Source organism: Streptomyces sp. BE303 (genome assembly GCF_036290945.1).
Lineage (GTDB): Bacteria > Actinomycetota > Actinomycetes > Streptomycetales > Streptomycetaceae > Kitasatospora.
In genome coordinates, this window is sequence record NZ_JAQYWZ010000352.1 from 1 (window position 1) to 56597 (window position 56597).

General features: G+C 74.3%; 49 protein-coding genes and 2 pseudogenes (1 of these 51 running past the window's edge). 31 read left to right on the plus strand and 20 right to left on the minus strand.

Features of this window, described 5'->3' with window-relative positions; all coding sequences use genetic code 11:
• The first annotated feature begins 348 nt into the window (after positions 1–348).
• The 3 genes from PUR56_RS05625 (at position 349) to PUR56_RS05635 (ending at position 3629) form a co-directional block, all read left to right on the plus strand.
• A complete protein-coding gene (locus PUR56_RS05625) occupies positions 349–1113 on the plus strand; it encodes a MerR family transcriptional regulator (RefSeq protein WP_329948081.1) in 765 nt (254 codons plus the stop codon).
• 542 nt (positions 1114–1655) lie between these two features.
• Positions 1656–2666, plus strand: a complete 1011-nt coding sequence (locus PUR56_RS05630) for an isopenicillin N synthase family dioxygenase (protein WP_329948122.1) — start codon at positions 1656–1658, stop codon at positions 2664–2666.
• Between the two features lie 195 nt (positions 2667–2861).
• A complete protein-coding gene (locus PUR56_RS05635; protein ID WP_329948082.1) occupies positions 2862–3629 on the plus strand; it encodes a MerR family transcriptional regulator in 768 nt (255 codons plus the stop codon).
• Positions 3630–3636: 7 nt separating this feature from the next.
• Here the strand turns inward: PUR56_RS05635 and PUR56_RS05640 are convergent, their stop codons facing one another.
• The 4 genes from PUR56_RS05640 to PUR56_RS05655 form a co-directional block, all read right to left on the minus strand.
• The gene (locus tag PUR56_RS05640; RefSeq protein ID WP_329948083.1) at positions 3637–5805 is read right to left on the minus strand and encodes a 3-hydroxyacyl-CoA dehydrogenase NAD-binding domain-containing protein; all 2169 of its coding nucleotides are present in this window, start codon (positions 5803–5805) and stop codon (positions 3637–3639) included.
• A gap of 25 nt (positions 5806–5830) precedes the next feature.
• Positions 5831–7045, minus strand: coding sequence for an acetyl-CoA C-acetyltransferase (locus tag PUR56_RS05645; RefSeq protein ID WP_329879370.1), 1215 nt, complete (start codon positions 7043–7045; stop codon positions 5831–5833).
• 134 nt (positions 7046–7179) lie between these two features.
• Positions 7180–8322, minus strand: coding sequence for an acyl-CoA dehydrogenase family protein (locus PUR56_RS05650; protein ID WP_329948084.1), 1143 nt, complete (start codon positions 8320–8322; stop codon positions 7180–7182).
• Positions 8323–8390: 68 nt separating this feature from the next.
• Complete coding sequence (locus PUR56_RS05655; protein ID WP_329948085.1) at positions 8391–9551, minus strand: CaiB/BaiF CoA transferase family protein; 1161 nt, start codon at positions 9549–9551, stop codon at positions 8391–8393.
• Positions 9552–9811: 260 nt separating this feature from the next.
• Between PUR56_RS05655 and PUR56_RS05660 the strand changes: the two genes are divergently transcribed.
• The 4 genes from PUR56_RS05660 to PUR56_RS05675 all read left to right on the plus strand — a co-directional run bounded on the left by PUR56_RS05660 (position 9812) and on the right by PUR56_RS05675 (position 13727).
• The gene (locus PUR56_RS05660) at positions 9812–10867 is read left to right on the plus strand and encodes a hypothetical protein (RefSeq protein ID WP_329948086.1); all 1056 of its coding nucleotides are present in this window, start codon (positions 9812–9814) and stop codon (positions 10865–10867) included.
• Positions 10864–12204 carry a sensor histidine kinase gene (locus tag PUR56_RS05665; protein ID WP_329948087.1) on the plus strand — a complete coding sequence of 447 codons (1341 nt, stop codon included), beginning with the start codon at positions 10864–10866 and terminating at the stop codon, positions 12202–12204. The genes PUR56_RS05660 and PUR56_RS05665 overlap by 4 nt, the downstream gene beginning before the upstream one ends.
• Positions 12201–12938, plus strand: a complete 738-nt coding sequence (locus tag PUR56_RS05670; protein WP_329948088.1) for a response regulator transcription factor — start codon at positions 12201–12203, stop codon at positions 12936–12938. Before PUR56_RS05665 ends, PUR56_RS05670 begins: the two co-directional genes overlap by 4 nt.
• A 129-nt stretch (positions 12939–13067) precedes the next feature.
• Positions 13068–13727 (plus strand): Pr6Pr family membrane protein, encoded by a 660-nt coding sequence (locus PUR56_RS05675; protein ID WP_329948089.1) that lies wholly within the window; start codon positions 13068–13070, stop codon positions 13725–13727.
• A 64-nt stretch (positions 13728–13791) separates the two neighbouring features.
• Here PUR56_RS05675 and PUR56_RS05680 read toward each other — a convergent pair whose 3' ends face one another.
• Together PUR56_RS05680 and PUR56_RS05685 are read right to left on the minus strand one after the other, a co-directional pair.
• Complete coding sequence (locus tag PUR56_RS05680) at positions 13792–14163, minus strand: toxin Doc (protein WP_329948123.1); 372 nt, start codon at positions 14161–14163, stop codon at positions 13792–13794.
• Between the two features lie 61 nt (positions 14164–14224).
• The gene (locus tag PUR56_RS05685; protein WP_329879377.1) at positions 14225–14437 is read right to left on the minus strand and encodes a hypothetical protein; all 213 of its coding nucleotides are present in this window, start codon (positions 14435–14437) and stop codon (positions 14225–14227) included.
• Positions 14438–15037: 600 nt separating this feature from the next.
• Between PUR56_RS05685 and PUR56_RS05690 the strand changes: the two genes are divergently transcribed.
• Positions 15038–16531, plus strand: coding sequence for a S41 family peptidase (locus PUR56_RS05690; RefSeq protein ID WP_329948090.1), 1494 nt, complete (start codon positions 15038–15040; stop codon positions 16529–16531).
• 127 nt (positions 16532–16658) lie between these two features.
• On the opposite strand, the gene PUR56_RS05695 is transcribed toward PUR56_RS05690, so the two are convergent.
• The gene (locus tag PUR56_RS05695; RefSeq protein ID WP_329948091.1) at positions 16659–18266 is read right to left on the minus strand and encodes an ABC-F family ATP-binding cassette domain-containing protein; all 1608 of its coding nucleotides are present in this window, start codon (positions 18264–18266) and stop codon (positions 16659–16661) included.
• A gap of 738 nt (positions 18267–19004) precedes the next feature.
• On the opposite strand from PUR56_RS05695, the gene PUR56_RS05700 reads away from it, so the two are divergent.
• From PUR56_RS05700 to PUR56_RS05715, 4 genes are all read left to right on the plus strand, one after another.
• The gene (locus PUR56_RS05700) at positions 19005–20243 is read left to right on the plus strand and encodes a trypsin-like serine peptidase (RefSeq protein ID WP_329948092.1); all 1239 of its coding nucleotides are present in this window, start codon (positions 19005–19007) and stop codon (positions 20241–20243) included.
• A gap of 178 nt (positions 20244–20421) precedes the next feature.
• The gene (locus PUR56_RS05705) at positions 20422–22059 is read left to right on the plus strand and encodes an ABC-F family ATP-binding cassette domain-containing protein (protein ID WP_329948093.1); all 1638 of its coding nucleotides are present in this window, start codon (positions 20422–20424) and stop codon (positions 22057–22059) included.
• Positions 22060–22166: 107 nt separating this feature from the next.
• The gene (locus PUR56_RS05710) at positions 22167–22844 is read left to right on the plus strand and encodes a nitroreductase family protein (protein WP_329879382.1); all 678 of its coding nucleotides are present in this window, start codon (positions 22167–22169) and stop codon (positions 22842–22844) included.
• Between the two features lie 74 nt (positions 22845–22918).
• Positions 22919–23542, plus strand: coding sequence for a GNAT family N-acetyltransferase (locus tag PUR56_RS05715; RefSeq protein WP_329879383.1), 624 nt, complete (start codon positions 22919–22921; stop codon positions 23540–23542).
• Positions 23543–23696: 154 nt separating this feature from the next.
• On the opposite strand, the gene PUR56_RS05720 is transcribed toward PUR56_RS05715, so the two are convergent.
• Both PUR56_RS05720 and PUR56_RS05725 read right to left on the minus strand, forming a co-directional pair.
• A complete protein-coding gene (locus PUR56_RS05720; RefSeq protein WP_329948094.1) occupies positions 23697–24653 on the minus strand; it encodes an aldo/keto reductase in 957 nt (318 codons plus the stop codon).
• Between the two features lie 109 nt (positions 24654–24762).
• A complete protein-coding gene (locus PUR56_RS05725; RefSeq protein ID WP_329948095.1) occupies positions 24763–25494 on the minus strand; it encodes a GDSL-type esterase/lipase family protein in 732 nt (243 codons plus the stop codon).
• Positions 25495–25696: 202 nt separating this feature from the next.
• On the opposite strand from PUR56_RS05725, the gene PUR56_RS05730 reads away from it, so the two are divergent.
• Together PUR56_RS05730 and PUR56_RS05735 are read left to right on the plus strand one after the other, a co-directional pair.
• Positions 25697–27229, plus strand: coding sequence for a carbohydrate binding domain-containing protein (locus tag PUR56_RS05730; RefSeq protein ID WP_329948096.1), 1533 nt, complete (start codon positions 25697–25699; stop codon positions 27227–27229).
• 260 nt (positions 27230–27489) lie between these two features.
• On the plus strand, positions 27490–28932 hold the full coding sequence (locus tag PUR56_RS05735; RefSeq protein WP_329948097.1) for an SDR family NAD(P)-dependent oxidoreductase: 1443 nt from the start codon (positions 27490–27492) through the stop codon (positions 28930–28932).
• Here PUR56_RS05735 and PUR56_RS05740 read toward each other — a convergent pair.
• The 3 genes from PUR56_RS05740 to PUR56_RS05750 all read right to left on the minus strand — a co-directional run bounded on the left by PUR56_RS05740 (position 28904) and on the right by PUR56_RS05750 (position 31463).
• Complete coding sequence (locus tag PUR56_RS05740) at positions 28904–29299, minus strand: DUF6191 domain-containing protein (RefSeq protein ID WP_329948098.1); 396 nt, start codon at positions 29297–29299, stop codon at positions 28904–28906. The two genes, PUR56_RS05735 and PUR56_RS05740, sit on opposite strands and share 29 nt — an antisense overlap.
• 18 nt (positions 29300–29317) lie before the next feature.
• Complete coding sequence (locus PUR56_RS05745) at positions 29318–30235, minus strand: SDR family oxidoreductase (RefSeq protein WP_329948099.1); 918 nt, start codon at positions 30233–30235, stop codon at positions 29318–29320.
• 133 nt (positions 30236–30368) lie between these two features.
• Positions 30369–31463 (minus strand): restriction endonuclease, encoded by a 1095-nt coding sequence (locus PUR56_RS05750; RefSeq protein ID WP_329948100.1) that lies wholly within the window; start codon positions 31461–31463, stop codon positions 30369–30371.
• 213 nt (positions 31464–31676) lie between these two features.
• Between PUR56_RS05750 and cutA the strand changes: the two genes are divergently transcribed.
• Entirely contained in the window at positions 31677–32009 is a 333-nt protein-coding gene (cutA, locus tag PUR56_RS05755; protein ID WP_329948101.1) for a divalent-cation tolerance protein CutA, read from the plus strand.
• A gap of 106 nt (positions 32010–32115) precedes the next feature.
• On the opposite strand, the gene PUR56_RS05760 is transcribed toward cutA, so the two are convergent.
• The gene (locus PUR56_RS05760; RefSeq protein WP_329948102.1) at positions 32116–32910 is read right to left on the minus strand and encodes an SDR family NAD(P)-dependent oxidoreductase; all 795 of its coding nucleotides are present in this window, start codon (positions 32908–32910) and stop codon (positions 32116–32118) included.
• 166 nt (positions 32911–33076) lie between these two features.
• Here PUR56_RS05760 and PUR56_RS05765 point away from each other — a divergent pair, with 166 nt between their 5' ends.
• The 5 genes from PUR56_RS05765 (at position 33077) to PUR56_RS05785 (ending at position 37701) form a co-directional block, all read left to right on the plus strand.
• A complete protein-coding gene (locus PUR56_RS05765) occupies positions 33077–33691 on the plus strand; it encodes a TetR/AcrR family transcriptional regulator (RefSeq protein WP_329948103.1) in 615 nt (204 codons plus the stop codon).
• Positions 33692–33928: 237 nt separating this feature from the next.
• Entirely contained in the window at positions 33929–35134 is a 1206-nt protein-coding gene (locus PUR56_RS05770) for a cytochrome P450 (RefSeq protein WP_329948104.1), read from the plus strand.
• A gap of 143 nt (positions 35135–35277) precedes the next feature.
• Positions 35278–36438 (plus strand): type III polyketide synthase, encoded by a 1161-nt coding sequence (locus PUR56_RS05775; protein ID WP_329948105.1) that lies wholly within the window; start codon positions 35278–35280, stop codon positions 36436–36438.
• Complete coding sequence (locus PUR56_RS05780) at positions 36435–37121, plus strand: NUDIX hydrolase (RefSeq protein ID WP_329948106.1); 687 nt, start codon at positions 36435–36437, stop codon at positions 37119–37121. Before PUR56_RS05775 ends, PUR56_RS05780 begins: the two co-directional genes overlap by 4 nt.
• A gap of 142 nt (positions 37122–37263) precedes the next feature.
• Positions 37264–37701: an SHOCT domain-containing protein gene (locus PUR56_RS05785; protein WP_329948107.1), complete on the plus strand. Its 438-nt coding sequence runs from the start codon at positions 37264–37266 to the stop codon at positions 37699–37701.
• Positions 37702–37821: 120 nt separating this feature from the next.
• On the opposite strand, the gene PUR56_RS05790 is transcribed toward PUR56_RS05785, so the two are convergent.
• Complete coding sequence (locus PUR56_RS05790) at positions 37822–40308, minus strand: Tex family protein (protein WP_329948108.1); 2487 nt, start codon at positions 40306–40308, stop codon at positions 37822–37824.
• A gap of 370 nt (positions 40309–40678) precedes the next feature.
• Here PUR56_RS05790 and PUR56_RS05795 point away from each other — a divergent pair, with 370 nt between their 5' ends.
• The gene (locus PUR56_RS05795; RefSeq protein WP_329948109.1) at positions 40679–41590 is read left to right on the plus strand and encodes an aminoglycoside phosphotransferase family protein; all 912 of its coding nucleotides are present in this window, start codon (positions 40679–40681) and stop codon (positions 41588–41590) included.
• Positions 41591–41684: 94 nt separating this feature from the next.
• On the opposite strand, the gene PUR56_RS05800 is transcribed toward PUR56_RS05795, so the two are convergent.
• Entirely contained in the window at positions 41685–42833 is a 1149-nt protein-coding gene (locus tag PUR56_RS05800; RefSeq protein ID WP_329948110.1) for an FHA domain-containing protein, read from the minus strand.
• Between the two features lie 286 nt (positions 42834–43119).
• Positions 43120–44103 (minus strand): zinc-dependent alcohol dehydrogenase family protein, encoded by a 984-nt coding sequence (locus PUR56_RS05805; RefSeq protein ID WP_443034438.1) that lies wholly within the window; start codon positions 44101–44103, stop codon positions 43120–43122.
• 156 nt (positions 44104–44259) lie between these two features.
• On the opposite strand from PUR56_RS05805, the gene PUR56_RS05810 reads away from it, so the two are divergent.
• The 7 genes from PUR56_RS05810 to PUR56_RS05840 all read left to right on the plus strand — a co-directional run bounded on the left by PUR56_RS05810 (position 44260) and on the right by PUR56_RS05840 (position 49446).
• A complete protein-coding gene (locus PUR56_RS05810) occupies positions 44260–44604 on the plus strand; it encodes an ArsR/SmtB family transcription factor (protein WP_329948112.1) in 345 nt (114 codons plus the stop codon).
• A gap of 44 nt (positions 44605–44648) precedes the next feature.
• Complete coding sequence (locus PUR56_RS05815) at positions 44649–45380, plus strand: tyrosine-protein phosphatase (RefSeq protein WP_329948113.1); 732 nt, start codon at positions 44649–44651, stop codon at positions 45378–45380.
• A 361-nt stretch (positions 45381–45741) separates the two neighbouring features.
• Positions 45742–46143, plus strand: a complete 402-nt coding sequence (locus tag PUR56_RS05820; RefSeq protein WP_329879404.1) for a hypothetical protein — start codon at positions 45742–45744, stop codon at positions 46141–46143.
• Between the two features lie 162 nt (positions 46144–46305).
• A complete protein-coding gene (locus PUR56_RS05825; protein WP_329948114.1) occupies positions 46306–47166 on the plus strand; it encodes an ATP-binding cassette domain-containing protein in 861 nt (286 codons plus the stop codon).
• Position 47167: 1 nt separating this feature from the next.
• Entirely contained in the window at positions 47168–48487 is a 1320-nt protein-coding gene (locus tag PUR56_RS05830; RefSeq protein WP_329948115.1) for a DUF7224 domain-containing protein, read from the plus strand.
• Positions 48484–49089 (plus strand): hypothetical protein, encoded by a 606-nt coding sequence (locus PUR56_RS05835; protein ID WP_329948116.1) that lies wholly within the window; start codon positions 48484–48486, stop codon positions 49087–49089. Before PUR56_RS05830 ends, PUR56_RS05835 begins: the two co-directional genes overlap by 4 nt.
• Before the next feature lie 66 nt (positions 49090–49155).
• The gene (locus PUR56_RS05840) at positions 49156–49446 is read left to right on the plus strand and encodes a hypothetical protein (protein WP_329948117.1); all 291 of its coding nucleotides are present in this window, start codon (positions 49156–49158) and stop codon (positions 49444–49446) included.
• 358 nt (positions 49447–49804) lie between these two features.
• Here PUR56_RS05840 and PUR56_RS05845 read toward each other — a convergent pair.
• Positions 49805–50605: pseudogene (locus PUR56_RS05845) on the minus strand (pentapeptide repeat-containing protein); the annotation flags it as partial.
• Positions 50606–50824: 219 nt separating this feature from the next.
• Between PUR56_RS05845 and PUR56_RS05850 the strand changes: the two are divergent.
• Positions 50825–52480 carry a DUF2079 domain-containing protein gene (locus tag PUR56_RS05850; RefSeq protein ID WP_329948118.1) on the plus strand — a complete coding sequence of 552 codons (1656 nt, stop codon included), beginning with the start codon at positions 50825–50827 and terminating at the stop codon, positions 52478–52480.
• A gap of 48 nt (positions 52481–52528) precedes the next feature.
• On the opposite strand, the gene PUR56_RS05855 is transcribed toward PUR56_RS05850, so the two are convergent.
• Both PUR56_RS05855 and PUR56_RS05860 read right to left on the minus strand, forming a co-directional pair.
• Positions 52529–53335 carry an SGNH/GDSL hydrolase family protein gene (locus PUR56_RS05855; protein ID WP_329948119.1) on the minus strand — a complete coding sequence of 269 codons (807 nt, stop codon included), beginning with the start codon at positions 53333–53335 and terminating at the stop codon, positions 52529–52531.
• A gap of 538 nt (positions 53336–53873) precedes the next feature.
• Positions 53874–54224 (minus strand): annotated as a pseudogene (locus PUR56_RS05860) (winged helix-turn-helix transcriptional regulator); the annotation flags it as partial.
• Positions 54225–54321: 97 nt separating this feature from the next.
• On the opposite strand from PUR56_RS05860, the gene PUR56_RS05865 reads away from it, so the two are divergent.
• A complete protein-coding gene (locus tag PUR56_RS05865) occupies positions 54322–55536 on the plus strand; it encodes a pyridoxal phosphate-dependent aminotransferase (RefSeq protein WP_329879412.1) in 1215 nt (404 codons plus the stop codon).
• A 267-nt stretch (positions 55537–55803) separates the two neighbouring features.
• Here the strand turns inward: PUR56_RS05865 and PUR56_RS05870 are convergent, their stop codons facing one another.
• Entirely contained in the window at positions 55804–56136 is a 333-nt protein-coding gene (locus PUR56_RS05870; protein WP_329879413.1) for a YnfA family protein, read from the minus strand.
• Between the two features lie 109 nt (positions 56137–56245).
• Here PUR56_RS05870 and PUR56_RS05875 point away from each other — a divergent pair, with 109 nt between their 5' ends.
• Positions 56246–56597 carry the 5' portion of a ThuA domain-containing protein gene (locus tag PUR56_RS05875; protein WP_329948120.1) on the plus strand. Its footprint extends 308 nt past the window's final position, so 352 of the gene's 660 nt are visible here — the first part of the coding sequence; its start codon is at positions 56246–56248; its stop codon lies off the right edge, out of view.

Here is a 56597-nt window from a genome sequence, read left to right on the forward strand (position 1 = left end):
AGCGTCCTGTTCGCCATGCTCCGCGACGGCACCCTCTACGAATCCCGAACCCCAGCCGCCACCCCCGCCGCATGACCACCCCCAACAGCACCAAAACCGGCACCACATCCTTGACGAAGGACATAGAGGCACCCCCCCCGACCGGCAGGGCCGGTGGGGCGTACGACGCGGCGGCCGGGGCCCGGCCGCACCCTCCACCACCCGAGCGGCAGGGTGGGATCCGTCACGGGCGGGCCCGCCGGGCGAGCCGGAGGCCGCGCCGGGGCTTGCGGTTGCCGCAACGGAAGCCCCTACCGTCCTGACCAGGGCCGGACCGACCGGCCCGGTGGGACACGTGAGGAAGAACGCATGGCCGCCTGGCCCATCGCCGACGTCGCCCGGATGTCCGGCGTGACCGCCCGGACGCTGCGGCACTACGACGAGATCGAGCTGCTGCCGCCCGCGCGGATCGGCCCCAACGGCCACCGCTACTACGAGGAGCGGGACCTGTTGCGGCTCCAGCAGATCCTCGTGCTGCGGGCGCTGGGACTGGGGCTCTCCGAGATCGGCCGGATCCTGGCCACCCAGGTGGACGAGCTGGAGGCCCTGCGCGGCCACCACCGGCGACTGCTCGCCGAGCGGGACCGGCTCGACGCGCTGGCCGGGACCGTCTCCCGCACGATCACCGAACTGGAGCGATCCAGGAAGGACGGCACGCCGATGACCGAGATCAACCGGCCGGAGAACCTCTTCGAGGGAGTCCGGCCCACCGACTACGAGGAGGGTCTGCGCGAGTTCCCGGAGCTCGCCGAGGCCGCCGGGCGCGTCACCGCCGCGATGAGTCCGCAGGAGGTCGAGGCCGGCCAGCGGCTGCGCACCGCGCAGATGGTCCGGCTGGCCGAGCTGATGGTCGCCGGCCGGCCCGTCGACGACGGGCCGGTGCGGGCGGAGATCGAGGCGCAGCACCGGGCGCTGACCGGGATCCGGCCGGTGCCGGTGGAGGAGTTCCGCGCGATGGGCCGGGCCTGCGTGGAGAACGAGCCGTGGCGGGCGGCGTACGAGGCGATCGCGCCGGGCCTGGCCGCGTACCAGCGGGACGCGATCGAGGCGTACGCGGCGACGCTGCCGGCCTGACCGGCGGGGCGGGCGCGGGACGGGCGGACGGGGCCCCTCCGCGCCCGCCCGTCCCGCGCCCGCTGCCCGTACCCCTTTCCCGCCCTCTTGCCTGCCGTCCACCACGAGAGCACCATCTCGTCATGGCTATGACATGTTCCGGCCCGGACCCCCCGGCGCCACGGGCCCTTCTCCGCTCCTCGAACCCTTGATCTAGGCTGGTGACGTGCTCATACTCGTTCGCCGTCGCCACGTGGACCTGCTCCGCGTGACCAGCATGTCCTGTCGACGCTCCAGCTGAACCTCGCACCCTCCCACCCTCAGCGCGGCCCCTGCCGGCCGTTCCCCCTCCCCGACCCCCGGGCACACCCGCCGCACCAGGCGCGTCCCCGGCGTCCCCGGTCACCACCGGAACGGGTCGGGACGAGACCCAGCGGATGTCACCCATGACGCAGCAGCACCCCACCACCCCCTCCGTCGAGCACGAGACCGCAGCCCCGGCCGCAGCCGTCGCCACGACCGCAGCGGCAGCATCCGGGACCGCCCCCGGGACGGCGCCCGCCCTGCTGGACAGCCTCCCGGTGATCGACCTCTCGCTCGCCGGTGGCAGCCCCGAGGACCGCACCCGGCTGCACGACGAGCTCCGCGCCGCCGCCACCGACGTCGGCTTCTTCCAGCTCGTCGGCCACGGCGTCCCCGCGGACGAGACGACCGCCCTGACCGCCGCCATGCGGGCCTTCTTCGCCCTCCCCGAGGCCGACCGCCTCGCCGTCGCCAACCTCAACTCCCCGCACTACCGCGGCTACACCCGGACCGGCGACGAGCGCACCGGCGGCAGCCAGGACTGGCGCGACCAGCTCGACATCGGCGCCGAGCTGCCCCCGCACGTCCCCGCCCCGGGCGAGCCCTCCTACTGGTGGCTGGAGGGCCCCAACCAGTGGCCCGAGGCGCTCCCGGAGCTGCGGACCGCCGCCCTCGGCTGGATCGACCGGCTCGGTGACGTCGCCCGCCGGCTGCTGCACGAACTGCTCGCCGCGATCGGCGCCCGCCCCGACTTCTACGAGCACGCCTTCGCCGGCCACCCGCACCTGCGGCTGAAGCTGGTCCGCTACCCGGGCACCGCCCCCGACGGCGCCGGCCAGGGCGTCGGCGCGCACAAGGACTACGGCTTCATCACCCTCCTCCTCCAGGACACCGTCGGCGGTCTCCAGGTGGAGCGCTCGGACGGCAGCTTCCTGGAGGTCCCGCCGATGGAGGGCGCCTTCGTGGTCAACCTCGGCGAGCTGCTGGAGGTCGCCACCGACGGCTACCTCAAGGCCACCAGCCACCGCGTGGTCAGCCCGGCCGGCGCCCGGGAGCGCTTCTCCGTCCCCTTCTTCTACAACCCGCGGCTCGACGCCCACGTCGAACCGCTGGACTTCCCCCTCGCCCACCACGCCCCGGGCGCCACCCAGGACCCGGCCAACCCGCTCTACGCCGACTTCGGCTTCAACGAGTGGAAGGGATACACGAGGGCCCACCCCGAGGTCACCCGCCGCCACCACCCCGACCTCGTCGACACCGCCACCCGCTGACGCCGACGCGACCGTCCACACCGTCGGCACCACCGCTGCCACGACCGCCGGGCCCGCGCTCCCCACGGAGCGCGGGCCCGGCGCCGTACCCGGACTCCCCGGGCGGCCGGGGCGGCCGGGGCGGCCGGGAGGCGGAAGGCCGGGGCGGCGGCAGTGGACCGGGTGGCACAGCGGTGTCACACTCGCGGTGTCACAGTGACGGTGCGGGATGCGGCGGGCGCGGAGCGGGAGGCGGGGGTGGAGGTGCGGCTGACGGTCGACGAGTTGGCGGCGCGGGCGGGGGTGACCGTCCGGACGGTGCGGTTCTACGGGACGAAGGGGCTGCTGCCGCCGCCGGTGCTGGGGGCCCGGCGGGTCGGGTGGTACGGGGCGGAGCACCTGGACCGGCTGGGGCTGATCGAGGAGTTGCAGCGGCAGGGCCTGACCCTGGCCGCGATCGAGCGGTACCTGGGGCGGCTGCCGCACGACTCGACCCCGCTGGACCTGGCGATCCACCGGGCGCTGGTGGCGTCGTGGACGCCGGAGACGCCGGAGGAGGTGGGCCGGGTGCAGTTGGAGCGGCGGGCCGGGCGGGGACTGTCCGAGGAGCAGGTGGACCGGCTGGCCGCGATGGGGGCGCTGGAGCGGACGGCGGACCCGGACGTGTTCCGGGTGGACCCGGGACTGCTGCCGCTGGGCGTGCGGATCCTGGACGTGCCGATCCCCCTGGAGACGCTGCAGGCCGCGCGCGCGGTGGTGCTGGAGCACAGCCGGGCGACGGCGCGGGAGTTGCAGCGGCTGTTCCGGGAGACGGTGTGGCGGCCGTACCGGGAGAGCGAGCCGGCTCCGGACGAGGTGGAGCGGATGAAGGCGCTCACGGGCCACATCCGGCCGATGGTGGCGCAGGCGCTGGTGACGGCGTTCCAGCGGTCGCTCCGGGAGGAACTGGGCGAGGCCGCGGAGGACGGGGCCTCGCCCAGCTGACGATACGTCAGTCCTTGAAGGTGCGGCCTTCGGCGGCGATCCGCTCCAGCAGGGCCGGCGGCGCGAACCGCTCGCCGTACGCGGCGGCGAGTTCGCGGGCGCGGGCCGCGAAGCCGGCCGGCCCGCCCGGGTAGCCGTTGACGTACTGGAGGACGCCACCCGTCCAGGCCGGGAAGCCGATGCCGAGGATGGAGCCGACGTTGGCGTCGGCGACGGAGGTGAGCACGCCCTCCTCCAGGCAGCGGACCGAGTCCAGCGCCTCGCTGAACAGCATCCGCTCCTTGAGGTCCTCGAAGGGGACCTCCACCGAGGCCCGGGTGAAGTGCTCGCGCAGACCCGGCCAGAGCCGGCCGCGCCTCCCGTCCTCGCCGTACTCGTAGAAGCCGGCGCCACCGCTGCGGCCGGGGCGGCCGAACTCGTCGACCATCCGGTCCACCACCGCGTCGGCGGGGTGGGCGTTCCACTCGCCGCCGGCCGCCTCGACGGACCGCCGGTACTCGTCACGGATCTTCCGCGGCAGGGTGAGGGTCAGCTCGTCGAGCAGTGACAGCACCTTGGCGGGGTAGCCGGCCTGGGCGGCGGCCTGTTCGACGGTGGCCGGGTCGACGCCCTCACCGACCATCGCCACGCCCTCGTTGAGGAACTGGCCGATCACCCGGGAGGTGAAGAAGCCGCGCGAGTCGTTGACCACGATCGGCGTCCGGTCGATCTGCCGGACCAGGTCGAAGGCACGGGCCAGCGCCTCGTCCCCGGTCTGCGGGCCGCGGATGATCTCCACCAGCCGCATCCTGTCGACCGGCGAGAAGAAGTGCAGGCCGATGAAGTCGGCGGTGCGCTCGACGCCCTCGGCGAGCAGCCCGATCGGCAGCGTGGAGGTGTTGGAGCAGAGCAGCGCGTCCGGGGCGACGACGCCCTCGATCTCCTGGAACACCTTGTGCTTCAGCTCGGGGTTCTCGAAGACGGCCTCGATCACCGCGTCGCAGCCGGCCAGGTCGGCGGCCTCGGCGGTGGGCGTGATCCGGGCGAGCAGTTCGTCGCGCTGCGCCGCGGTGGTGCGACCGCGGGCCACCGCCTTCGCCAACAGGCCCTCGGAGTAGGCCTTGCCGCGCTCCGCGGCCTCGACGGTGACGTCCTTGAGCAGCACCTGGAGGCCGGCCTTGGCGCAGGCGTGGGCGATGCCAGCGCCCATCATGCCGGCGCCGAGGACGGCGACCTTGCGGACCGTCCGCTTCTCGAAGGAATCCGGCCGGCCGGCACCGGAGTTGACCGCCTGCATGTCGAAGAACAGGGCCTGGATCATGTTCTTGCTGGTCTGTCCGCAGGCCAGCTCGGTGAAGTAGCGGGCCTCGATGACCATGGCCGTGTCGAGGTCCACCTGGGCGCCCTCGACGGCGGCGGCGAGCACGTTGCGCGGCGCCGGGTAGGGGGCGCCGGCCAGCTGCTTGCGCAGGTTGGACGGGAACGCGGGCAGGTTGGCGGCGAGCGCCGGGGTGCTGGGCGTACCGCCGGGGATCCGGTACCCCTTGACGTCCCAGGGCTGGACGGCGGTCGGGTTCGCCTCGATCCAGGCACGCGCCCGGGCGGTCAACTCCTCCGGGGTCTCCACGAGTTCGTGGACCAGCCCGTTGTCGAGCGCCTGCGCCGGCCGGTACTGGCGGCCCTGCAGCAGCACCTTGAGCAGCGCGTCGGTGATGCCGAACAGCCGTACCGTGCGGACGACTCCGCCACCGCCGGGCATCAGGCCGAGGGTGACCTCGGGCAGGCCGATCCGGCTGGCGGGCGTGTTCAGGGCGATCCGGTGGTGACAGGCGAGAGCGAGTTCCAGGCCCCCGCCGAGCGCACTGCCGTTGATCGCGGCGACCACCGGCTTGCCCAGGGTCTCCAGGGCACGCAGGGCGCGTTTGATGCGCATCGACTTCTCGAAGACGGCGGCGGCGTCCTCGGAGCGGGCGACGGAGAGCAGCTTGAGGTCGCCGCCCGCGAAGAAGGTCTTCTTGGCGGAGGTGACGACGACGCCGCGCAGTTCCTCGCCGAGGCCGGCCAGCCGGGCGACGGTTGCCTCGAAGTCGGCCGTGAAGGCCTCGTTCATGGTGTTGACGGACTGGGTGGGGTCGTCGAGGACGAGGGTGACCACGCCGTCCTGGTCCTGCTCCCAGCGGATGGTGGTGTCAGACATGGGATCTACGTCTCCAGGAGGGGGGTCAGATGCGCTCGACGACGGTGGCGATGCCCATACCGCCGCCCACGCAGAGGGTGGCCAGGCCGTAGCGGAGGTCGCGCCGCTCCAGCTCGTCGATCAGGGTGCCGAGGATCATCGCGCCGGTGGCCCCGAGCGGGTGGCCGAGGGCGATCGCGCCGCCGTTGACGTTCACCTGCTCGGGCGAGAAGCCCATCTCGCGGATGAACCGCAGGGCGACGGCCGCGAAGGCCTCGTTGATCTCGACCAGGTCGATGTCGGCGGCGGTCAGTCCGGCCTTGGCGAGCGCCTTGCGGGTGGCGGGGGCCGGACCGGTGAGCATGATGGTCGGCTCGGAGCCGGAGACGGCGGCGGAGACGATCCGGGCGCGCGGGCGCAGCCCGTACCGCTCGCCGATCCCGCGGTTGCCGATGGCGACGAGGGCCGCGCCGTCCACGATGCCGGAGGAGTTGCCGGCGTGGTGGACGTGGTCGACGGCCTCCACCCAGTGGTACTTCTGCAGGGCGACGGCGTCGAAGCCGCCTGCCTCGCCGATGGTGGCGAAGGAGGGCTTGAGTCCGGCCAGCGTCTCGACGGTGGTGCCGGGGCGGATGAACTCGTCGCGCTCCAGGACGAGCAGGCCGTTGCGGTCGCGCACCGGGACGACCGAGCGGTCGAAGAGGCCGTCGGCCTGGGCCTTGGCCGCCCGGGCCTGGGACTCGGCGGCGAAGGCGTCGACGTCGGTGCGGGAGAGGCCCTCGATGGTGGCGATCAGGTCGGCGCCGACGCCCTGCGGGACGAAGTAGCCCTCGTAGTTGGTCATCGGGTCCATCGCCCAGGCGCCGCCGTCGGAGCCCATCCTGACCCGGGACATCGACTCGACGCCGCCGGCCAGGACGAGGTCCTCCCATCCCGAACGGACCTTGGCGGCGGCCAGGTTGACGGCTTCGAGACCGGAGGCACAGAAGCGGTTCTCCTGGACGCCGGCCACGGTGTCGGGCAGGCCGGCCGCGATGGCGGCGATGCGGGCGATGTCGGAGCCCTGGTCGCCGATCGGGCTGACCACACCGAGCACGATGTCGTCGACCGCCGCCGGGTCCAGGTCGGGGAAGCGGCGGCGCAGTTCGTGGATCAGGCCGACGACGAGGTCGATCGGCTTGGTGCCGTGCAGCGAGCCGCCGGCCTTGCCCCGGCCGCGCGGGGTGCGGATCGCGTCGTAGACGTACGCTTCGGTGGTCACGGTGAGGAGCCTTTCAGACGCGGAGGGTTGCACGGGTGTCCGGGCGGTCGGAAGCCGGTCGGAGCGAGGGGCGGACGGTCAGGCGGACGAGCGGACGGCCGGCGGCGGGCCGGCAGTGGAGCGGGCGGGCGCGGTCAGCCGAGGAGGGAGCGGCCGACGATCTCCTTCATGATCTCGGTGGTCCCGCCGTAGATGGTCTGGACACGGCCGTCGGTGAACGCCCGGGCGACCGGGTGCTCGGTCATGTACCCGTACCCGCCGTGGAGTTGGAGGCATCGGTCGGCGGTCCGCTTCTGCAGTTCGGTCGCCCACCACTTGGCCATCGAGGCGTCGGCCGGGGTGAGCGCGTAGCGGTTGTGCTCGGTGATGCAGCGGTCGACGAAGGCCCGGGTGACCGCGCACTCGGTGGCCAGTTCGGCGATCTCGAAGCGGACGTGCTGGAGCTTGGCCAGCGGCCGGCCGAAGGCCTCGCGCCGCTTGACGTACTCCGTGGTGATCTCGACCAGGTACTCGGCGCCGGCGATCGCGGCGGCCGCGATGGTGAGCCGCTCCTGGGCGAGGTTCTGCATCAGGTGGACGAAGCCCCCGTTCAGCTCGCCGAGCAGGTTCCCCTTGGGGACGCGGACGTCCTGGAAGAACAACTCGGCGGTGTCCTGGGCCTTCTGGCCGATCTTGTCGAGGTTGCGACCGCGCTCGAAGCCCGGCATCCCGCGCTCGACCACCAGCAGGCTGAGGCCGTGCGAGCCGCCCTCGGGGGTGGTGCGGGCGACCACGACCACCAGGTCGGCGAGGATGCCGTTGGAGATGAAGGTCTTGGCGCCGTTGAGCAGGTAGTGGTCGCCCTCGTCGACCGCCCGGGTGCGGATGCCCTGGAGGTCCGACCCGGTCCCGGGCTCGGTCATCGCGACGGCGGTGATCAGCTCGCCGCTGCAGAAGCCGGGCAGCCAGCGGCGCTTCTGCTCCTCGGTGGCGAGCGAGGTGAGGTACGGGCCGATGATGTCGTTGTGCAGGCCGAGCGCCAGTCCGGAGGCGCCGGCCCGGGCGAACTCCTCGGCGAGCACGGCGGCGTAGCGGAAGTCGGCGGTGCCCCCGCCGCCGTACTCCGCGGGGACGGCGAGCCCGAGCAGACCCTGGCGGCCGGCGGCCAGCCAGGCCGCGCGGTCGACGATGCCGGCCTTCTCCCAGCGGTCGTAGTGCGGCTGCACCTCCTTGGCGAGGAAGGACCGGACGGTCGCCCGGAAGTCCTCGTGCTCCTCGGTGAAGAGATCACGTTGCACGGTGGGCTCCTTGGGGGGAGGGGTCGAGGGGGTGGCGGCCGGGCGGGGGCCGGGGAAGGGGCGAGCCGTCAGCCGGCGCCCGGGGGTCCGGCCGCCAGGGAGGGCACGCCCCAGTCGCGGGCGACCTCGGCGGTGTCGGCGCCCGGGCGGGCGGGCGGGCGGCGCAGCGCCCCCGGGGTGGCGGAGAACCGCGGGGCGGGCGCGGGCTGGGTGACGCCGTCCACCTCGACGTAGGTGGAGCGGCTCACCAGGTGTGCGTGCGAAGCGGCCTGACGCATCGTCAGGACCGGTTCCACGCAGGCGTCGGAGCCGGTGAAGACGGCTTCCCACGCGGCCCGGGTGCGGCTCGCGAACCGGGTGGCGATGCGGGCCCGCAGCTCGGGCCAGCGGTCGGTCTCCCACTGGCCGGGCGCGTCCGGGCCGAGCTCCAGCAGTCGTGCGAACTCGGCGTAGAACTGCGGTTCCAGCGCACCGACCGCGAGGTGGCCGCCGTCGGCGGCCTGGTAGACGGCGTAGAACGGGGCGCCGCCGTCGAGCAGGTTGGTGCCCCGCCGGTCCTGCCACCGGCCGGCGGCGAGCAGGCCCTGGAGGACGGCGGTGAGGTGGGCGGCTCCGTCGACGATCGCGGCGTCGACGACCTGGCCGGCGCCGGTCGCGCGGGCGTGGTGGAGCGCGGCGAGCAGGCCGACGACCAGGTAGAGCGAGCCGCCGGCGTAGTCGCCGAGGAGGTTGGCGGGGACGGCGGGCGGCTCGTCCGCGCCGCCGCCCGCCCGGCCGACCAGGCCGAGCACCCCGGCCACCGCGGTGTACCCGATGTCGTGGCCGGCCCGGGCGGCCAGCGGCCCCTGCTGCCCCCAGCCGGTCATCCGGCCGTACACCAGCGCCGGGTTGCGGGCGTGGCACTCCTCGGGCCCGACGCCGAGGCGTTCGGCGACGCCGGGGCGGTAGCCCTCGATCAGCAGGTCGGCCCGGGCGGCCAGGTCGAGCACCCGCGCGGGCCCGTCGGCGGACTTGAGGTCGACCACCACCGAGCGCTTGTTGCGGTTGGCGACGTCGTACGCCGGCTCGATGCCGAGCGGCGAGGGCTCCGGGCGGTCCACCCGGACCACGTCGGCGCCGAGATCGCCCAGCAGCATGGCGGCGAAGGGGCCGGGGCCGATCCCCGCGAGTTCGACCACGCGGACCCCGGCCAGCGGGCCGCCGTTCCCACGCACACCACCGTCACGCACGGGCGCCCCTGCCCCTCCGAGGTCTGACAGTAAAGCTGTCACACCCGCGATGATAGGGAAGCGACCCGTCGGTAACAAGACCTTCGGACCCGCCCCGCCCGGTGCCGCACGCCGGTCGGACCGGAGCCTGCCCGGGGCCGCCCCGCACCTCCCGCTCCTCCCCCGGAACCGTGCCCTCCCCGCCGGATCCCCCTGGCGGGGGAGGCGGATCCCGTTCACGGAGGACGCGCCGGCGGTCCCCCGCGCGGGAGCGTGGCCGCATGACCTCGACGACCGCGCTCCGTCCGGCCCCGGCCCCCGCCGCGCCGCCCGTCGGCCGGGTACGCGCCGCGGCGGCCGTGGTGGCCGTCGCCGCGACCCTGCCGTACCTCGCCCTCAAACTGCTCTGGCTCACCGGCCACCCGGTCGGGGCCGGTGACGCCGACGCCATGGACGACCTGTGGCTGGTCAACCTGCTCACCTTCGGCATGGACGCGATCGCCGTGGTGCTCGCGCTGTCCTTCGTCCGGCCGTGGGGCCGGCGGGCCCCGGCCGGGCTGCTGGCCTTCCCTATGTGGGTGGCCACCGGGCTGCTCGGCACGATCCTGGTGGCGCTGCCGCTCTTCCTGCTCACCACCGTGGTGCTCGGCCCCGAGGAGCCCGCGGCCGGTGCCGACGACGGGCCGAGCGGCTGGATCTTCCCCGTGGTGTACGGCGGGTTCGCCGTCCAGGGCCTGGCCCTGATCACCGGGTTCCTGCTGTACGCGCGGCAGCGCTGGGCCGGGCTGCTGCACGACCGGATCGGCGACCTGCCCCGCTCCCCCACCCTCACCGTCCAGCGGACGTTCGCCTCCGTGGCCGCGCCGCTCGCCGCCGGGGTGGCCTCGGCCCGCCTCTACTGGGCCTTCGGCGGGCACGCCGGGCTGCCGCTGGAGTGGCGGGAGCAGCACAGCCGGGGCGTCGCGGTGATGGACGGGGTGACCGCCGCGGCGGCCGTAGCGGCGGCGGTCGCGCTGCTCCTCCTGGTGTTCCGGATCCGGCCCGGGTGGCGGCTGCGGGTGCCACTGGCGGTGGCCTGGACGGCGGCCGGGTCGATCTTCGGCTGGGGGTCGTGGCAACTGGTGGCGTTCGGAACGACCACCGAGGTGGCCGGGCTCGGCCGGGCCGTGCCCGGGCTGCTCCCGCTGGTGGAGTCGGCGCAGGTGGTGACCGGCCTGCTGGTGCTGACGGTCGGCGCGATCGCCCTGGTCGAACGCGCGGCGGCGCTCCGGGGGACCGCCCGGAAGGCGCCGGACCTCGGCCGCTCCCGTACTGCTGACGTAGAGTCTGCGCAGTGATCACGGGGGCGAGCACGGGGGCGAGCACGGGGACGGACGCGGACGCGGGCGCGGGGAAGCGACCGGGGACGGGCGCCGGCAGGGGCGCGGCGGTACGGCGGGCGGCGGGTGCGCTGTTCGGGCGGCGGGCCCGGCTGCGCTGGGTGCACCTGGTCCTGGGCGGCGCGCTGCTGATGCCGTACTGGATGCTCTCGGCCGTCGTCCTGGGCAGCCTCGACCAGCGCAACGGCCCGCTGCGCCAGCTCCTGCTCCACTTCGCCGCCCTGGGCCTGTCGCTCCCGATGGCCGCCGTCACCGCGCTGGTGCCGATCGCCCGGGCCCTGGAGGGCGCCGCCGCGCGGGCGCTCTGCACGCCGGCCCGCCCGGACGAGGTGGTCACCGGCCCGGCCCGGTCCTGGGCGGCCCGGCGGCGGACCGCCGCCTGGTACGTCCTGCACGTGCTGTTCGGCGGCGTCGTCAGCGGCATGACGCTGGCCGGGGCACCGTTCGCGATGGTGCTGCTGTTCTCCCCCACCGGGCTGGAGGAGCTGGTCCGGTTCTGGGAGGACCGCGGCTTCCCCGGCTGGCTGCCCGGCCCGCTGACGGGCCTCGCACTGCTCGCCCTGATCGTCTCCACCAGCGCGGGCCTCGGCGCGCTGCTCGCCCGCTGGGCGCCCGTCCTGCTCGGCCCGACCCCGGACGAACGCGTGGCCGCCGCCGAACGGCGCGCCACCGTCCTCGCCCAGCGCAACCGGCTGGCCCGCGAGCTGCACGACTCGGTCGGGCACGCGCTCAGCGCTGTGGGCATCCAGGCCTCGGCCGCCGCCCGGGTCCTGCGGACCGACCCGGACTTCGCCGCCGAGGCGCTGGCGGCCATCGAGGAGACCGCGCGCGGCGCGGTCGCCGAACTGGACGCCGTCCTGGGCCTGCTGCGGGAGGAGGACAGTGCGGAGGCCGGGCCCGCCGGGCCCACGCTCGCCGGGCTGGACGACCTGCTGCGCCAGCTGGCCCGCACCGGGCTGACGGTCGACGCCGAGCTGTCCCCCGGCCTGGACCGGCTGCCGGCCGCGTTCTCCCGCGAGGCGTACCGGATCGTCCAGGAGGGCCTCACCAACGTGCTCCGGCACGCCGGCCCCGCGCCCGCACGGCTGCGGGTCGGACCGGTCGGCGGGCGGCTGGAGATCGAACTGACCAACCCGGTCGGCCCGGCCCGGCCCAGCCGCCCCGGCGGCGGGCGCGGGCTGCGCGGGATCGGCGAGCGGGCGGCGGCGCTGCGCGGCGGCTGCGAGGCCGGGCCGGCGGACGACGGGACGACGTGGCGGCTGGCCGTCTGGCTGCCGGCAGGAGGAGAGCGATGAACGTTGCGAGCACCGGAGGCGCCGTGAACACCGCAGTCACCGAGGGCACCCGGGGCATCGGCGATCCGGCGGGCGGCACCGTCCGGGTGGTGATCGCCGACGACGAGCGGCTGGTCCGGACGGGCCTGCGGGTGGTGATCGACGCCGAGCCGGACCTCACCGTGGTCGGCGAGGCCGCCGACGGCGCCGAGGTCGTGCCGCTGGTGCGCCGACTGCGCCCGGACGTGGTGCTGATGGACGTCCGGATGCCCGGCATCGACGGCATCCGGGCCACCGAGCAGCTGGTCGGCGGCATGGCCGACCCGCCCAGGATCCTGGTCGTCACCACCTTCGAACACGACGACCACGTCTACGACGCGCTGCGGGCGGGCGCCGCCGGGTTCCTGCTGAAGCGGGCCCGCGCGGAGGAGATGGTGCAGGCGGTGCGGCTGATCGCGCGCGGCGACTCGCTGCTCTTCCCGGCGGCCGTGCGCGAGCTCGCCCTCCGGTACGGCTCGGCCGACAAGCCCACGGAGCGGGACCGCGGACCGATCGGGCGGCTCACCGAGCGGGAGGGCCAGGTGCTGCGGCTGATGGCGGCCGGGCTCAACAACGGCGAGATCGCCGCGAAGCTCGTCGTCAGCCAGGAGACGGTCAAGACGCACGTCGGCAGCGTGCTCGCCAAGCTGGGCGCCCGGGACCGCACCCAGGCGGTGATCGCGGCGTACGAGTCGGGCTTCGTCCTGCCGGGCTGAGCCACCGGGGCGGGCGGGCCGGCGAGCGGGACGTTTCTTCCACCCCGGGCCTACCGGCGGGTAGAGTGCGGCCTTCGCCTCCCGACCGTCCGATACCTCCCGTATCGCCTGAAACGAACTGGTGACCGTATGTCAGTCCGGACCAGCCCGGCGCTCTGGTGGCGCCTCGGCATCGTGCTCTCGGCAGGCCTCGGCCTGACCCTCCAGACCGCGCCGCTGGTGTACTTCACCATCCAGAGCAACGTGATCGTGCTCGGCTACTTCATCGGCGCCGTCTACTGGATGGTCAAGCGCGGCACCGTCGACGCCCCCGCACCCCGGCTGCGCGGCGCCGCCACGCTGTACATCCTGATCACCGGCCTGGTCTCGCACGTCCTGCTGGAGCACGGCGCCAACCCGCTGCCCGGGCTCTTCGACGGGCCGGACAAGCTCCAGCACTGGTCGTCGTTCTTCCTGCACTACGTCACGCCGGTGCTGGTCATCGCCGACTGGCTGGTGCTCCGGCCGCGCAACGCCTCCTCCTGGCGGGACATCCCGCTCTGGCTGGCGTTCCCGCTCGGCTACGCGGGGATCGTGCTGGCCCGCAACGCGCTGTTCTCCAACTACCCGATGCCGTACCCCTACTTCTTCTTCGACCCGACGACCGAGGGGTACGGCTACGTCTGGGGTCAGATCGCGCTGCTGACGGTCGAGTTCGTCGTCCTGGGGGCCGTCGTGGTGGGGCTGGACCGGCTGGGCACCCTGGTCGCCGGCAAGCTCCGCCGGACCGCCCTCCCCTCCGGGGCCTGACCGCGCCGCTCCCCCGCCCCGCCCACACCCGTCCCGTCCTCGCGGCGGCCGGCCCGGACCCCGCTCAGATCCTCCAGGAGCGGACCCGGTCGGCCGCCGCGAACACGTCCGCCCGCCCCTCGCCGATGTCCCGCGCCAGCTCCACCAGCGCGCCGTACGGCGGGTCGATGCCCTCCCCGGCCGCGTGCATGTACGCGGCCGTGGTCATGCAGGCGTAGAGGTTGTTGCGCACCGGCAGCGGCCTCAGCAGCACGATGGTGTGCATCAACGTGGCCGCGCACCAGGCCGGATCGGCGTCGTGGCCGAGCTGCGCGGTGTTCACCCGGTGCCGCGCGACGGCCGCCTGCAGCGCCGAGTAGTCGCGCACGCTCAGGTCCTCGGGCGAGGCCTGCTCCTGGATGTCGAGCAGCCAGCGCAGATCGACGCGCAGCAGCATCATCGCGGCACCCTTCCCGCCCCGCCCGCCCCGGCCGCCCGGCCCGCGCCCCTACGCACGCTCACGCCGCCGGCGCGTCCTCCGGGAACGCCTCGTCGAACTCCTCCCGGTGCGCGTTCCAGAACGCCACCGCGTGGTCGACGAACACCCGCCGCTGCTGCTCCCGCACGCTGAGGTCGTGCACGTACGCCTTGACGCTCTTCCCGTCGGCGGCCGCCGCCTCGCGGATGGCGGCGAGCTCGTGCTCCGTGTACTCGATGTTGAGCGCTGGCATGGCGCCGATGGTACTGGAGCGTACGGGAGTTGGGTACCGGACCGGCACCGCGCGGACGGCACCGGGGCCGCGGTGGCCGGCAGCCCCGCCGACCGACGGGCGGGGCTCGTCCGCGGGATTCACGGCCGTACGCCTCCGGGCGGAGGCGGGGCGGAGGCGGTGTACCTCTGGGGTCCCGGTGGGGACCGCCCTGCGGGTGGACGTGCGGACGTGCGCCGGATCCGTACCGTCGGTCGTGGGCGGCGGAGGGGTTCCGCGGGGGAGGCCCGGACCTGGGGGCGGGGTCCGGTCCGGGTTTCAGGGGTGGCGGGTTCGGCGACGCCGCACGGGGGGCGGGGGTCGCGGCGACGGCGCCGGCCTCGGGAGCGGGCGCGGGCGGAGGAACCGGACGGCCGCCGCGACTCGGCGCTCACCGAGGCCCGGCGGATCCTCGCCGGTCCGGCCGGGTAGCACCGCACCCACCGCCGCAGCCCACCCGCCCCGGCACACACCGCAGCCCGCTGCACGCAGCACGAACGCCTGCGGGCCCTCGGCGGCGGAGGCCGCGGCACGCAGGACCCGGCACGACAGAGGCACCACCCGAGCAACCGGAGACGGACGATGAGGCACAGGAACACCCCGGCCAGGACGACCGAGCGGCGCACCCGGCCCCGCGCCGCGGCCAGGACGGCGGGAGTCGCGGCAGTGGCGCTCGCGGTGACCGCGGGGGCGGTCGGTGCGGCCCGGGCCGCACCCGCCGCGGCGGACGACGCGAGGCGGCCGGGCGTCGGCCGGCTGGCGGGCGCCTGGCAGGTGGACGGCTACGGGACGATCGTCGAGTTCACCGGAACCGCGCTCACCACCTACGACGTGACCCGGATCAGTTGCACCCCCGGCCGGGTGAGGGCCGAGCAGGTCGGCCCCCCGGGGCCCGGCGGGGCCGTCAGGTTCGGCTCGCCCGGCAAGGCCTACGGCGAGCTGACGGTCACCCCCGACGGCCGCAACCGGGCCGTGTACAAGGACGACGGGGCCAGCGCGACCAAGGACCTGGCCCGGCTGCCGGGCGGCCTGCCGGCGCTCTGCCGCCGGCCAGCGCCGCAGGACCCTTTCTCGGCCTTCGACCGGTTCTGGGCGACCTTCGAGGAGAACTACCCGTTCTTCGCCGCCAAGGGCATTGACTGGCACGCCGTCGGAGCCACCCAGCGGGCACGGATCACCGCGCAGACCACCGACGACGATCTCCAGCAGATCTTCGTCGACATGCTCCGGCCGCTCGGGGACGCCCACACCGCGCTGGCCCGCAAGCGGGCCGACGGGGGGCTCGGTGCCGTCTTCGCCGGTCAGCGGCCGGGCACCCGGGAGCCCACCGACGAGGTGCAGGAACTGGCGGCGAAGGCCGTCGGCGCCCAACTGATCGCCCCGGAGCGGACGTTCGGCCGGGGAGCGCTGGGCGTCGGCGAGCTGCCCGGCGGGATCGGCTACCTGCGGGTGAGCGCCTTCGACGGGTACGTCGACGACGGCGGGTACCCGGCCCACGCCGCCGAGCTGGACCGGGCCCTGGACACGCTCCTGGCCCGCCCCGGGCAGCTGCACGGTCTGGTGATCGACCTCCGGCTGAACGGTGGCGGGTCGGACGAGCTCGGGCTGCGGATCGCCGCCCGGCTGACCGACCGGCCGTACCTCGCCTACCGCAAGGTCGCCCGGAACGACCCGGCCGACCCGACCCGCTTCACCGCCCCGCAGCACGTCCCGGTCCGGCCGGCCGCCGCGACGCGGTTCACCGGCCCGGTGGCCCTGCTCACCGCCGGTTCGACGGTGAGCGCGGGCGAGACGTTCACCCAGGCGCTGATGGAACGGCGCCCGGCGGCGGTCCGGATCGGCGAGAACACCCAGGGCGTCTTCTCCGACATCATGTTCAAGCCCGTCTCGGACGCGTTCACGGCCGTCCTGCCGAACGAGAAGTTCCTCACCCGTGCCGGCACCACCTTCGACGGCCCGGGCATCCCGCCGGACATCGCGACCCCGGTCTTCACCGACGAGGAGCTGAGCCTGGGACGGGACTCCGCCCTGACCACCGCCCGACGCGTCCTCGGCGGCGCTCCCCGCGCGGAGTAGGTGGTGGACCCGCCACCCTGCGGGTCCACCACCCCGGCGCGCCACCACCCCGGCGCACCGGTGTCTCGGCGCACCGGCGTCTCGGCCCGGGCGCCGACCCGCGCCGACCGGGCCGAGACACCGATCGTCACATCGGCTCCACCCTCCTCAGCTCGCCGTCCAGCTCCAGCCAGCGGGTGATCCCGAGGCCGCGCAGGAACGGCAGGTCGTGGCTGGCCACGACCAGGGCGCCCCGGTAGGCGGCGAGCGCCTGGGTGAGCTGGCGGACACTGGCCAGGTCGAGGTTGTTGGTCGGCTCGTCGAGCAGCAGCAGCTGCGGCGGCGGGTCGGCCAGCAGCAGCGCCGCCAGCGTCGCGCGGAACCGCTCGCCGCCGGAGAGCGTGGCGGCGAGCTGGTCGGCCCGGCCGCCGCGGAACAGGAAGCGGGCGAGCCGGGCCCTGATCGCGTTGTCCCCGGCACCGGGCGCGAACAGCTTGACGTTCCCCGCGACCGTCAGGCCGTCGTCCAGCAGGTCGAGCCGCTGCGGGAGGTGGCGCAGCGGCACCGGTGTGGTCACCTCGCCCTGCAGCGGGGCGAGTTCACCGGCGATGGTGCGCAGCAGGGTGGTCTTGCCGGATCCGTTGCGGCCGACCAGGGCGATCCGCTCCGGTCCGCGCAGGTCGAGGTCGGCGGTGGCGCCGTAGGGCAGTCGGACCTTGTCCAGGGTGAGGACGGTGCGGCCCGCCGGAACGGCGGTACGGGGCAGGTCGATCCGGATCTCGGCGTCGTCCCGGACCGCCTCCTCGGCGGTGGTGAGCCGGCGCCTCGCCTCCTCCAGTCGCTCGGTGTGCATGCCCTGGAGGCGGCCGGCGGTCTCCTGGCCCTGGCGCTTGAGCTTCCCGGCGAAGATGTGCGGATCGTTGCGGGTGACCGAGCGCTTCCTGCCGTAGCTCGCGCTGCGATCCAGCTTGGTCCGCGCCTCGGTGAGGTCCCGCTTCTGGCGCTCGACGTCGGCCTCGGCGCTGCGCAGGAGCCGCTCGGCCGTCTCCTGCTGGGCGGCGACGGTGCGCTCGTACTCGGCGAAGTTGCCGCCGTACCACGAGACCTGCCCGTCCCTCAGTTCGGCGATCTGGTCGACGTGTTGCAGCAGCTCGCGGTCGTGGCTGACGATCACCATCACGCCGCCCCAGCCGGCCACCGTCTCGTAGAGCCGCTCGCGGGCGGCCCGGTCGAGGTTGTTGGTCGGCTCGTCGAGCAGCAGGACGTCGGGACGGCGCAGCAGCAGGGCGGCGAGGCGCATCAGCACCGCTTCCCCGCCGGAGAGTTCGCCGGTGGTGCGGTCCAGGTCGAGCCGGTGCAGGCCGAGCCGGTCGAGGAGGGCGCGGGCGCGCTCCTCGACGTCCCAGTCGTCGCCGACCGCGTCGAAGTGGCGCTGGTCGGTGGAGCCGGCCTCGACGGCGTGCAGGGCCTCGCGGACGGCCCGGACGCCGAGCGCCTCGTCGACCCGCAGGGCGGTGTCCAGGGTGAGGCCCTGCGGCAGGTAGCCGATCTCCCCGGCCGCCTTGACGGTGCCGGAGGCGGGGGTGAGTTCACCGGCCAGCAGCCGCAGCAGGGTGGACTTCCCGGCGCCGTTGAGCCCGATCAGTCCGGTGCGCCCGGGGCCGACCGCGAGGTGGAAGCCGTCGAGGACGGGCCTGCCGTCCGGCCACTCGAAGGAGAGGTCGGTGCAGAGGAGCGAGGTGGTGGGTTGTGCCATGGAAGCCTCCCGGGCATTGCCGGACGTGGCCGGTCACCGGCCGTGGTCGTGGAGCGGCCCGACGGCCGTCCGGCGGGGACGCGGCCGTGGAACGGCGGCGTCGCGGAACGGCGGTGCGGTCGCGGGGCGACTCGGGGTCGCAGGGCAACACGGGAGACACCGCGGGGGGGAGGCGGAGGCCGGAAGGGGTGGGCCGGAAACGGGCGACCGGGGTCGTCAGCAGGACGGGGGACGCCGGGTCGGCTCACCACTGAGGTCGGGCACTCGCACACTCACGGACCGCGGGCAGCGACATGGCTGCGGCGCGGCGGGGGCGGTGTCTCGGGACCTCAGTAGAGCAACGGCCTTCTCCTGTTCTGGCGGGCTGACGGGGACCACGCTACGAAGGCGCGCAGGGCCGTGCAACCGGTTTTCCCCCGACGGTCCCGCCGACCGGGCGCCGACGTGGGGATCCACCGCTCGCCCACCGATCCGCAGGCCGCCCCGCCCCCCTGCCACCAGCTCTGCCACCTGCTCTGCCACCTGCCCTGCCGCCCGCCCCGGCGTTCCGTCGGGCGTTCCGTTGGGCGTTCCGTGCCGATCGCGTGCCGATCCGGTGACAGCCGCGCCCCGGACCGCTCCGGGGACCGGGACCGGTCCGCACCGCGTGGCAGACTCCTCCCCTGCCACAACCGCCACACCCGCGGGCCTCCGGGCCGCGCGGCGCCGTGGCGTGCATCCACAGGGGGAACTGAACACATGTCACCGATATCCCGGGCGACGCGCGCCGCGCTGGGCGCCTCCGTCGTCGCACTGACCGTGGTCGTCGCGACCGCGTGCGGCCCGGAGAACACCGACCCGGTCGCGGCGCCGACCGCCGCGGCCACCGCCGGAACCACCGACAAGCCGGGTGCGGCGCCGCTCAAGCTGCCCAGCGTCGACGAGCTGAAGAAGTGGAACTTCGACGACTGGGACAAGTGGGCCCAGCAGAACGTGATCACCCCGGCCGTCAAGGGCTACTGGGACCTGCAGAAGATCCTGGAGGCCAAGCCCTACAAGCCGGGCCCGGGCGGGCAGCCCACCGCGCAGCCGACGGCCGCCCAGCCCACCGGCGCGGCGCCCACCCAGCCGCCCGCGCAGCCCACGGCCCAGCCCAGCCGGCCGGCCCAGCCGACCACGCAGCCCCCGGGGGACGGCGGCAACGACCCGCAGCCGAAGCTGATCGAGGAGAAGCCCGTCCCGCACCCGTTCGCGAAGCAGTACCACGTGAACGGCAAGCTGTTCTTCCAGAAGGGCAGCGAGGAGTACGTCTGCTCCGGCACCGTGGTCTCCGACCCGGCCAACCCCGGCCGGAGCAACCTGGTGTGGACGGCGAGCCACTGCCTGCACGGCGGCAAGGGCGGCAAGTACCACACCAACATCACCTTCGCCCCGGCGTTCAACAGCACCGGTGCGCTGAGCGGCGGCAAGCAGGGTTCCCTCGCGCAGGCCGAGCCGTACGGCGAGTGGGGCGCGGTCGCGGGCGTGATCGCCCCGCAGTGGGCGGGCGAGGCGGACCCGGAGAACGGCGGCCCGTGGAGCCAGTACGACTTCGGCATCCTCCGGGTGGCCAACCCGGACGGCAGCGGCAGGTCCCTGGAGGAGGTCGTCGGCGGCTCGGTGCCGATCTGGTTCAACGCCCCGCGCGACCAGATCACCGCCGTGAGCAGCTACGGCTACCCGGCCGGCAAGCCCTTCGACGGCATGGAGCTGGAGCACTGCGACAGCGGGAAGCCGGCCCGCCGCTCGATGGACCCGGCCCGCCCGACGATGCTGATGACCGGCTGCAACGGCACCGGCGGCGACAGCGGCGGCGGCTGGTTCACCACCAAGGACGGCAAGCAGGTGCTGGTCTCGGACACCTCCATCGGCGGGTCCGACAACACCTGGGAGGCCGGCCCGTACCTGGACGACGTGGCCCAGCACGCGCTGGACTACTTCTCCAAGAAGAGCAAGTGACCTCGGGCACGTTCTGAGCCCGCCCCCGCCGGGGCCGCAGCACCTCCGCTGCGGCCCCGGCGGCGTTCCCGACGGTCCCGGACGGCAGTTCCCCCGCACCCCTCGCACGCGCCCCCGGCCGGCGGTCCCCGGCCTCCCCCGCACCGGCCCCCGCGGCCCGCCTAGAATCGGGTCCATCATGAGCGCCACACTCGTCGTCAAGGACCTCGCCGCCGGCCACGGCGAGCGCACCCTCTTCTCCGGCCTGGACCTGGTCGTCGCCCCCGGCGACGTGATCGGTCTGGTCGGCGTCAACGGGGCAGGGAAGTCGACCCTGCTCCGCCTGCTGGCCGGCCTGGACACCCCCGAGGGCGGCTCGCTGCGCCTCAGCCCGGCCTCCGCCAACATCGGCCACCTCCCCCAGGAACCGGAGCGCCGCCCGGGCGAGTCGGTCCGCGACTTCCTGGCCCGCCGGACCGGGGTCGCCGCCGCGCAGGCCGAGCTGGACGAGGCCACCCAGGGCCTGGTGGACGGCGTGGCGGGCGCCGACGACGCCTACGCGTCGAGCCTGGACCGCTGGCTGGAGCTGGGCGGCGCCGACCTGGAGGAGCGGGCGGAGGAGGTCGCCGACTCGCTCGGGCTGAAGGTCTCCCTCGACCTGCCGATGACCGCGCTCTCCGGCGGCCAGGCCGCCCGGGCCGGTCTCGCCTCGCTGCTGCTCTCCCGCTACGACGTCTTCCTGCTCGACGAGCCCACCAACGACCTCGACCTGGAGGGCCTGGAGCGGCTGGAGTCCTTCGTCAAGGGTCTGCGCGCGGGCACCGTGCTGATCAGCCACGACCGCGAGTTCCTGGCCCGCACGGTGACCAGGGTGCTGGAGCTGGACCTGCACCAGCAGCAGGTCAACCTGTACGGCGGCGGCTACGACGCGTACCTGGAGGAGCGCGCGACGGCCCGTCGGCACGCCCGTGACGAGTACGAGGAGTACGCCGACACCAAGGCCGGTCTGGAGGCCCGGGCCCGGATGCAGCGCGGCTGGATGGAGCACGGCGTGCGCAACGCCCGCCGCAAGTCCTCCGACAACGACAAGATCGGCCGCGCGATGCGGACCGAGTCCACCGAGAAGCAGGCGTCCAAGGCGCGGCAGACCCAGCGGATGATCGAGCGGCTGGACGTGGTCGACGAGCCCCGCAAGGAGTGGGAGCTGCGGATGGAGATCGCCACCGCGCCGCGCTCCGGTTCCGTGGTCGCCACCCTGCGCGGGGCCACCGTCCGGCGCGGGGACTTCGTCCTCGGCCCGGTGGACCTCCAGATCGACTGGGCCGACCGGGTCGCCATCACCGGCGCCAACGGCGCCGGCAAGTCCACCCTGCTGGCCGCACTGCTCGGCCGCCTCGAACTCGACTCCGGCAGCGCCGCCCTGGGCTCCGGCGTGGTGGTCGGCGAGGTGGACCAGGCACGCGGGCTGTTCCTCGGCGGGGAGCCGCTGTCCGACGCGTTCGCCGCCGCCGTACCGGAGTTGTCGCCGGAGGAGGTGCGCACCCTGCTGGCCAAGTTCGGCCTGAAGGCGGTGCACGTGAGGCGCCCCGCCGGCACCCTCTCCCCGGGTGAGCGGACCCGGGCCGCGCTCGCGCTGCTCCAGGCGCGCGGGGTGAACCTGCTGGTGCTGGACGAGCCCACCAACCACCTGGACCTGGCCGCCATCGAGCAGTTGGAGTCGGCGCTGGCCTCCTACACCGGCACGCTGCTGCTGGTCACGCACGACCGCCGGATGCTGGACACCGTCTCGGTGAACCGGCGGATCGAGGTCGGCGGGGGCCGCGTGCAGGAGAGCTGAGGCGCCCGGCCGTCCGGGCGCGAGCACCGGTCCGCGCGACCGGCCCGGGGATGTGGTCCGAACCTGACCCCTTCCCCGGCCGGTCGTCATGTGCTGTGCTGTCGCCCATGGTTGACAGCACTGTGGCAGCCGGGACGCCGTACCCGAGCGTCCCGCTCCGCCCGATGACGGTGCCCGCCCACGAGGCCGGGGCACGGAGCAGGTCCTTCCACGACGTGATGGCGCAGCGCCGGACCGTCCGCGACTACTCGACCCGTCCGATCCCGGACGACGTGGTCGAGTGGGCGATCCGTACCGCCAACACCGCGCCGAGCGGCGCGCACGTCCAGCCGTGGCGGTTCGTGGTGATCACCGACCCGGAGCGCAAGCGGCGGCTGCGCGAGGCCGCCGAGGCGGAGGAGCGCGAGTTCTACGCCCACCGGGCCTCCCCGGAGTGGCTGGCCGCACTGGCGCCGATCGGCACCGACTGGGAGAAGCCGTTCCTGGAGGACGCCCCGGCCGTGATCGTCGTCTTCGAGGTGCACAAGGGCCCCAACTCGCCACGCCCGTACTACACCAAGGAGTCGGTGGGGATCGCGGTCGGCCTGCTGCTCGCGTCGCTGCACCAGGCGGGCCTGGCCACTCTCACCCACACCCCGAGCCCGATGAAGTTCCTCAACGAGGTGTGCGAACGGCCCCTGGAGGAACGGGCCGCCTACGTGATCCCGGTCGGTTACCCCGCCGAGGGGGCGCGCGTGCCGGATCTGCAGCGCAAGGAGCTCGACGAGGTGCTGGTGCGCCTCTGACGCGCCCCCGGGCGGTGCCGCCGCGCGGCGACGGCCGGTGGTGACAGGTACAGGACGTCGCCATAATCGCTGTCATGAGCCACGTCATGCCACAACCGTGCGGGGACGTGCCCAGGCCCGGGACTCCGCGCACCGCCCCCGGGGCGGTCACCCCCGGCCGGCCGCCGGAACTCCTGCGGCCGGCCGGGGGCATCACGCTGCACCGCCGGTCCCCCGCCCACGCACCCGCGCTCAACGCCGCAGTCCGGGCCAACCTGGAACACCTGCGGCCCTGGCTGGAGTGGGCCGCCGAGGCACCCACCCCCGCCCAGACCGCCGAACTCGCCGTGGCCGGCTCCGCGGCCTGGGACGCCGGCACCGACTTCATCTACCTGGTCGGCCTGGACGCCGAACCCGGGCGGGTGATCGGCTCGTTCGGCCTGCACGGGCGGATCGGCCCGGGCGCGCTGGAACTCGGCTACTGGCTGAGCGCCGACCACCTCGGGCGGGGCATCGCCACCACCGCGGCCGGGGCCGTGACGGAGGCGGCGCTGGCCCTGCCCGGCATCGGGCGGATCGAGATCCACTGCGACGAGGCCAACACCGCCAGCGCCGCCGTGCCGCGCAGGCTCGGCTACCGGCTCGACCGGGTCACCGGCGCCGCGCTGCGGGCACCGGGCGAGACCGGGCGGAAGATGGTCTGGGTCAAGGGGCACTGAGCGCGGCCGGGCGGGGCCGTCGCCGCCGGGCCGGGCGCGGCCACCGGGCGGGGCGGTGACCGCCGGCGACGGCCACCGCCCCGCCGGGCACGCCGGGTGTGCCGGGTGTGCCGGGCGGACCGGGCGGACCGGGCGGACCGCCGCACGGGGCGGTTCAGTACCGCCCGCCGGTCGGCGCCGGCAGCGCGTCCAGCTCGGCGAGGTCGGCCGCCGAGAGCACCAGCTCGGCCGCCGCCGCGTTGTCGACCAGGTAGCGCGGCGTCCTGGTGCCCGGGATCGGCAGCACGTACCGCCCCTGCGCCAGCACCCACGCCAGCGCCACCTGGGCGGGCGTCCCGCCGACCCGCTCCGCGACCGCCCCGACCCTCTCCACCAGCGCCAGGTTCGCCTTCAGGGCGTCCTGCTGGAAGCGCGGCAGCGAGCGGCGGAAGTCGTCCGCCGGCAGCTCGTCGAAGGACGAGATGCTGCCGGTCAGGAAGCCCCGGCCGAGCGGCGAGAACGGCAGGAAGGCGATGCCCTCCGCCTCGGTGTACGGCAGCACCTCGGCCAGCGCGTCCCGGGTCCAGAGCGACAGTTCGGACTGCACGGACGCCACGGGGTGCACCGCCTGCGCCCGCTTGATCTCCTCGACACCCACCTCGGAGAGCCCGATCCGGCGGGCCTTGCCGGCCTCGACCGCCTCGGCCAGCGCGCCCCAGGTCTCCTCGATCGGCACCTCCGGGTCCACCCGGTGCAGCTGGTACAGGTCGACGTGGTCGGTGCCGAGCCGGCGCAGGCTCGCGTCGATCGCCTGCCGGACGTGCTCGGGCCGGCCGTTGCGGACCACCCGCTCGGTGCCGCTGCCGGGCACCAGTCCCACCTTGGTCGCCAGCACCGCACGCTCCCGGTGGGGGCCGGCCAGGGCTGCGCCGACCACCTCCTCGTTGCTGTACGGGCCGTAGATGTCGGCCGTGTCGATCAGCGTGACGCCGAGGTCCAGGGCCTGCCGGATCACGCCGATCGAAGTCTCGTCGTCGCGGCTCTGCGGGTCGTAGGCCCAGGTCATCCCCATGCAACCGAGGCCGATCACTCCGACCTCGGGGCCCTCGCTGCCGAGCGTGGCATTGCGCATGACGGTTCTCCTTCGTGGGTCAACGGCGGGTGGTTCGGCTCCCGGCGGCCCGGAAGCGGCACCGGGTGGCTCACCGGTGAACAGCCTGTCCCTTCGAGTGCGCTCTAGGTCAAGCCCGGCCGGCCACCGCGGCGTGTCGCACCCGGCCGTCCGCCAGCCACTCGCGGAACCCTCCCCGCAGCACCAGCTCCGCCAGCCGCCCGTACCCGCCCGCGCCCGGGTGCGCGCCGTCCCCGGCGAGGGCCTCCGCGACCCAGAGCGGATCCTCGGCCAGTGCGCGCGTCACGTCGACGAACGACACTCCGCGGGCGCCGCAGAGGGCGGCGATCCCCTCGGACAGCTCCAGCTGCCGGGCCAGCCGCTCCTCGCCGCCGTCGGCCACCGGGGGCGGTCCCACCACCAGGGCCGCGAAGCCGCGTTCGCGGGCACCGTCGAGGAGGTCGGCGACGTTCGCCAGGCACTGCTCCGGCTCGACCCGGGGGCGGCCGTCCTCGATCGTCGTGTCGTTGGCGCCCACCGACAGCACCAGCCGGTTGTCCGCCCCCGGCAGTGCGCGCACCCCCGTCTCGGTCCAGCAGCGGGCCAGCACGTCGGCCGAGGTGTTCCGACGGACGCCCAGGTTGAACACGGTCACGTCGGCGGACCGGGCGCCCCCGCCCTCCTCCGCGCCGGCCCCGCCGCCCACCGCGCCGACCCCGCCCGCCGCGCTCCCGGCCAGGTCGGCCCAGGTGGCCGCCATCACCCGGCCCACCCAGCCACGGAACTCCGGGTCGCCGACGCCCTGGGTGAAGGAGTCCCCGATGAAGCAGATGCGAAGATTCCTCGTCATGTCTCCGGTCATGCCGGAACCTTAAGGTCCACGTAAGCCCGGCTGCGACCCGCCTCCGATGCACCGGAGGTTCTTGACGTGCCCAGGAGGTCTAGTCCAGTTTGTTGGGCAGCACCGCGCAACTCCCCCACCGGACCACCTTCTCCACCGCCGCCCGTCGCGCCACCTCCCCCTCGCGCGACGGGCGGCGGCCCCGTCCCCGAGAGGCACCCCCATGCCACGCGCGCCCCACGACGCCCCCGCCCGACACCGCCGACCGTCCACCCGGACCAAACTCCTCGGCCTCGCCGGCGCCGTCGCCCTCGCCGCCGGCGGGCTCGCCACCATCGCCGGGAACGCCGGTGCGGCGGACGGGAACCTGCTCGGCAACGCCGGGTTCGAGAGCGGCACGCTCGGCCCGTGGAGCTGCTCCGGCACCACCGGCAGCGTGACCGGCTCCGGCGCCCACGGCGGCTCGTACGCGCTCCGGGGGGCCGCCGGGAGCAGCGACACCGCGCAGTGCGGCCAGACCGTCGCGGTGCAGCCCGGCACCAAGTACACGCTGAGCGCCTGGGTCCAGGGCCAGTACGTGTACCTCGGCGCGACCGGCAACGGCGTCACCGACCCCGCCGTCTGGACGCCCGGCGGGAGCGGCTGGCACCAGCTCTCCACCACCTTCACCACCGGGCCGGCCACCACCGGCGTCACCGTCTACCTGCACGGGTGGTACGGGCAGGGCGCCTACCTGGCCGACGACGTCACGCTCTCCGGGCCCGGCGGCACCCCCAGCACCCCGCCGCCCACCACCGCGCCGCCGACCACCGCACCGCCCACCAGCACCCCGCCGACCACGCCGAACCCGACCGGCCCGACCACCCCGGCGCCGGGCGTGGCTCTCCCGGTGGCCCCGTACATCGACATGGGCGCCTGGCCCACGCCGTCGCTGCCCGCGATGGCCGCGGCCGGCAACCTCAAGTCCTTCACCATGGGCTTCGTCACCGGAGTCGGCTGCAGGGCCAGCTGGTTCAACGCCTACGACCCGCGCACCGGCTGGGCCAAGGAGCAGGTCGACGCGCTCCGCGCGGCCGGCGGCGACGTCAAGGTCTCCTTCGGCGGCGCCGGCGGCACCGAACTCGCCGCGGCCTGCACCACGGTGGACTCCCTGTTCGCCGAGTACGAGGCCGTGGTGAACGCCTACGGCCTGCGCCACGTCGACTTCGACATCGAGGGCGCCGCGATCGCCGACACCGCAGCCAACGAGCGCCGGTCCGCCGCACTGGCCCGGCTGCAGAAGGCCCACCCCGGGCTGAGGGTCTCGTTCACCCTGCCGGTGCTGCCCGAGGGTCTGACCGCCGAGGGCGTCGCCATCGTCCGCTCGGCCCGGGACGCCGGTGTGAACGTCGACGTCGTCAACATCATGGCGATGGACTACTACCGGGCCGGCACCGACTACGGCGACGCCGCCGTGCAGGCCGCGCAGTCGCTGTACGGACAGCTCAAGGTCCTGTACCCGGCGAAGAGCGACGCCCAGCTGTGGGCCACGGTCGGGGTCACGCCGATGATCGGCGAGAACGACGACCACCAGGTCTACGACCAGGCGGACGCCCGGCAGCTGGTCGCCTTCGCCCGGCAGCACCACCTCGGCATGCTGTCCTTCTGGGACGCCACCCGGGACGCGAACGCCTGCACCGGCGGTCTGTTCAAGTGCACCAACATCCCGCAGCAGCCGTACGAGTTCGCGAAGATCCTCGCCCCCTACGCCGGCTGACCCGCCGGCGCTCCGACGCGCACCCGGGTGCCGGTGGTCCCCCCTCCTCCGGGCGGGAACCACCGGCACCGGCACGTCCGGGGCCTCCCGCCCCCCTCCCGGGATATTCGATCGTGCGTTCCCGAGCCTCCCGCTACAGTCCTCCCACGGCCCGGGAGCCACGCAGAGGCAGGCGCGCCGCCTCACGGCGGACACGCCGGTTCGCCTCCGGCCGGGACCGCCTCGCGGGACCACTCGGCAGCAGCACAAGGGGGGCGGACATGGCGGTCCGGAGCGACGACGACACGACCACCGACGAGGTCTCCCCCGAGGAGCTGGCCGCGTTCAGCCGCACCCTCGGCCGCCTGCGGGCCCTGCCCACCGACCACCGGACCAGGCAGCACGCCGAGCGCCAGTTGGAGTCCTTCGTCCGCGAGAGCCGCAAGCGCCGCCGCCAGGCCCTGCGCGCCGAGGCCCGCGCCGCCGACGCCGAACTGCTCGCCGCCACCGCCACCGGCGCGCGCGACCGCCGCGAGGACGCCGCGCTCGCCCCGGGGCCCGACACGGGGCCCGCCGGGGGGCCCACCGCCGGGTCCGTCGGCCGGCTCCGGGGCGGGCGCCGCTGCTACGTCTGCAAGCAGCACTACCGCGAGGTGGACGCCTTTTACCACATGCTCTGCCGCTCCTGCGCCGCCGACAACACCGCCCGCCGCGCCCTCTCCACCGATCTGCACGGCCGCCGTGCGCTGCTGACCGGCGGCCGGGTGAAGATCGGCCACCAGCTGGCGCTGATGATGCTGCGCGACGGCGCCCGGCTGGTGGTCACCAGCCGGTTCCCGCACGACACCGTGCGCCGCTTCCGCGCGGCGGAGGGCAGCGAGGAGTGGTGGGACCGGCTCACCGTGGTCGGCATCGACCTGCGCGACCCCCGCCAGGTCCTCGGCCTCACCGACCGGCTGCGCTCCGAGGGCGCCCCGTTGGACATCCTGGTCAACAACGCCGCGCAGACCCTGCGGCGCCCGCCGGAGTCGTACGCCCGGCTCGCCGCGGGCGAGCGGTCCGCACTGGCCGCCGCCGACGCCCGCGCCGTGGTGCACGCGCCCGGATTCCGGCCGATGCCCGCGCTCACCCCGGCCTGGCCGACCACCGGCCTCGCCCTCCCGGGCGGATCACCGGCCCCCGCCGTACTGCCGGAGCGGGCCGACCCGACCGACGAGGCCGGGCTGCTGCCCGACCTCGCACCGGCCAACTCCTGGTCGGCCCGGCTCGGTTCGCTCGATCCGGCCGAGCTGCTGGAGACCCAGCTGGTGAACGCCCTCGCCCCGGCCCTGCTCTGCGACCGGCTGCTTCCGCTGCTGCTCGCCTCACCCCACCCGCGCCGCTACATCGTCAACGTCACGGCGGTCGAGGGCCGGTTCGCCGTCCGCAACAAGACCGGCGGGCACCCCCACACCAACATGGCCAAGGCCGCGCTCAACATGCTCACCCGCACCAGCGCCGAGGAACTCGCCGCCCGGGGCGTGCACATGTGCGCCGTCGACACCGGCTGGATCACCGACGAGAACCCGGCCCCGAAGAAGACCAGGCTCGCCGCCGACGGCTTCCGCACCCCGCTCGACATCGTCGACGGCGCCGCCCGCGTCTACGACCCGATCGTGCGCGGCGAGGCCGGCTCCCCGGTCTCGGGCACCTTCCTCAAGGACTACCGGGAGGCGACGTGGTGACACCGCCCTCCCCCGTCCCCCGTCCCCGGTCCTGCCCTCGTCGGAGGACCGCGGTGCCCGCGTCCAGGTCGACACCCGTCCGGGGCGGGGCGCCGGCCCGGTCGTCGTCACGCAGGACGAGCCGGGCCTGACGCTGCTCGACCTGGACGCGCTTGCCTGCACTGAACAGGGCGTGCAGTTCCTCGAACGCCGTCATCCCCGGCACGACGGCGCCGCCGGACCTCGCAGGTCCGGCCGCCCGCCCGGTCAGCCGGGCCCGACGCGCCGCCTGGCCGGCCCACACCAGCGCGACCAGCCCGGTCACCAGCGCCACGAGGACGATCACCACGGTCACCATCACCACGTCCGCCCAACGCACCGGCCGCACGGGGAGGTTCCGCCGCGGCTACCGGTAGCCGGTGGTGTCGGCCGGGAGGCCAGGGTCCTGGACCTCCACCATGTACCGCCAGGCGTCGGGACGGCTGCCGTCGAGATCGGTGAAGCCGTAGACCCGGGCCAGCCCGCCGCTGCTGAGCGACCGGCCGTTCCACCGGGACACCTCGGGGTCCGCGGCCAGCGCCGCGACCGCGCGGCCCACGTACGACGTCGTCTCGGAGATGGCGAAGTGCGGGATGCGCCCGGTCGCGTCACGCCAGTTCGCCTCGGTCACGCCGAAGGTGTCGAGCATCATCTCGGAGCGCATCCAGCCCGGCGTGAGGGCCACCGCCGTCGCCCCGCGCGGGCCGAGCTCGTGACCGAGCGCGAACGCCATCCGCAGCACCGCGGACTTGGCGATGTCGTAGAAGAACGACACCCGGTACCGGTCGGCGTTGTACTCGGCCGTGCCGTCGGTCATCTCGACCACCAGCCCGCCGGGCGTGCGCAGCAGGAGCGGCAGCGCGTGGTGGCTGGTGATCGCGTGGGTGTCGACGGCGAGCCGGAGCAGCCGCAGGCCCTTGTCCAGGTCGTGCTCCCAGACCGTGCTGTCCCACTCGAAGAGCAGCTCGCCGCCCCAGACGTCGTTGACCAGGACGTCCAGCCGGCCGCCCTGGTCGGTGTCGATCCGCCTCACCAGGGCCTCGACCTGGGCGGACTCCAGGTGGTCGCAGACCACGGGGATGCCCGTGCCGCCCGCGGCCGTGACCAGTTCGGCGGTCTCCTCGACGGTCTCCGGCCGGTCGTACTCCGAGCGCTTCCCCTTGGTGCTGCGCCCCGTCACGTACACGGTCGCCCCCTGTGCACCCAGCTCGACGGCGATCCCCCGGCCTGCGCCTCGGGTCGCTCCGGCGACCAGGGCCACCTTGTTCTCCAGTGTCCTCGGCATGCGCCGGAGCCTACGCCGGAGGTCCCGCGCTGCGGCGTCGCCGGGGCCGCACCCGGCGTGGCGGCGAGCGCGGCACGGCGGGGGCGGGCTCGGGCGCGGGGGCGTGCGCAGGCGCGGTCGCGCCGGGCAGCCGCTACCCGACCGGTTCCGGTGCGGCCTCCTCGACCTCCAGGCCGTAGGCGACGACGGCCTGACGCAGTCCGCCCGGGTACCCGGCGAGGGCGGGGGTGAAGTCCCAGTTCCCGTCGGTGTCGCGGTCGAACCGTCCGAGCCGCATCGCGGTGTTGGTCCCGGCCCCGTCGGCCAGGTGTGCCACGGCCGCGGGCTGGTCGGCGCCGGCTTCGAGGATCAGGGCCGGGCCGGCGAAACCGGCCATGGTCGCCGCCGGGTGGTTCTCGGTGTCGGCCGCGGCGATGATCACGAGCCGGTCGGCCTCGGCGGGCAGCGCGTCGAAGTCGACCATCAGGCAGGCGTTCGCGTCGTCGTAGCCGGTGACCAGCCGGACCGAACCGTCGGGCGTGGAACCGTTGTTGTAGAACACCAGGTGCTCGTCCGACATCGCCCTGTTCCCCTGGCAGACCAGGGCGGCGATGTCGTACTCGTCCTCGCCGGTCCAGTGCAGGAGGAGTCGGGCCGGCTCGGCGGCGACCTCGATCCCGGGCAGTCCCTCGCCGTCGGCCTCCGGGCCGTCGACGTCCGCCTCGGCGACCGTGAACACCTCGTGGAAGCCGTGGTGCTTGAGCAGCCCGACCAGCTCGGCACCGTTGATCAGGGTGATCGGCTTGCCCCCGACGAACTGGTGCGAGCTGGGACCGAACTTGCTGGTCGTGACGAGCACGGCCTTCGTCGCGGCCCGGTCGTGCTGGAGCGTGCCGTAGAGGTCCCGCACCGCCGACGGTGTCACCGTGTCCCGGTACCGCTTCACCTGCACGATGACGTTCCCGCCGCGGAAGGGGTCCGTGTCGATCCCGCGCACGTCCACCCCGCCGTCCCTCGACCGGGCCGTGAGCTCGACCTTCATGCCCATCGCCTCCATCAGGCGGGCGACGAGCTGCTCGAACTCGACCGGGTCCATCGCCAGCAGGAGCTGGAGCTCGCGCACCCGCTTCGCCATCCGGCCGCGGTTCGCGTTGGTGTCGTCACGGAGGTGACGGAACAGCATCCGCTGGGCGCGACGTTCGGTGGTGTCGGGGTTGCTGACGCGGTGGAGCTTCCGGCTCCGGGACATAGGTGCTCCCTTGACGGTGACGTGCGGTGTGCTGCTGGCACGCGCAACCGTAGGGGATTTTTCGACACTCCGTCAGTTTTGTCTCACAGATGATGATTTCAGATTGGACACGACGCGCCCCCGCCCTCCGGAGCGGGCCCCGGACCGGCCCGGGGGCCGCCCCGGATCCGGGCCGGGACTCGAACCGGCCCCGAACCGCCTAGGCTGCGCGGCATGACGACCACAGATCGCGCCTTCGTCGTGGTGACGACGACCCACGACGACGAGGCGAAGGCCCGGACCCTGGCGGCGGACGTGGTGCGGGCCCGCCTCGCGGCGTGCGCGCAGGTGTACCCGATCCGGTCGGTGTACTGGTGGGAGGGCGAGGTGCAGGAGGGTGCCGAGTGGCGGATCGACTTCAAGACCCGGGCGGCACTGGCGGGCCCGCTCGCCCGCTTCGTCGAAGAGGAGCACGAGTACGACACCCCCGAGGTCGTCGGCGTTCCGGTGGTGACCGGAAGCGCCGCGTACCTGGACTGGGTGAACGCCGAGACCGCGGACCGGTAGGGCGGCGAGCGCGCACAGGGAACCGGCGAGCCGAACCACCGGCCCGGCGGCCCGGCGACGGCGCCGGGTCAGGGCGCCGGGTCACGCCGCCGGATCACGTGCCGGGTCACGCCACCCGGGCCGCGTCCCGGACGCCGCGCGTGACGCGCTCGGCGATCGCCGCGACCAGGCCGCGCGGCCGGCGGGGCACCAGGTGGGCACCCGCGAAGTTGCTCAGACCCGGCGTGACGTAGGAGCGGTCGGCGTCGAGGGCGCGCAGGCCGGCCCGGACCACCGCCCCGGGAGAGTCGAACCTGCCCGTGACGGCGGCCTTCCGGGTGCCGATGACCTCGAAGAACGCGGTCTCCACCGGCCCCGGGCAGAGGGCGAGGACCCGGATGCCCCGCCGGCGGTACTCCTGGCGGAGCGCGAGGCTGAAGTTGAGCACGAAGGTCTTGGACGCGCCGTAGACGGCGAAGTACGGCGTCGGCTGGTAGGCGGCGGTGGAGGCCACGTTGACCACCGAGCCCCGCCCCCGGGCGAGCATGCCGGGCAGCAGCTCATGGGTGAGGTCGACGAGCGAGACGACGTTCACCATCAGCTGGTCGTGGTCGCGCGACCCGTCGATCTCCTCGAACCGGCCGCAGGTGCCGAAGCCCGCGTTGTTGACCAGCAGGTCCACGGTCAGGCCCCGGTCGGCCAGTTCGGCGCCGACGCGGCGGGCGGCATCCGGCGCCGAGAGGTCCTGGACGAGGACGTGGGCGGTGATCCCGTGGGCCTTTCCGAGCCGCTCGGCGAGGGCTTCGAGGCGGTCGGCGGAGCGGGCCACCAGGACGAGGTCGTGACCGCGCGCGGCGAGCTGGGCCGCGAACTCCGCGCCGAGGCCGGAGGACGCGCCGGTGATCAAAGCGGTGGTGCGCACAGTGGTGCTCCTTCTCCCTTGGACAGCGCGGAGCCGGGGCGACGCCCGCTATCTGTAACACCACAGTATCGGATCAAGAGTTATCCGCAACACATGTGTGTCATTTATTTGGGGAGCCTCTCCCCGGCTGTACCGTTTCCGGGGACGACCCCACTGGAGGCAACAGATGAGCAAGACGGCCGGCCGCCCCCTGCGGGCCGACGCCGAGCGCAGCGTCCGAGCGATCCTGGCCGCTGCCGAGCGCGTCCTGGCCGTCAACCCCGGCGCGTCCATGGAACAGATCGCGGAGGCCGCCGGGGTCACCCGGACCACCGTCCACCGGCGGTTCGCCAACCGGCAGGCGCTGGTCGACGCCCTGGCCGCCGAGGCGGCGGCGAAGCTCGCGGAGGCCATCGAGGACGGGCACCCCGAGACCGCGCCACCGCTCGTCGCACTGCACCGCGCCACCGCCAACGTGCTGCGGGTCAAGGGCGCCTGGGGCTTCGCCCTCGGGACGGCGGCCACCGAGAGCGACCGGGCCCTGCGGACGCACGACGAGATCGCCCGCCGCTGCGTCGAACTGCTCGGCCGGCTCAGGGCCCAGGGCCTGATCGCCCCGGACGCCGACCTGGAATGGGTCCGCCGCGTCTTCTACGCCCTCATCGGCGAAGCGCTCCACGGCGAGCACGCCACCGGCCCGGACCCCGCCCCGGACCCGGACCCCGACGCGCTCGCGGCCAGGATCGTCGACACCCTGCTCCACGGCGTCGGCCCGCGCACCGCCCTCCGACCCGCCCCCTGACATGTCCTCCGACACGCCCTCCGACATGCCCTCCGACATGCCCGACGGGGAACGCACCGATCAGGCGGCGATCCGGAGCCCCCAACTGCCCTTTATCGCACGATAATCATCTATCTCCCTCGATCGAGGGAACAATCTCTCTTGTCCACATTTTCGCGGCCAGATGGGGGAACATCAGCACGTCCGCGCCCGAACGACCCCGGTCGGGCGGCAGCACACCGGCCCCTGGATCAGCCCGTGACTACCTCCGCCCCCGTGTGGGACTGCCCCTTCAACCACACCGACGGCCTGGAGTTCGACCCGCTCCTCAAGCGCCTGCTCACCGAGGAACCGATCGCTAGGATCCGCCTCCCGCACGGCGAGGGCGAGGCATGGCTGGCCACCCGCTACGAGGACGTCCGCGTCGTGACGACCGACCGCCGGTTCAGTCGCGCCGCCGGCATCGGCCGCGACCTGCCCCGGATGACGCCCGCCCCGATCGCCCAGGTCGAGTCGATCAACCTGATGGACCCGCCGGCCCACAACCGGCTCCGCCGCCTGGTCGCCAAGGGCTTCACCAACCGCCAGGTCGAGCGGATGCGCGCCCACACCCAGGGCGTCGTGGACGGCTACCTGGACGGGATGGAGGAGCACGGCGCCCCCGCCGACCTGGTCCACCACCTCTCCAGCCGGCTCCCGCTCACCACCATCTGCGAGCTGCTCGACATCCCCGAGCAGGACCGCGCCGAACTCCGCGGCCACGCCGTCGCGATGATGACGATGGGTCCCGGCAGCGGCGCCGGGCAGGTCAACGCCAAAGCCGCCCTGCGCGCCTACTTCGCCGAGCTCACGAGCGCGCGGCGGCGCTCGCCCGGCGAGGACCTGATCAGCGCGCTGGCCACCGCACGGGACGGCGCCGAGCTGCTGGACGACGACGAACTCGCCGTCATGGCCATGGTCCTGCTGGTCACCGGTCACGACACCAGCACCTACCAGCTCTCCAACATCACCTACACCCTCCTCACCCACCCCGAGCAGCTCGCCAAGCTGCGCGCCCAGCCCGAGATGCTGCCGCGCGCCCTGGAGGAACTGCTCCGCTTCATCCCGTTCCGGCAGGGCGTCGGCATCGCCCGGGTCGCCACCGAGGACGTCGAGCTGGGCGGCGTGCTGATCCGCGCAGGCGAGCCGGTGCACGTCTCCTACCTGGCCGCCAACCGGGACCCGGCGATGTTCGAGCGACCCGACGAGCTGGACCTCGACCGCGGCACCGCCAACCACATGACCTTCGGCTACGGCACCCACCACTGCCTCGGCGCCCACCTCGCCCGGATGGAACTCCAGGTCGCCATCGGCACCCTGCTGCGGCGCTTCCCCGGCCTGCGGCTCGCCGTCCCGCCCGCCGAACTCGACTGGCAGACCGGCTCGATCTGGCGCTACCCGCAGACCCTCCCGATCGCCTGGTGACCGCCTCCCCGCCGCACGGCCCCCGCAGCCGCCCCGGCGGCACCGCGCCGACCCGCCCGCGCGGCGGCGCCCGCCCCACGCATCCGTAGGCCACCGCCCGCGCCGACCCACCGCCCCGCCCGGGCCACCAGGGGAGTCCACCCATGGCAACACTCTGCCGACCCGCCATCGCCGTGCCCGAGCACGTCATCACCCTCGACGAGACCCTCGACCTGGCCCGCACCCTGCACGCCGGCCACCCCCAACTCGGACTCGCCCTGCGGCTGATCGAGAACACGGGGGTGCGGACCAGGCACCTCGTCCAGCCCATCGGGAAGACCCTGGCCCACCCGGGCTTCACGGTGCGCAACACCGTCTACGAGCGCGAGGCCAAGCGCCGCGTCCCCGAGGTGGTCGAGCGCGCGCTCGGCCACGCCGAACTCGGCGCCCGGGACATCGACCTGATCCTCTACGTCTCCTGCACCGGCTTCATGATGCCCTCGCTGACCGCGTGGCTGATCAACACCATGGGCTTCCGCTCCGACACCCGTCAGCTGCCGATCGCCCAACTCGGCTGTGCGGCCGGCGGCGCCGCCGTCAACCGGGCGCACGACTTCTGCCGCGCCTACCCCGGCGCCAACGTGCTGATCGTGGCCTGCGAGTTCTGCTCGCTCTGCTACCAGCCCACCGACATCGGCGTCGGCTCGCTGCTCTCCAACGGCCTGTTCGGCGACGCGATCGCCGCCGCCGTGCTGCGCGGGCGCGGCGGCGCCGGCATCCACCTGGAGCGGAACGGCTCGCACCTCGTCCCGGACACCGAGGACTGGATCTCCTACGGGGTCAAGGACACCGGCTTCCACTTCCAGCTCGACAAGCGCGTCCCCGGCACCATGGAGATGCTCGCCCCCGCCCTGCGGGCACTCGCCACCGACCACGCCTGGGACGTCTCCGGCCTCGGCTTCTACATCGTCCACGCCGGCGGCCCGCGCATCCTCGACGACCTCTGCCACTTCCTCAACCTGGAGCCGGCCGCCTTCCGGTTCTCCCGCGCGACCCTCACCGAGCGCGGCAACATCGCCAGCGCCGTCGTCTTCGACGCACTGGCCCGGCTCTTCGACGAGGGCGAGGTCACCGAAGGCACCCAGGGGCTGATCGCCGGGTTCGGCCCCGGCATCACCGCCGAGATCTCCCTGGGCAGTTGGGTCGGCGCACCGCTGGAGGCCGTGGTCCCGCGCCGGCCGCGCGCGATCGACACCGCCGAGCTGACGCTGACTCACCCGACGGCCCCCCTGCTGCGCCCGGCCGGGACTACGATCACCGAATGACCGATACCACGGACCGTACGGGCGCCGCCGCCAGAGCCGACCGGACCGCCCGGATCCCCCGCAGCGCCGCCACCGACCGGGCCGCCGCGGCCGACCGGGTGGCCGGCACCGGCCCGGCCACCACCGCCGACCGGGCGGCCGAGCTGGCCACCCTCTTCCCCGCGCTGCACGCGCCGCAGTACTGGACCTGGGGCCGCTACGACGCCCAGTTCTCCACGGCCCTGCCGCCGGACGAGCTGGTCACCAACATCCACCTGGTGGGCTTCACCGGCGACGGTCTGGTGGTGCTCTGCCGCGACGAGCGCGACCACTGGTTCCTGCCCGGCGGCACCCGCGAGGACCGCGAGTCCGTCGAGTCCTGCCTGGTGCGCGAACTCCGCGAGGAGGCCGGCGCCCGGCTGCTCGGCGAGCCGGTCTGGCTGGGCGCGCACCGCTGCGTCACCGAGGACACCGAGCCGTACCGGCCGTGGCAGCCGCACCCCGAGAAGGCCTGGCTCTGGGGCTGGGGAGAGGTCGCGGTGGACTCCGACCCGACCAATCCGGACGACGGCGAGCAGGTCGTCGAGGTCCGGGCGGTGGAGCCGGCCGAGGCGCAGCGGCTGCTGCTGGACGGCCACGAGGCGTGGTGGGGCGAGCTGATCGGGTTGGCGGTGGAGCTGCGGGAGCGCCCCTCCGCCGGCTGAGGGCCCGCCCGCTCCGGAAGTCTGCGCCCGGGGTGTTCCCGCACGTCCTGAAGATCACCGGAATGGCTCAACAGCGGACCGTGGTGTCCGACCGGCGGTGGTATGACTCGAAGGGACTCGGGCCTGCACCGACGGGAGCGTCATGGACAACTACCCGCTGCTCAACATCTTCTGGACGATGCTGGAGCTGTTCCTCTGGATCCTCTGGTTCTTCCTGCTGTTCAAGATCATCACGGACATCTTCCGCAGCCACGACATCGGCGGCTGGGCCAAGGCCGGCTGGCTGCTCCTGGTGATCCTGCTGCCACTGATCGGCGTGCTGGTCTACGTCATCGCCCGCGGCAGGAGCATGGGCGAGCGCGACGTCGCCCAGGCCCGGCAGTCCGATGCCGCGTTCAAGCAGTACATCCGGGAGGCGGCCGGCAGCACTCCGGCGGGCGAGGCCGGGTCCGGAGGCGGGACCGGGGCGACCGGCTCACGCAGTCACGTCGACGACCTCGCCAAGCTCGCCGAGCTCAAGGCCGGCGGGGCGATCTCCGAGGAGGACTACCAGCGGGCCAAGGAGAAGCTCCTGGTGTGACCGGGCCCGGGCCCGCCCGGCAGCCCGCCCACCCGCCGGCCGACGGACCGCCGGGCGGCGGGTGGGCCCGCGGGCGCGGGAGCTCCCCCGCCCGCGGGCCCGCCAGCTCGGCTCACCGCGTCAGCGCCGCCCGGACCGCCGGTCACCCGAACCGCGACCCTGCTGGTCACCGCCGGTCAGCCCGGCCCGCCGCAACGCGTCCGCCATGGCGCTGTTCCCCGCCGGCGCCGGAGCGGCGGAGCCGCCGCCCGACCCGCGCCGGTCCTGGCGCGGCGGGCGGCCACCACCGGCTCCACCGGCACCGCCACCGCCGCCCTGCCGCTGGCGTCCGCCCTGCTCACCGGGACCGCGCCGCTCACCGCCGCGGTCTCCGCCGCGGTCTCCGGCCCCGCGCCCGACCTCGTCGTCCAGCCGCAGTGTGAGCCCGATCCGCTTGCGCGGCACGTCCACCGAGGTGACCCGGACGGTCACGATGTCGCCCGGCTTGACCACCTCGCGCGGGTCCTTGACGAAGTTCCTCGACAGCGCCGACACGTGCACCAGCCCGTCCTGGTGGACGCCCACGTCCACGAAGGCGCCGAACGCGGCCACGTTGGTCACCACGCCCTCCAGCACCATGCCGACCTCCAGGTCGCCGATCTTGTCGACGCCCTCCTTGAAGGTCGCGGTGCGGAAGGCCGGTCGCGGGTCCCGGCCCGGCTTGTCCAGCTCGCCGAGGATGTCGGTGACGGTCGGGATGCCGAAGGTGTCGTCCGCGAAGTCGCCCGGCCGCAGCGCCCGCAGCCGGGTGCCGTTCCCGATCAGCTCGCGCAGCTCCCCTCCCGAGGCGGCGAGGATCCGCCGCACCACCGGGTACGCCTCCGGGTGGACGCCGGAGGCGTCCAGCGGGTCGTCGCCGTCCGGGATCCGCAGGAAGCCCGCGCACTGCTCGAAGGCCTTCGGCCCGAGGCGGGCGACGTCCTTCAGCGCCTTGCGCGTGCGGAACGGCCCGTTGGCGTCGCGGTGCGCCACGATGTTGTCGGCGAGCGTCCCGGTGACGCCCGAGACCCGGGTGAGCAGCGGTGCGGAGGCGGTGTTCACGTCCACCCCGACCGCGTTCACGCAGTCCTCGACCACCGCGTCCAGCGAGCGGGAGAGCTTCACCTCGCTGAGGTCGTGCTGGTACTGGCCGACGCCGATCGACTTGGGGTCGATCTTGACGAGCTCGGCCAGCGGGTCCTGGAGCCGGCGGGCGATCGAGACCGCGCCGCGGATCGACACGTCCAGGTCGGGCAGCTCCTGCGAGGCGAACGCCGAGGCCGAGTAGACCGAGGCGCCGGCCTCGCTGACCATCGCCCTGGTGAGCTTCAGCTCCGGGTGGCGCGTGAGGAGGTCCTCGGCCAGCTTGTCGGTCTCCCGCGAGGCGGTGCCGTTGCCGATCGCGACCAGGTCGACGGAGTGCTTCTTCGCCAGCACCGCCAGGGTCGCCAGCGCGGCGTCCCACTTGTTGGCCGGCTGGTGCGGGTAGATCGTGTCGTGGGCGACCACCTTGCCGGTGGCGTCCACGACGGCGACCTTCACGCCGGTCCGGAAGCCCGGGTCCAGGCCCATGGTGGCGCGGGTGCCCGCCGGGGCGGCGAGCAGCAGGTCGCGCAGGTTGGCGGCGAAGACGCGCACCGCCTCGTCCTCGGCCTCCTGGCGCAGCCGGCCGCGCAGGTCGATGCCGAGCCGGACCAGGATGCGGGTGCGCCAGGCCCAGCGGACGGTGTCGCCGAGCCACTTGTCGGCCGGGCGTCCGTGGTCCGCGACCCCGAACCGGGCGGCGATGCGCTGCTCGTAGTCGCTCGCGCCGGGCAGGTCGCCCGCCTCCTCGCCGTCGAACGGGGAGAGGTCGAGGTCCAGCACCTCCTCCTTCTCGCCGCGCAGCATCGCGAGGATGCGGTGCGAGGGGAGCTTGGTGTACGGCTCGGCGAAGTCGAAGTAGTCGGCGAACTTGGCGCCGTCCTGCTCCTTGCCGTCGCGGACGGTGGCGACCAGCCGGCCGCGCGTCCACATCCGCTCGCGCAGCGAGCCGACCAGGTCGGCGTCCTCGCCGAACCGCTCGACCAGGATCGACCGGGCGCCCTCCAGCGCGGCGGGCGCGTCGGCGACGGACTCGTTGAGGAACGTCCCGGCGAGCGCCGCCGGGTCCTGCGAGGGGTCCGCGAGCAGGGTGTCCGCCAGCGGCTCCAGCCCCGCCTCGCGGGCGATCTGCGCCTTGGTGCGCCGCTTCGGCTTGAACGGCAGGTAGATGTCCTCCAGCCGCGCCTTCGAGTCGGCGCCGAGGATCTGCGCACGCAGCGCGTCGTCCAGCTTGCCCTGTGCCTCGATCGACTCCAGGACGGCCGTCCGCCGCTCCTCCAACTCCCGCAGGTACCGCAGCCGCTCCTCCAGCGTGCGCAGCTGCGTGTCGTCCAGCGAGCCGGTGGCCTCCTTGCGGTAGCGGGCCACGAACGGAACCGTCGCACCGCCGTCCAGCAGATCGACCGCCGACTTCACCTGTCCCTCGCGGACGCCCAGCTCCTCGGCGATCTTCCGCTCGATCGCCTGTTGGGCCTGTCGGGCCGCCTGTTCGACTGGCGTGGTCACGAAGCCGGTCACCTTCTTCAGAGTTGCTGTCCGTACCCCCGCATTCTGGCAGCTGCCGACGACACCCCCGCCCGCCCCCACCACCCCGGGCGTGGCGCGGGTGCGACGGGACGGGCGGGCGGCGTGGAGGAAGGTGAGGAGGCGGTGCGCGGCCGTCCCTCCGGCGGGACCGCGTCCCCGGCCGACCGAGACCTACCGGAGCGGGTCGGTCATCGCGTGCCCCTCCTCCGGCGGAAGCGGCTCCGACCAGCACGGCCGCGCCCCCGAGCGCCCCCCTGGAAACCCAACACCCCCGTGAAGTCCTCACGATCCCACCCTGGTGTTCGAAAAGGAGGCGATCACCCGCCGGTCCAGGCGTACAGTGCCGGGCATGTGCGCAGCCGCCCGACCGCCCGACCGCATGCACGACGACGAACCCGACATCGACGCCGGCCTGGTCCGACGGTTGATCTCCGCTCAGTTCCCGCAGTGGAAGGGGCTTCCGCTGCAACGGGTCGCCTCCACCGGGACGGACAACGCGATGTTCCGCCTCGGTCCGGAGCTCGCCGTCCGTCTCCCGCGGGCCGGTTGGGCCGCCGACGGCGTCACGCGCGAGCAGCACTGGCTCCCCCGCCTCGCCTCCCGGCTCCCGGTCCCGGTTCCCGAGCCGCTCGGCCACGGCCGCCCGTCCTCGGGATACCAGTGGAACTGGTCGGTGGTGCGCTGGCTGGACGGCGTCAACCCGGTCGTCGGATCGCTCGCCGAACCGGTTCGGCTCGCCCACTCGATCGCCGGTTTCATCACCTCGCTGCGCAAGGTCGAGCCGACTCCGGACGCCCCGGCGGCCTCGCGCGGCGCACCGCTCGCCGCCCGCGACGCCGCGACCCGCGCGGCCATCGGCCGGCTGCGCGGAATGATCGACACGGACACCGCAACCGCCCTGTGGGACAAGGCCCTCCGCCTTCCGGAGCGGGCCGGACCGCCCACCTGGATCCATGGCGACCTGTCCCCCGGCAACCTCCTGCTCACCGGCCAGCACCTGGGCGGCGTCCTCGACTTCGGCCAGACCGGGGTCGGCGATCCGACCGTCGACCTGATCGCCGCCTGGAACCTCCTCCCCGGCAGCGCCCGCCCCGTCTTCCGCACCGCCCTCGCCGTCGACGACGCCACCTGGGAGCGCGGCCGCGCCTGGGCCCTCTCGATCGCGCTGATCCAGCTGCCGTACTACCGCACGACCAATCCGCCCCTGGCGGCCAACGCCCGCCACGTGCTCCGGGAGGTGCTGACGGACCGCAGCGTGTGAGCCCCGCCCGCGCCCCGTCCCGGCCGCCCCGTCGCCCGCGCTCCGTCGCGGGCGCTCCGCCGTGGCGTCCGCGCGAACCGGCCACCGCTCACGCCTACATGGTCCGGGTGGCCTCCGCCGCTCCCGGCGGGAGCGGCCGGCGCGCGACCTCGGACTGCCAGGAGCCGGCCAGTTCGGCGGGGAAGCGGCGACCGCTGCGGGTCAGCACCAGCCCCGGCGCGAGTTCGACCTCGTCGCCCGGCCGGAACGGGCGGTTCGCCCCGGGCGGCAACTGCTCCCAGGGGCCGCACTGTCCGTGCCGGCCGGCCGCGCGCATCCGGCTGCCGTACGTGCTGGTGTCCCGCACCACCACCGAGCCGCCGCGCACCGACACCACCAGGTGCCGGCGGCTCACCCGGGCGGCGAGCGCGGACGGCAGCAGGGCGAGCAGCGCGATGCCGTCCGCCGTACCGGGCGCCCGACCTACCGCCGTCTGCGAGCCCTCGTCGAGCGTGTACCGGGCCACGCACTGCCCGTCGACGACCACCTTCAACTGTGCGGCGCCGGGCCGCGTCCCGTCGTCGAGCAGCGGGGCGCCGTGCAGTTCGCAGGTGGGCAGGCCCTGCCGCATCCGCGGGAGCATCACCCGGCCCCCGCGGTGGACGCTGTAGAGCGTGCAGCGCTGTTCGGGGCAGCGCCAGGCGCGGCCGACGACCTCGACCAGGGGCTTGCGGGCGGGGGTGAGCAGTCCCTGCTTCTTGAGCGCGGACAGCTCCATCTTCTTCGAGATCTCCGCGCCCGTCCGGTGCCCCATGTCGAGCGGCACCAGCCGCACCGTACCCCCGCGGGCCGGCTCGGGCTTGAGGAACTGCCAGGTGTTGCCCTGGATCCACGGGTGTTCGAGGCGGAAGTCGTCGTAGTGGTCGCCGGTGACGACCTGGATGCCGGTCATGCCGGCGATCTCCAGGACGCGTTCGTCGGCGTCCGGCACCTCCTCCACCAGGCCGGCGGTGACCCACCGCCGCAGCATGCGGGCGTCCGCCGGGTGGGTGAACTCCCTCCTGCCGCCCAGCAGGCTGCGGTCCGCGACCAGGTAGACGGAGACGTTCCGGTCTCCGGTGAGCCTGATCAGCGCCTGGATCACCAGGTGGAGACGGTGCAGTGAACGCGGGGCGGGGCCGCCGAGGTTGACCTGGCAGGCGATGTTGGAGAGTTCGACCAGGTAGTCGGCGCGGTCGGCCGCGGTCGCGAGGTTGCGTTCCAAGGGACCTCCGTGGCACGGGTCGCCGGGCACCGTCCTTCCGTCCCCATCATGGCGCACCACCCCCGCCGGCGGGAGGCCGCGCCGGAAGGATCGCCCCCTGCCCCGTCTTCACCACCGTTTCGCCGCTGCCCACTTCGGCCGCGCCGGCGGCCACGAACCGCCGCGCACGCCCGTTCCCGGCCGCCCGTTCCCGGCCTCCCCTCCGCCCTCCGCCCGCCGCCCTCCCCGTCGGCGACCTGCCGCCGCCCCGGGCCGACGGGGCTTCCCGGGCGTCCCGGAGCCGCCGTCAGTGGTCGACGGTCACCACGATCTTGCCGACCTGCGTACCCGCCTCCATGTAGCGGTGGGCGTCGGCGATCTCCTCCAGCGGGAAGGTCCGGTCGACCACCGGCCGGAAGGCCCCGGTGCGCAGACCGGAGGCGACGAAGGCCTCGGCACGACGCAGGGCCTCCGGGTCCCTGGTGGTCTCGTGGAGGATGTAGCTGCGCATCGCCCTGCCGCTCATCAGGGCCATCGGCGGGAACGGCGTGTCCAGGCCGCTCAGCATGCCGTAGACGAAGAGGGTGCCGCCCCGGGCCAGGGCCTCGGCCAGCTCGACCACGCCCGGGCCCGCGACGGCGTCGAAGACGAACGTCGCGCCCCGGCCCCCGGTCAGCTCCAGGACCCGCTGCGCGACGTCCTCCTCGTCCGTGACGATCACGTCCGCCGCGCCGGCCTTCAGGAGGGCGTCGCGCTTCGCGGCCGTCCTGGTGGTGGCGATGGGCGTCGCGCCCACCCGGTCGGCGATCTGCAGGGCGGCCAGGCCGACGCTGCTGGACGCGGCCGTGATCACCACCGTGTCGCCGGCCCGCATGCCGCCGGTCTCCACCAGCGCCCCGTACGCCGTCACGTACGGCATCCAGACCGCCGCGCCGCCGACCGCGTCCAGCCCCTCCGGCCGGTGCAGGACGGCGTCCGCCGGGACGACCGCCCGCTCCGCGTAGACGCTGTAGTCGTTCATCGAGAACGCGGGCACCACGCTCACCCGGTCCCCTGCCGCGAACCCCGCCACCCCCGGTCCGACCGCCTCGACCACGCCCGCCGCCTCGGTGCCCAACCGACCGGGGAACTCCCGGACGTCCTCGATGTACCGGCCGCTGCGGAACAGCACCTCGGCCCGGTTGACCCCGATCGCGTCGACGCGGATCAGCAGTTCACCGGCGCCCGGCGCGGCGATCGGCGCGTCCTCCAGCCGCAGCACCTCCGGCCCGCCCAGCTCGTGAAAGCGCACAGTCCTGACCATCGCTCAACTCCCGTTCCCCCTAGGTGGCGACCCCTCCAGACAACTTCAAAGTACGGCAGCTGTCAAACTTCGACAGCTGTCGTACTTCGACCCGGCCGCACCGCGCCGGCTGTCGTACGATGACCGGCGGGAGGCCCACCACCGATGACACGAGCAGCGCAGCGCGGCACCACCGGGGACCGCGTCCCGCCCCACCCCGACCTCCGCACGGTCGCGCTCCAGCAGGTGCTGGAGGCGCTCGTCGACCCCGTCCGGCGCCACATCGTCCGCGAGCTGCACGCGGCCGGCGAGGACCTCGCCTGCGGGGTGATCGAACTGCCGGTCGGCAAGTCGACGGCCACCCACCACTTCCACGTCCTGCGCGAGGCCGGCCTCATCCGCCAGTACTACGTGGGGACCTCCCGCCTCAACGCACTGCGCCGGGAGGAGTTCGAGGACGCCTTCCCGGGGCTGCTCCAGGCCGTCGTCACGGCGCCGGAGCAGCGGTGAGTCCCGCCCGGGGCCGCGCACGCACCACCCCTTAGGGTGCGAACATGACACGCCACATCACCTTCGAAGGCCCGATCAACTTCCGCGACCTGGGCGGCTACCCGACCGCCGACGGCCGGTCGGTCCGCTGGGGCCGGCTCTACCGTTCCGCGTCCCTGGGCACCCTCGTCTCCCCCGCCGACCTCGAACGGTTCCGGGCACTGGACATCGGAACGGTGATCGACCTGCGCTACCCGTGGGAGATCGCCCGCAAGGGGAGGGTCCCGGAGCTGGACGGGGTCGCGTACCACAACCTCTCGATCGAGCACCGGCCCTACGACCAGGCCGAGATCGACCCGGACGTGGATCCCTGGCGGCACCTGGCGGATCGTTTCGCCGAGGTGGCGGAGGACGGGGCGGCGGAGATCCGGGAGGTGCTGGAGGTGATCGCCGCGGCCGACCGGCCGGTGGTGTTCCACTGCGCCTCCGGCAAGGACCGCACCGGGCTGATAGGCGCACTGGTGCTCACCCTGCTCGGAGTCGACGAGGACGACGTCGCCGCGGACTTCGCGCTCACCGAGCTGGTCACCGCCCGACTGGTGGCCGACTGGCGGGCCTCCAACCCGGGGCGCGCGCTGCGCTGGCCGGCGTTCGGACGCGCTCCGGAGGAGGTGATCCGGCTGACGCTCGCGGACCTGACCGCCGCCCACGGGTCGGTGCACGCCTACGCCACCGGCAAGGTCGGGATCGACGGGGCCGTGATCGGCGGACTCCGCGCCCGGCTTCTCACGGTGTAGCCGCCCGAGGGCGGTAACTGGCCAGTACATCACCGGAACGACAATCACATAGAAAAGGAATCGCTCGGCCTTCTGTTCAAAAACGGACACCGGCGGTCGATATTGTCCGGACCGGTGCCGCGGTAGAGAATTTACGGTGAATATCGATCACGCCCTTGCCATCCCTCCTCCCCCAGACCTCGGCCCTCCGAATGGCCGGAAAAAATAGTGCTGGCCACCTGTTCGTGCACGCTAATGTCATTCCCGCGGCGGCTCGGCCGATCGGGTGACCAAGACCGTTCCGGTCGAACCTCCGCTCGTTTCTTTTTGCCTGCATGACTCCGCCCCGCACGGCGGTGTCACCGAAAAGATCGGACGGAACATGCACGCCGAGAACCGCACGCTCCTGCGCGGCGCCCTGGTGGCCGCCGCACTGATCGGGTTCGCCGGGGCCACGCCCGCCCTCGCCGAGGGCTCCTGGACGTCGCACATCGGCAAGTGGGGCCCGGGCTCGGAGTCCCGCCGCTGGGCGGACGCCGACCGGGACGACACCGTCACCACGGTCACCTTCCAGGGCTGCACCACCGACACCAACGACTTCAAGGACGCCGACCTCGCGCTCTTCAAGGACGTGTTCGGCCCGGACAAGTCCTACGGTTACCGGCTCAACCACTGCGACGGCTCCGCCTGGGGCGACCAGAGCTCCGGCGACTACTACTTCGTACTGGAGGGCGTGCGCGGTGGCGGAAAGCTCTGGGTGGACACCGTGAGCACCCGGTACTGACACACCCGGACCCGATCCGCCGCCGATCCGCCGCCGTGCCGAGGCGTGCCGACGGACGCCCCTTCCGTCGGCACAACCCGAACGCCCGGAAACACCCGGGACACCCGGAACACCACCCGGAACGACGGCCCACTTCCCCGAGCGAAATGCGTCGACCCCGCCATGGCTCTCGAATTCCACCGCATCGAATTCCAGTACAACCGAAAGGCCACCCTCTTCGCCGGTCTCGACCTGAGGATCGAGAACCGGGCCACCGTCCTGCTCGGCCCCAACGGCGCCGGGAAGTCCACGCTGATGTCCCTCGCCGCCTCCCACCTGTCCCCGCACCGGGGATCCGTCACCTGGCACGGCGTCAACCCGGCCACCGGCGGCGGCGACCGGGCCGCCTACCGGCGCGCCGTGGCCTGGTTACCCCAACAGGTCACCCCGGTCCCGGGGCTCAGCGTGCGCGAGCAGGTCGCGTACTGCGGCTGGCTGAAGGGCATGTCGCGCACCGCCGCCTGGCAGGCCTCGGCCGGCGCGCTCGCCCGGGTCGGGCTGGACCGGCTCGCCGACCGGGCCGGGCACCAGCTCTCCGGGGGCCAGCTCCGCCGGCTGGGCATCGCCGGCTGCCTGGCCCACCACAGCGAGCTGATCCTCATGGACGAGCCCACCGCCGGACTCGACCCGACCCAGCGGGCGGTGTTCCGTTCGCTGGTCGAGGAGTTGACGGAGGACGTGAGCGTCGTCGTCTCCACCCACCAGACCGAGGACCTCGCCGAGACCTACCGGCACGTGGTGGTGCTGGACCGGGGCCGGATCCGGTTCCAGGGCGGCACCGGGGAGTTCCACGCGCTCGCGGACGGCGCCGTCGTCGGTGCCGCCGACGCCACCGGCCCCGGTGCCGGGAGTGCCGCGGGCGGCGGTCCCACAGGTCGCGGCCCCGCGGGTGGCGGTGCCGCGGGCCCCGATACCGGCGTACGCGGCCCCGGCACCCCGAGCGCCGAGGCCGCGTACGCCCGCCTGATCGAACGGGAGACGTGACATGCTGCTGCGCACCGTCCTCCGGGTCTCGGCGGGCACCCGTGTGCTGCCGTTCCTGCTCGGCTTCGTCCTGGTCGCCCTCGGCGACGACCTGACCGCCTGGATCACCCCCGCCTACGGGCTCGCCGCCGCCGGCCACGCCAGCCTCGCGCTGCCGTTCGCCGGCGCCGCCTGCGCGGCCGCCGGGGCCTGGGAGGGCGGGCGACTGCACCGCGGCCGGGTCTTCGACCGCTCGCCGGTCCGGTCCCCGCTGACCATCACCGCGCCGCTGCTCCTGCCCGTCGCCGTGATGGGCGGGCTGGGCATGGTGACCGCGCTCGGCACCACCGCGGCGGCCGGCGGCACGGTGACCGGGGTGCCGCAGCCCGGTGTCCTCGCCGTCTGGGCCGGGCTCCTGCTCGCCGACACCCTGATCGGGTCGGTCGTCGGGCGGGTGCTGGCGCCGGTGGTCGCCGTCCCTCTCGCACTGGTCAGCAGCTTCGTCCTGAACGCCTACCCGGCCTCGTTCGACACCTACTGGCTGCGGCACCTGGTCGGCGGCGGCCTCGCCGACTGCTGCGCGGTGGACCAGGTCCTGGACGGCCGGGCGGTGGCGAGTTCACTGGTGTTCTCGGCCGCGGTCTGCTCGGCCGCCGTCCTGCTGATCCGGCAGCGGGGCGCGCCGATCGCCCTGGCAGCCGCGCTGGCGGTGACGGCGGCCGGCATCGGACTCGCCGCGCACCTCGCCCGCGACCTCGGCCCGGAGCCCGTCCGGACGCGGTCCGCCGCCGCCCTGGTCTGCGACCACGGCCGGCCTCGCGTCTGCCTCTGGCCCGAACTGGGCGCCGCCCGCTCGACCATGGTCCGCGCGGAGACCCGGCGACTCGCCGGCACCCTGGCCGGGCACGGTGTGCCCGTACCGGAGGCGTTCACCATGGCCGGCCGACCGGGGCCCGGCGAGGCCAAGCTGGGCGTCCCCACCGACGCCCGGGTGCAGGACGTCGCGCCCGCCGTGGTCGGCGGTCTGCTCCCCCGGGTCCCGGACTGCGCCCTGCACGGCGGCCCGTACCCGGCGGGTGCGGCGGCGGGCACGGCCGCCGCCTGGCTCGCCGCACGGGCGGGTCCGGACGGCAGCACCGTGCCGCCGTCCTCCGGCGGCCGGTTCGACGACGCGGACACCGCCCGCGCCGCGCAGCTGCTGCGGCTTCCCCGGGAGGCCCAACTCGACTGGTACCGAAGGGCCGTCGAGGCACTCGGCCGGTGCGGCGCCCCGCCGCCGGCCGTCGGACCGGGGACCACGACGGCCGGACCGGGGAGCGCCGGGGCGGGTGGCGCCCCGTGATCTGGTGGTGCAAGGCCCGTGCGGTGCCGGCCGTCACCGCCGCGCTCGCGGGCACGTTCGCCCTCGGCCTGCTGCTCGGGGACGGCGAACTGCCGGTGCCCGCGCTGCGCGGCCGGGCCGGACACTTCCTGGTCGCGCACGTGATCACCCTGATCCCGGCGGTCTTCCTGCTGTACGGGCTGGGCCGGGGTGACCTGCGGACGGAGACGGTCGCCGGGCGGTTCCTGCGCGGGTGGGACGTCGCGCTCGCCCTCGGCGTCGCCGTCACCGGCACGGCGGTCGGCGCCCTCGCGTACGCGGCCGGACAGGGCGACCTCACCCTCGTCATCGCCCGCGACACCGCCGGCTACCTCGGTCTCGCGCTGCTGCTCCACCCCCTGGTGGGCCACCGCCCCGCCGCCGCCGCGCTCGCCGTCGTCCCGCTGCTCTGCTCGGCGATCGGCTGGAACCCGGACGGCCGCCCCGAACCCTGGGCCTGGCCCCTCCACCCGGCGGGTTCGGCGTACGCGCTCGCCGACGTCGCGCTCACCGTGCTCGCCGGTACGTCCTGTGCACTGCTCCGCCGGCATCCGGTGACCGAACAACGGGTACTGGCCGTCTGAAGGACCCGCCCGACTCCGCCCGGCCCCGCTCGACCCAGCCCCTCGCCACCCCCGGAGGTATCGATCGTGCGACGTCTCGTCACCGTCTGCGGCACCCTGGCCGCAGCGGGTGCCCTCACCCTCGCCCTGCCCACCTCGGCCCTCGCCGCCCAGGGCTCGCTCGCCGTCAACGGGGCCCGCTACAAACACCCGAGCGGCTGCTACGAGGGGATCCGCACGCCGCTGACGGTCACCAACCAGACCGACGAGCCCGTCTCCGTCTTCGACGCCCCGGGCTGCGGCGGCTCGGAGATCGCCGTCGTCCTACCCGGCCGACAGGGCACCTACCCGACCGGCCGGAGCGTGTACATCGACTGACCCGGCCGCGCCGACCCGGCGCGGCCGGGTGCGACGCGGCCGGGTGCGGTGGGGCCGGGTGCGGTGGGGCCGGGTGCGGTGGGGCCGGGTGTGCGGGGCGAACAGGACGGGCGGGGTGGAACGGGTCGGACGGAACGCCGGCACGGCCTCACCGCGGGCGCGGCCTGCCCTGCTGCCCGCCGCTCCGCCCTTGACCGCCGCCTCGGCCGTCCCGGCCCTGAGCACCCTGACCGCTCCGGCCTCCCTCCCCGCCCTGGCCGCTGCGGGCACCGCCGCGCTGCCCCCCACCGCGTGGCCGACCGCCCTGCGGCCCGCGGGCGCCGCCCCGCCCGGGCGGGGCGGCGCCCGCGGCCTCCGGCCAGTGCCCCGGGCGCTCCAACGTCTCCGGCAGGCGGGTCGTCGCATCACCCCGCGCCGCGTTGAGCTGGATCTGGGTGAGGAAGAGCACCTCGGTGAGGTCGGCACCGGACAGGTCGGCGTCCCGGAGGTCCGCCCCGATCAGGTCGGCGAGCCGCAGGTCCGCGCCGGACAGGTCGGCGGCGACCATCAGGGCGCCCCGCAGGTTGGCGCCGCGCAGGTCCGCGCCGCGCAGGCGGGCGCCGAACAGGTCCGCGCCCCGGTGCTCGCGGCGGCGCGGCACGGCGGCCCGGACCAGCTCGCTCGCCTTCAGCAGCAGCTCGGCCACGCGCTGCCGGTGCGCGGGCACGTCGACCGCCAGGATCTCCTCGGGCGTGCCGGCGGCGAGCCTGCCGGTCTCCTCCAGCGCCTCGCCCAGCTCGGCGTGGACCGGACGGGCGGGGGCGAAGGTGAGCGCCTCGGTGAGGTACCGCAGCAGCTCGTGCAGCTGCCGCACCACCGGGAACACCTCGAACATCCGCGCGCCGCTCTCCGGTTCCTCCCGCCAGCTGCGCCCACCGAAGGTGACTTGCGACACGTGCTGGCCGGCCCCGAAGCAGTCGTACACCGTGCAGCCGGGGAAGCCGGTGTCGCGCAGCCGCTCGTGGATGCCGCAGGTGAAGTCGGTCTGCAGGTTGCGGCACGGGCTTCCGGCGGACTTGTTGACGGCGAAATCGCTGCCCGCGGCGAACGGCAGCGCGACGCAGCACAGCCCGAAGCAGCTCCCGCAGTCGGAGACGAGGTTGAGGCTCGGGACGGTCACGGTGCTGGTGTTCCTCCGGTCGGGTGAGGTCGTGCGCTGTAGAGCGTACCGATCCGCCGGAACCGCGGTCGGTTAGTGTGGTCGGCCGGTGTCGGTTCGGCCGGGCGAGGCGGTCAGGGCTCAAGCAGGACGGAAGCGACCCGGATCCGCTCAGGATCCGGGGGCACCGCACACGGCACGAGCAGCACCGCGCACCACAGCACACTGGAGGAATCAGGCATGTCCCGGCACGACGTGACGCCGTACCCGGACGCCCTGGACCCCGGTGACACCGCCGACGCGGGCAACACCGCCGACGCCGGGGGCCGCACGTCCGCCGACCGGTTCGCCGACCTCCGCTCCTCCCCGCGGGCCCGCACGATCGCGTTCACCGTGCTCTGCTTCGCCGTCTGCCTGGCCATCGGCGCCCAGCAGTGGACCACCGCCCAGCTGGGCGGCTTCGACCTCGGCATCTTCGACCAGGGCGTACGCGGCTACGCGCACTTCGGCCTGCCGGTCTCGACGCTGAAGAGCTACCACCACGAGTTCCCGCCCGGCTTCTCCCTCCTCGGCGATCACTTCTCCCCGGTGATCGCCCTGATGGCGCCGCTCTACTGGCTCTGGGACGACCCGCGCTCCCTCCTCCTCGGCCAGGCGCTCTGCTTCGCGGCCGGAGTGCCGCTGATCCGCCGGATCGCCGACCGCTGCTTCGCCGACGCCGACCCGCGCACCGCCCGTCGCGCCGCCGACCTCGCCGCGCTCGCGTACGGCCTGGGCTGGCCGCTGCTGGTGGCCTCGCGCGGCGGCTTCCACGAGGTGGCGTTCGCGGTGCCGCTCACGCTGCTGATGCTGGAGCGCGGGCTGGCCCGCCGTTACGGCACCGCCGCGTTCGCCGCACTGCTGCTCTGCTGCACCAAGGAGGACATGGGGCTGGCGGTCGGCGCGTACGGGCTGGTGCTGCTGCTGCGGGCCCGCCGCGACACGGAGCCGGCGCGACGCAGGCGGGCCGTCCGCTGGGGCACCGGGCTGCTGCTCGGCGGGCCGCTCGCCTCGGTGGTCGCCATCGCCTGGCTGGTCCCGGCCATGGGCGGGGTGCCCGGCTACTACTGGAACTACCAGGCGCTCGGCGAGGACGGCGGCTCGGCGGTGGCCAACGTGCTCTCCGATCCGACCCGGCTCCTCTCGGCCCTCGTCGACGCGCCGCTGAAGCCGCTGCTGCTGCTCTGGATCTTCGGCACGCTGTTCCTCCTCCCGCTGCGTTCCGCAACGATCCTCTGCGCGCTGCCGCTGCTGGCCGAGAGGGTGCTCTCCAGCAACCCGAACCACTGGTCGGTCGCCCGGCACTACGACGCGTTCCTCTGGCCGATCCTGCTGGTCGCCGCACTGGAGGTGCTGGGCCGCCACCACGACCGGGCACTGACCCGACGCCTCGGTGTGGCGGCGGCCGCCGTCACCGTAGCGGCGGCGCTGCCGCTCGGGGCGGCGAACCTGTTCGTGCCCGCCTACTGGCAGCCGAAGGCGAGCGAGGCCGCGCTGCTGCGCGGCGCGGCACGGATCCCGGACGGCGCGTCCGTCGAGGCCGACAACCAGGCGGCGCCCCGGCTGACGGCCCGGACGGACGTGGTCCTGGTGGACGAGAAGCCTCGCGGGCGCGAGTACGTGCTGATCCGCGCCGACAAGCGGTCCTTCCCGTTCCGGACCGACCGCGAGCAGGCGGCCAGGATCGACCTGCTGCTGGCGCACGGTTACCGGACGCTCTGGTCGGAGGACGGTGTCGTGCTGCTGCACCGCGAGAGCACCGAGCCGGTCCCGGGCGAGCACGTACCCGGTCCGGACTCCACCCCGTACCAGGACGAGGTGCCCTCGGACGTCGGTCACCACCTCTTCCGGGGCTGAGGGGGCACCTGCCTGCGGGTGGCCGCCTCCGGGCCGGCCGGCCGGCCGCTACGCCCCCTGAGCCTCGCGGGCCTCGAACGGCAGCAGTTCCGCGCGCTTGGGCGCGCGGCCGTCGCCGGAGGAGCGGCCGGTGAGCCTGCGGCCGACCCACGGACCCAGGTGGGTCCGGGCCCAGCGGGCGTCGGCGGCCAGCTTCTCCGTGCGGCGCGGGGGGTCGGCGGGCGCCAGCGGGGCACGCCAGTCGATTGCGGTGGGGCGGCCGAGCGCCTCCAGCACGGCCTCGGCGACCCGGCGGTGACCTTCGGGCGAGAGGTGCAGCCGGTCCTCCGACCAGAGCCGCCGGTCGTCGAAGCAGGGCGCGGAGAAGAGGTCGACCACGGCGATGCCCGGGTCCTGGGCGAGCTCGTGGACGAAGGCCTTCATCCGCAGGATGGCCGGGAGCAGGCGGGCCGAGCCGGCCATCCGCCGCGTCGGGTCGGTGCTGGTGAACAGGACGACGGTGGCGCCGGTGGCGCGCAGCTCGGTGGCGGAGCGGCCGAGCAGTTCCTCGACGCGGACGACGTCGCAGCGGGGACGCAGCACGTCGTTGAGGCCGCCGGCCAGGGTGACCAGGTCGGCGCCCATGGCGGTGGCGGTGTCGATCTGCTCGTCGTGGATCTGGCCGATGAGTTTGCCGCGGACGGCGAGGTTGGCGTACCGGAAGTCCCCGGCCGGCCGCTCGGCGGCGAGGCGCTCGGCGAGGCGGTCCGCCCAGCCCCGGTAGTGACCGTCGGGCGACAGTTCGTCGCACATGCCCTCGGTGAAGGAGTCCCCGACGGCGACGTAACTGCTGTAGGTGGTGGGCGCGTGGCGCACGGCGTTCTCCACAGTCTTCTCGATGGCCCGACGATCGTACGCGCAGCGCCCGCGCGTCCCGGGGCGGACCCCTCCCGCGACCGGACCGCGGCACGGCCGCCGCTGCCCGGTGAACGACCGCGACAAGCGGATGTCGATCCGCCGTTTATCGCCGCCCGGCAGAGTGGTGCAGGTCGGGAGGGACGGACGCCGCGAGCAGTGCGGGCCGTCTGCGCGGATCGACGGCCGGTCTCGGGGGAGCCGGGCGCCGCAGCAGCTCCCCACCGCCGGGCCGCGGGTGCGGCGCCTCCCACACGGGCGCCCCCGCGGTGCCGGGCCGTGTCCCCCCGGCCGGGCGGGCGGAACCGGAGCCACACAGGGAGGTCACCGCCCCGGCCGGGCGGGCGGACCACGCGCGGCGCCCGGAGCCCGGCGGACCCTAGCCCGCGAGCATCACTCTGTCCGCCGGTCTTCCCGAAGCCTCCGGAGCTCCGTCCGCGTCCCGGCCCGCGTCCCGTTCCCCGTCCGGAGCCGTCCCCGGATCCACCTCCCCGGTGATCCAGTGCGATCGCACCGCATCGGTCGGCCGCTGCTCGCCGAGCGCCGGGAGCCCCCAGGCTCCGAGCGCGTCGACGACCGGCCGGAGCGAGGCGCCGCGCGCGGTCAGCTCGTAGACGGTGGCGTTGGCCGGCCGCTCCAGCCGCCGCCGCTCCACCAGCCCCTCACCCTCCAACTGCTTGAGGCGCGCGGCGAGGATGTCGGTGGAGACTCCGGGCAGGTCGGCGTGCAGGTCGGTGTAGCGGCGCGGGCCGGCGAGGAGTTCACGGACGATCAGGAGGCTCCAGCGCTCCCCCACCGCGTCCAGGGCGCGGGCGACGGCGCAGTACTGGTCGTAGCTTCGGCGTGACATGTGGATCAGCATAGCCAAAAGGTTGGACTTTCCAAGTGCTTACTTGGTAGAACAAAGCAAGAAGGATCCACGCGGTGTGACGGTCGGGAGGCCGCAGATGGAGTTTCGGCAGTCCAGCAAGCTGAATGACGTGTGCTACGAGATCCGCGGCCCGGTGGTCGACCAGGCCAACGCACTGGAGGAGGCCGGGCACAGCGTGCTCCGGCTGAACACCGGCAACCCGGCCACGTTCGGCTTCGAGGCGCCCGAGGAGATCATCCAGGACATCATCCGCAACCTCCCCAACGCCCACGGCTACAGCGACTCCCGCGGCATCCTGCCCGCCCGGCGCGCCGTCGTGCAGTACTACCAGCAGCGCGGCGTCAGCGGTGTCACCGTCAACGACGTCTACCTCGGCAACGGCGTCTCCGAGCTGATCCAGATGTCCGTCACCGCACTCGTGGACGACGGCGACGAGGTGCTCGTCCCGATGCCGGACTACCCGCTCTGGACCGCCGTGATCCGGCTGGCCGGCGGCAAGGCGGTGCACTACGTCTGCGACGAGGAGGCGGAGTGGTACCCGGACCTCGACGACATCGCGTCGAAGATCACCGCCCGCACCAAGGCGATCGTCGTCATCAACCCCAACAACCCCACCGGCGCCGTCTATCCGAAGGAACTGCTGGAGGGCATCCTCGACCTCGCCCGCCGGCACCACCTGATGGTCCTCGCCGACGAGATCTACGACAAGATCCTCTACGACGGCACCGAGCACCACTGCCTGGCCGCGCTCGCCGACGACGTCCTCACCCTCACCTTCAACGGCCTCTCCAAGTCCTACCGGGTGGCCGGCTTCCGCAGCGGCTGGCTGGTCGTGTCCGGACCCAAGCAGCACGCGTCCGACTATCTGGAGGGCCTCACCATGCTCTCCGGCATGCGGCTCTGCCCCAACGTCCCGGCCCAGTACGCCGTCCAGGCCGCGCTCGGCGGCCACCAGTCCATCAACGACCTGGTCCTGCCCACCGGCCGCCTCGCCGAGCAGCGCGACGTCGCCCACAAGGCGCTCAACGAGATCCCCGGCGTCAGCTGCGTCCGCCCCAAGGGCGCGCTGTACGCGTTCGCCAAACTGGACCCCGCCGTCCACCGGATCGTCGACGACGAGCGATTCGTCCTGGACCTGCTGCTCCGCGAGAAGATCCACGTCGTCCAGGGCACCGGCTTCAACTGGCCCCGCCCGGACCACTTCCGCTTCGTCACCCTCCCCCGGGCCGACGACCTGGAGACCGCGATCAACCGGATCGGCCGCTTCCTGGCCACCTACCGCCAGACGTAACCGGGCCGCAGCCGGGCGGCCTCTCCGCATCGGCACGCCCCGGCCCCGCCCCACCCCGTTCAAGGCCCGACCCCGTTCAAGGCCCGACCCCGCGGACACCCCGGTCCGCGGGGTCGCTCGCGTGCACCCGCCGCCCCGGCGCCCGGAACCCGAGAAGGGGCGCGCAGCAGATCGCGAGGTGTGCCGACCGTTCGGGACTCCCCGAGACGTGGGCAGGGGGCTTCGGCACTGCACGACCCGTCCGGCAGGTGAGAGCCGGGGCCGGATTCAGCGCCGGGGGCCGTACATGATCACGGCGACGCCCGCGAGGCAGACCAGTGCCCCGACCACGTCGTACCGGGTCGGCCGGAAGCCGTCCACCGCCATTCCCCAGAGCAGCGAGCCGGCCACGAACACCCCGCCGTACGCGGCCAGCACCCGACCGAAGTTTCCGTCCGGCTGCAGGGTCGCCACAAAGCCGTAGGCACCGAGCGCGACGACGCCCGCCCCGATCCACGCCCACCCGCGGTGCTCACGCACCCCCTGCCAGACCATCCACGCGCCCCCGATCTCCAGGAGGGCGGCGAGGACGAACAGGAGGGCGGAGCGCAGGACGGTCATGATCCGAGAGCCTACGACGCGCCCCCGGACCCCGGCGCGGTCGCCGTCCCGGCCCTCGCCGACGGAACGCCCGGCCGCGCCCTCCCGGGCACCTGGCAGGATCGCCCCCATGGCCCGGATCCTGATCTACCGTCGCAACCTCCGCTTCCCGCACGCCTCGGCACTGGACGGCACCCGCGCGCTGCACGAGCTGGGCGAACGGCACGGCTTCACCGCCGACGCCACCGAGGACCCGGCCGTCTTCCGGCCGGACGCCCTGCGCCGGTACGCGGCCGTGGTCTTCCTCTCCACGGGCGGCGAGGTGCTCGACGAGGCCGGGCAGGACGCGCTGCGCGCCCACCTGACCGCCGGCCACGGCTGGCTGGGCGTGCACGCGGCCTCCACCACCGCGTACGGGTGGCCCTGGTTCGAGGGCCTGGTCGGCGCCCGCTTCGACCGGCACCCGCCGATCCAGCCCGCCG

Coding starts and splice junctions, on each gene's coding strand:
- PUR56_RS05765 (WP_329948103.1), top strand. CDS start 33,077: ATGAGCAAGACGGCCGGCCGCCCCCTGCGGGCCGACGCCGAGCGCAGC.
- PUR56_RS05820 (WP_329879404.1), top strand. CDS start 45,742: ATGCACGCCGAGAACCGCACGCTCCTGCGCGGCGCCCTGGTGGCCGCC.
- PUR56_RS05670 (WP_329948088.1), top strand. CDS start 12,201: ATGAACGTTGCGAGCACCGGAGGCGCCGTGAACACCGCAGTCACCGAG.
- PUR56_RS05810 (WP_329948112.1), top strand. CDS start 44,260: ATGACACGAGCAGCGCAGCGCGGCACCACCGGGGACCGCGTCCCGCCC.
- PUR56_RS05775 (WP_329948105.1), top strand. CDS start 35,278: ATGGCAACACTCTGCCGACCCGCCATCGCCGTGCCCGAGCACGTCATC.
- PUR56_RS05735 (WP_329948097.1), top strand. CDS start 27,490: ATGGCGGTCCGGAGCGACGACGACACGACCACCGACGAGGTCTCCCCC.
- PUR56_RS05680 (WP_329948123.1), bottom strand. CDS start 14,163: ATGCTGCTGCGCGTCGATCTGCGCTGGCTGCTCGACATCCAGGAGCAG.
- PUR56_RS05795 (WP_329948109.1), top strand. CDS start 40,679: ATGTGCGCAGCCGCCCGACCGCCCGACCGCATGCACGACGACGAACCC.
- PUR56_RS05785 (WP_329948107.1), top strand. CDS start 37,264: ATGGACAACTACCCGCTGCTCAACATCTTCTGGACGATGCTGGAGCTG.
- PUR56_RS05675 (WP_329948089.1), top strand. CDS start 13,068: ATGTCAGTCCGGACCAGCCCGGCGCTCTGGTGGCGCCTCGGCATCGTG.
- PUR56_RS05705 (WP_329948093.1), top strand. CDS start 20,422: ATGAGCGCCACACTCGTCGTCAAGGACCTCGCCGCCGGCCACGGCGAG.
- PUR56_RS05830 (WP_329948115.1), top strand. CDS start 47,168: ATGCTGCTGCGCACCGTCCTCCGGGTCTCGGCGGGCACCCGTGTGCTG.
- PUR56_RS05690 (WP_329948090.1), top strand. CDS start 15,038: ATGAGGCACAGGAACACCCCGGCCAGGACGACCGAGCGGCGCACCCGG.
- PUR56_RS05685 (WP_329879377.1), bottom strand. CDS start 14,437: ATGCCAGCGCTCAACATCGAGTACACGGAGCACGAGCTCGCCGCCATC.
- PUR56_RS05710 (WP_329879382.1), top strand. CDS start 22,167: ATGGTTGACAGCACTGTGGCAGCCGGGACGCCGTACCCGAGCGTCCCG.
- PUR56_RS05695 (WP_329948091.1), bottom strand. CDS start 18,266: ATGGCACAACCCACCACCTCGCTCCTCTGCACCGACCTCTCCTTCGAG.
- PUR56_RS05865 (WP_329879412.1), top strand. CDS start 54,322: ATGGAGTTTCGGCAGTCCAGCAAGCTGAATGACGTGTGCTACGAGATC.
- PUR56_RS05700 (WP_329948092.1), top strand. CDS start 19,005: ATGTCACCGATATCCCGGGCGACGCGCGCCGCGCTGGGCGCCTCCGTC.
- PUR56_RS05815 (WP_329948113.1), top strand. CDS start 44,649: ATGACACGCCACATCACCTTCGAAGGCCCGATCAACTTCCGCGACCTG.
- PUR56_RS05640 (WP_329948083.1), bottom strand. CDS start 5,805: ATGTCTGACACCACCATCCGCTGGGAGCAGGACCAGGACGGCGTGGTC.
- PUR56_RS05825 (WP_329948114.1), top strand. CDS start 46,306: ATGGCTCTCGAATTCCACCGCATCGAATTCCAGTACAACCGAAAGGCC.
- PUR56_RS05780 (WP_329948106.1), top strand. CDS start 36,435: ATGACCGATACCACGGACCGTACGGGCGCCGCCGCCAGAGCCGACCGG.
- cutA (WP_329948101.1), top strand. CDS start 31,677: ATGACGACCACAGATCGCGCCTTCGTCGTGGTGACGACGACCCACGAC.
- PUR56_RS05730 (WP_329948096.1), top strand. CDS start 25,697: ATGCCACGCGCGCCCCACGACGCCCCCGCCCGACACCGCCGACCGTCC.
- PUR56_RS05720 (WP_329948094.1), bottom strand. CDS start 24,653: ATGCGCAATGCCACGCTCGGCAGCGAGGGCCCCGAGGTCGGAGTGATC.
- PUR56_RS05625 (WP_329948081.1), top strand. CDS start 349: ATGGCCGCCTGGCCCATCGCCGACGTCGCCCGGATGTCCGGCGTGACC.
- PUR56_RS05715 (WP_329879383.1), top strand. CDS start 22,919: ATGAGCCACGTCATGCCACAACCGTGCGGGGACGTGCCCAGGCCCGGG.
- PUR56_RS05870 (WP_329879413.1), bottom strand. CDS start 56,136: ATGACCGTCCTGCGCTCCGCCCTCCTGTTCGTCCTCGCCGCCCTCCTG.
- PUR56_RS05750 (WP_329948100.1), bottom strand. CDS start 31,463: ATGTCCCGGAGCCGGAAGCTCCACCGCGTCAGCAACCCCGACACCACC.
- PUR56_RS05850 (WP_329948118.1), top strand. CDS start 50,825: ATGTCCCGGCACGACGTGACGCCGTACCCGGACGCCCTGGACCCCGGT.
- PUR56_RS05660 (WP_329948086.1), top strand. CDS start 9,812: ATGACCTCGACGACCGCGCTCCGTCCGGCCCCGGCCCCCGCCGCGCCG.
- PUR56_RS05745 (WP_329948099.1), bottom strand. CDS start 30,235: ATGCCGAGGACACTGGAGAACAAGGTGGCCCTGGTCGCCGGAGCGACC.
- PUR56_RS05725 (WP_329948095.1), bottom strand. CDS start 25,494: ATGACCGGAGACATGACGAGGAATCTTCGCATCTGCTTCATCGGGGAC.